Consider the following 57,671-nt stretch of genomic DNA (forward strand, 5'->3'; position numbering starts at 1 on the left):
TCCATGTGAATTTTTATCCAGAAAACAACATGGGCTATATTGAGCGTTTTGCGATGATTCATGATTTTGCTGAAGCAGGTACTTATCAGTTACGTGCTTATCAAAAAAACATGAGCAAAAAGCCTGGCAGCCTACTAGAAACAGCATCACCTGAGCCTTTGTGTATCGAGCTATTGCAAGGTAATGAGGTGCAGCGCCGCTTCTGTAAGCAACTGGGGGCTGAGCATCAAGGTGAGTTTGTAGAGACTGACATCATAAAAACTGTATCATCATCCAAAGCCAAAAAGATCAAAGCGTAATAAAATTAATTTACCAATAAAAATATATCCAAAAGGATTAGTATGGCAACGATTTTAACATTAGCGGGCGATGGTATTGGCCCTGAAATCATGACTCAAGCTATTGATGTGCTCAAAGCAGTCAATGATAAGTTTTCGCTAGACTTAACATTAGAGTCTGGATTGATTGGCGGCGTAGCCATTGATGCAACAGGTGAGCCCTTACCTGATGAGACGTTAGCGCGTGCGCGCGCAGCAGATGCTGTATTATTAGGTGCAGTCGGTGGACCTAAGTGGGATACAATTGAACGCAGCAAACGCCCTGAGCGCGGTTTGCTAAAAATTCGCGGCGAGCTTGGTCTATTTGCTAACTTACGTGTAGCAAAACTTTATCCGCAGCTAGCCAATGCGTCAAGCATCAAACCTGAGATTATATCTGGTTTAGATTTGCTTATCGTTCGTGAGCTGACAGGTGGTATCTATTTTGGTGAGCCACGTGGCATCCGTACACTAGATAACGGCGAGCAGCAAGGCTATAACACAATGGTGTATAGCACCAGCGAGATTGAGCGTATCGGTAAAGTTGCTTTTGATCTGGCAAAAACACGTGCCGAAGCCGCAGGTAGAGCTGCTCAAGTATGCTCAGTAGACAAAGCCAATGTCCTAGAAGTGACTGAGCTGTGGAAGCAGACGATAACTCAGATGCAACAAGCTAATTATAGCGATGTAGCGCTGTCGCACATGTATGCGGACAATGCGTGCATGCAATTGATCAAAGATCCTAAACAGTTTGATGTTATGGTGACGGGCAATATGTTCGGTGATATCTTATCTGATGAAGCAGCAATGTTGACAGGCTCCATTGGTATGTTGCCATCAGCAAGCTTAGATGAAGCTGGCAAAGGTATGTATGAGCCATGCCATGGTTCAGCACCAGATATCGCTGGGCAGGATAAAGCCAATCCACTGGCGACTATTTTGTCTGTTGCTATGATGCTGCGTTACACCTTTAAGCAAGAAGCAGCAGCACAAGCGATCGAGCAAGCAGTTAGTGAGGTTCTTGATGATGGTTTGCGTACGCTTGATATTCTAGACAGTAGCGAAGCTGGCTTAAAACAAGTAGGGTGCCAGGAGATGGGGCAAGCTGTTCTAGCTAAATTATCGTAAGTTTACTGATATCATATAGATTTCTTTGACAGTCTTATTTGTGTTTTTTGAACCCATAAGTTATTAAGTAACTTATGGGTTTTTTGCACTATAGGCACCGAGGCAAATCCTAGTGTAAACAAATCAGTATATTTATGCGCCCTATTAACAAATGCATAGTATGAATAGTCAGTTATTAACATAAAGCTGTTAGAGGATAGTGGTAGCGCTGTGGCAATATATTCCTACAATAAATTTTTCGATGCTTTTTTTGATATATAGTAATTATTTAGGAGGTTTTATGTCTCAACTACTCAAAGTTGGTGTTGTCGTTGCTATAGGTACCGCATCATTGTTTTCAGTAGGTTGCAGCAATGCCAATACCAGTGAAAACAGCGTACAAACAACGGAAGATAAGTCAGCGAGTAATGGCGCAACAGATATGGATACGAGTGCAGAAGCTACTACAACAGATAATAGTATGACTGTAGATACAGACACTGACATGGGCACGATGAGCAATCAAAATAGTGACAGTACCAATAATGGGGCAACAGACAGCACGATGATGGGTGGCAACGATACCAGTCCCGTCACCAATGGTGTCAGTCAGCAAATAGAAGGGGATAGCAACATTGCCAACTCGTTGAATAAACTCCTTCCTAAAATTAAATATAGTACAACAGAATTATCGGAAACTGCCAAAAAAGTAAATGACGCCACATGGACAGCTGATAGTAAAATAGATCGAAATGTCGGTACTAAAGTACAAGCACTATTGAACTGGAATCATAGTGGTGTTGGGGCAGTGGATGGTTACTGGGGGAAGAATACACGTAAAGCTATGCAAGCGTTCCAAAAAGCACAAGGCCTACCAGTGACAGAATCGCTGAACGAAACAACGTGGCAAGCATTAACTCAAAATAGTACGCTTACTTCACAGCCCGTATTGGTCAGCTATCAGTTAACCGACGCTGATGTAAACGTCACGACAACTCAGATCCCGGCTAGCGCAGAAGCCAAAGCGAAGCTAGATGGTATGTATTACGAAAGCGTTCTAGAATCTTTAGGTGAAAAATTCCATATCAGTCGTGACTATCTTAAATCGCTCAATCCTAATGCTAGCTTCGAAAGTGGTGAAACTATTATCGTCTATAATCCAGGCAATCCCAACACCACACCAGTAAGTCGCGTGGTCGCTGATAAAGACACCCAAACGCTATATGCTTATGACGATAGTAATAATTTGGTAGCCAGTTACCCGACGACAGTAGGCAGTACAGCAACACCTTCACCAACAGGTACGCATCAGGTCAAAGTAAAAATTCATGAGCCCAATTACACCTATACTAGTGATGATGGTAAAAAGTCGATTATACCTCCAGGCCCTAATAATCCAGTCGGATCAGTGTGGATTGGGTTAAGCAAGCCCTCTTATGGCATTCATGGTTCACCAGATCCTGAGCGTATCAGCCGTCAAGCATCAGCAGGCTGTGTTCGCCTCACCAACTGGGATGCACTTAGTCTATTAGGAGTTATCAAGAGCGATGCAACTGTCGAGTTTAATTAATCTATAATTCAAGCAGTTCATAAAACGCAGACAAAAAAATACCGCTAATATTGAGCGGTATTTTTTGGTAAAAATAAACAGCGAATACTAAATAACTAAAACTGTGATAGGCAATAATGAGTAGGTCGGCATTTTCATTATTATTATCAGTTAAACCACCCAAGCGTCTATATCAGCTATCAGCGATAAAGTAGCTATTTGGTTGTTGGCTGTATTTTTACAAATACGTTTGTAACTATTTGGTTGGTATGTATTTAGTTCTTACCACGGTACGTGATACGACCCTTAGATAGGTCATAGGGGGTCATCTCGACCTTAACTTTATCACCTGTCAAAATACGAATATAATGCTTACGCATCTTACCTGAGATGTGTGCAATGATTTCGTGTCCGTTTTCTAAACGAACTTTGAACAAGGTGTTAGGAAGGGTATCAATGACTTCGCCTTCAAATTCGATAATATCGTCTTTTGCCATAATTTGTATCAATCAATTAAAAATAAGCCCATATTATACGTAAGTTAGTAGATTAAAGCAATACAGAACCTGGTTTTGACTTGACAGCCTGTAAGTGATATGTATATCAGGTTATGTTGCATCAATCAGGTAGATTTAGCCAGACAGGCGTTAATGGTGCATCTGGTAATAAGGATTGGAAGCGTTCGGGGTAGTAGGCATTGATAAAATACAGACCGTCGCCTGACGCCGTGGGCGGCGCAATGGTTCGATCTTTTTTATTCAAAATGTTCAAAAAATCTGCTGGTTTTAGCTCATGTCTACCGATAGCGTATAACGTACCCATTAGATTACGAACCATATGATGCAAAAAACCATCTGCCTGTATGTCGAATACAATAAACTGTCCATGAGCAAAAAGATGAGCATGACTGATGGTACGGACTGGCTGGTTGGACTGGCAAGCCGCAGCACGGTAGCTGCTAAAGTCTTGCGTGCCAACAATATCGGACGCCGCCTGTTGCATAGCGGTGAGATCAAGAGGCTCATAGATGTGAGTCACTTGATGATTCAGTATCGCAGGTCTCTGTGTTTGATTGAGCGTGATATAGCGATAACGCCGGGCAATCGCGCCAAAGCGCGCATGGAAATCAGCGGGCATTGGCTGAACCCAGCGTAGCGCAATATCATCAGGCAAGAGGCTGTTTACGCCGCGTAACCAGTTATGAGTAGGGCGATACGCATGGGTGGTGAAATGAGCAATCATGTTACTGGCATGGACACTGGCGTCAGTACGTCCAGCAGCAATAACTTCAACTGATTCGTTGGCGACCTTGCTAATGGCATTCTCTAACGCTTCTTGGACACCCAGCACTTCTCGTTGTCGCTGCCAGCCATGATAATGTGTACCCAAGAATTCGATGGCAATCGCTAAAGTATATAGTGGCGATTGTTCATGATCGATGATTTTAGTATCAGACATTGTGGTTTCTAAGCTTATAAATTTGGAATGGATGCAGAGTTGCTTATCTTTTTTTGATGCTTGTACCCGCTTGACTGACATTGTTCAACCAACGCTGTCGACGTCTTGCTGGACTGTCATAGCGCAGTAGCAACCACAGCAACCGTGCATAAATAGCAGGGATAGTTAAACGACCACCAGCAATTACATGATAGTCGTATTGCCAACTACCAGCGGCATAGCTGTCGCTTACACCGCCAAACGGACATTGGCTGGCGCATATCACGATGTGTCCCTGCTCATGAGCAAGACTGAGCGTATCTGCTAGTGTATCTGAATAAGGAATATTACCAGCGCCAAACCCTAGCAGGATAATACCGCATGGCGGCTGAGATAATAAGTTTTGTAATTGATTATTTATCACAGACGCATCATTGGGCAAGCAGTATAAGGCATGGATCTTGGACTGCTCAGCGCGTGCCGTGATATTAGGTAGCAAGACTTGCTGATCATCAAGCCAATGCTGTCTGCGAGTATCTGGGAGGTTTCTGATATAACTGTTGGCCGGATATGCCGCACGTGAATGACCCGTAAATGCCATAAGATCATGACTGTGAATCTTTTGCACGGTTTGTGCAGGCCATGATTCACCGCCAAAGCTAATTTTGACGCCTGACTCACCAGCAGCAGCTAACTTTAATGAGTCGTTAAGATTGCCCCAAGCATCGCTATGGTCGTCAATCTCATAGGACTGTATTACCTCACTGTTTAGCAATGGCCGCATGCTTCCAGTCACTACGATACAAATATCGCTACCGGCAAAAGCCTCTGCTAAAAATGCACCTAAGTAACTCAATGTGTCGGTGCCACTAATCAGTACAAAGCGTCTCTCACCTTGCGTGTAAGCATTGAGTAGTAACTGATAAAAATGTACAAAATCGCTGGGGGTAAGCTGGCTGCTGTCTTTGATTAGCGTGTTGTCCAGCCATGAAATGGCTGGTGAAGTAACGGCGTTATCTTGTTCAGACAATAGTTTTTTTAGTGTGGGCAAAAAGATTTCTGCTGATAAAGGGGCCAAAGGGCGGCCATAGCTACCAAAGGTACCACCAGCATAAATCAGTTGAATAGGATCGGACAGGTTTTTGGATGTAGCAGAAGATGGCATAATATCAACACAGTAAAAAGTATGAAAGAAAAGAGGTGCTATAGAGTTTAGTAGCAGTGATAGCATTTAATAATAGATGGTATCAGAGTCAGATGCAAAAAATCAGCAAGCACGCCTTAATCAGAGAATATTTGCTGATTAAGGCGTGCTTGCTGATGACTACTTTGTTTGTTGATTACGCAGTACGTTCAAGCAGCACTTGTGCTTGTTGTTTTTGCTCGCTATTACCTTGAGCAATCACTTCATTCAATAAACGTTTTGCACTATCATACTCACCCAGCTGTAGATACTGACCTGCTAAGTCCAATGTTACCTGATTGCTATCTAGAGACTTCACAAAATCGAAATCAGCGGCAAAGCGTGATGAAAAGTCTTCTACTGATTCAACAGCTTCAGTGGTGTTATCAGTTTCGATCTCTACTGGTGCGGTTGTAGAAGCGGGAGCTTCTAATAAAGAGTCGGCATCATCAATACCAAAATCATCATCTATGCTTGTATTGTCATCAAATCTCAGCGGTGCAGGTGATGAATCATCCGACGCTTCAACAGGACTATCTTCAATATCATCAGCGAGTAGTTGTTCTTCAAGATTAAGATCTACAAAACTATCATCTTCAAATGTGCTGTTTTCAAACGTATTGTCTTCAGCAGCAACTTCTTCAAAGTCAGTGTTTTCTAAAATAAAGCTATCGAGGTCATTACTTTCTTCGGTAGTAGATAATTCGTTATCAAAACCGGTATCGACATTAGAGACAGCATCAACGTTATCTGGCGTATCTAAACTATCTAGAGATAAAGAAAAGTCATCTTCACTGCTTTGGACAGGATCAGTAGAAGTGCCTACTAAGTTATCAGTTACATCGTTAGTTATTGCTGTATCTGTATCCGCTGCTAAGTCATCAAAATCTAAGACAAAATCGTCATCTTCTAACGCTAACTCTTCGTTTTGGTCGTCTACAGTATCTGAGATGATAGCGTTGTCAGTCGACGTATCGTCAGTCGTCGAGTCAAAATCAAACTCAAAGTCACTGAAATCATTGTCTTCAATAACTTCAGTATTTTCATCAGTAGATGTAATAGAGGCGTCATCATCTGTAATAGACAATGGTGCAACAGGATTGTCAGCAGTAGTATGAGGCTCGTCAAAATCACTTTCTAAGTCGCTTTCTAATGAGTCGCTTTCTAAATCACTAAGCGTCAGGTCAAAGCTATCTGCTGCATTTTCAGTAGTTGGACTGGTATCATTGAGTTCATCGGAAAGTACTGGCTGAGCAATAGGCTCGTCTATTACAATATCTTTGTTGTCTTCGAAGACTGGCTGATCAGAGATTGTATCTGTGTCATTGACTTGGCTGGTTGGTAAATCAAAATCTAGACCGTCAAAGGTATTATCAACAGCATCCTCAGTTGCTAGTTCTTGTGTAGCGACTGGACGTGGCTCGCCAACATACAGATCTTTGAGTTCATCAGCGAGCGTAAGGGTCTTGCCATCGTTATTAAGTTTAATGGTGTTATAGACGTTATCGAAGTTTTCTGGCTGATCAATAGTGGCGTATATACTGAGTAACTTGATAGATAATTGACCATCATTAGGTTTTTCACTTAGACCACGATTGATTGTTTCGATCGCTTTGTCATAACGTTGTTGATCTATGAAGCGCTGAGCAATGGTAATGTGATCAAATTTATTGTTAGCGTGTTCATTGCTTTGGGCAGTAGTGCCATAATCCGTCTGCGGTGCCCGAGTAGCAGAGTTTCTTAGCGAGTTGACAGGGGGTTGAGCACTCTGTTTTTGTGCTTTGTTTTTGCGCAATAACAAGCCTGCAACTAACAGAATAAGCACCAATCCGGCGATAATATATAGCATATTGTCCATTGTTACTCCTACGCCTATGATCATAGCGTCTTGCGTTGATCAGTTAGGCAATTATTGATTGCGTAGTTTTTTAAGACGAGCTTGTAGCTCAGCCAGTTTTTGATTTTGTAGTTGGAGCTTTTTAGTATAGCTATTGAGTGCGCTGCTAGTCTTTGACAAACGCTTCGCCTGTGAGGCTGTTCCTTGTCTTGACGATTTGAGCGTTGCTAAAATATCAGTGCTTAGACCATTACCAGTATCCGCTGCAGATTTTGCTTGTGTTCCATCTGCATTGCCGTCACTACCAGGGGCAAGCACAGAAAACTGCGCTTGTGGCAGTATCTTTGTTTTAGTCGTTGTAGGTGTGTCAGGACGCTTGGCTACTTGCGCTGTTTCAGATGATTTTTTGGTTGGTGATGGTGCAGCTTTTTTGGTTATAGGTGTATTTGCTCTACGGTTATACTGTCTCTGGGCGCTAATAGCAGCTTCCAAACTCTGCTGCGACGGTATGATATCGTAACTGGGCAGGCTCAGCTTCGCATCTGCTTTTAACTGATCGGCATCTTTATTGATAAAGGCATCAGGGTTTTGTGATTGAATCTGCTTCATTACTGTTGGCGTATCTAGATTGTTTTCTTCTGCAATCTGCTGAGCAATCACCCACAAGCTATCGTTGCGCTGTACCTGATACTGAGTGGTAGCGCTACTCACAACTTTATTACTGGCTGTCGTCGAATCATCAGGTGGTAGTGCTGTGCTATCCGCGGTCTTGCGGTCTTGAGAGGCCGCCGTAGGAGTATCACTCGCATCTTGCGCGATTGTTGATACGCTTATGGGCTTGCTCGTTGGTACGAGAGGTGAGCTTGCTATAGCATCTGCTTTGCTGCTTGGCTGTATTTGACGTGTCACTTGTATATTGAGAATATCGAGCTGCTGATTGGTTCTTGGTTTATCTGCTGCCACTGTATTTATGCTGTTTTTATTAGAGCGTTCATTGATAGCGCTACTGTCAATTGTCGCCGAGCCACTATTGCTACTTGCGGTACTCAAGAGGCTATTGCTCATAGAGTTTGTTAAGTTACCGCGATTATCAGTAGGGCTAGAATTATTATCTGTATCAGAGATACGCTTCAAACGTCCATTATCAAGGCGACTAGGTGCATAAGCGAGACGGTTGACCTGTGAGGTAACGGTCACAGTGGGCGCTTGTACGTTAGGCGCCGCTAACGTGGTCGCCAATAAGGCGTCTGTTGGTGCTTTTGGTGTTGATAATTGGGGCGTTGATAATTTAGGCGAGGATATTGCAGGTACCGAAATCAGCGGTGGCGGAGCACCTCTGCGGACTGTCAAAGGCATGGCAGTACTTGCAGAGACGCTAGGTAGATTTGGTTTCTTTGCTGCTGTCGCCATAGTGTTACTGGTATTGATAGGCAGGGTTTCTTTCAAAGGCATCAGTAATGTTTTTGGTAACATATTGCGCTGCCCCTTGTCGTTTATCGCCAAAACAACATCAGCAAACGGCTTGGATACAGGCTGCGAGGTAGTGATAAGCAACTGGCCACTGGTCGCCGAGGTCGGTTGAAATCGTACCATCATAGAGTCAGTAGGGGAGAGCCCCATTTGCTGGTAGATAGTAGAGTTTGCCAAACTGGCTGAAAAGTCCGCTGCTTCTATATTGCTAACAGCGATACTAGCGGCTAGTGGCTCATGCTGAGCTGAGGTAACTACCGTTTTACCGATAGTTGCTGCCTGTGCGCTTGATACTAGGACCGCCCAACCTATAGAGCAAAGCATTGCCATCGATACCGCGCGATGTACAGGAGTCAAGCGACGAGATAGATGACAAGACATGAGTAGTCCTTTAGGATATAAGTTATCTTTGCTGTTATAACAAAATACGGTTTAGTTTACCAGTTTATTTCACAACTGTTGTGTGCAATGCACAAAATGTTTATGTCATGTTTAGTCAACTTTTCTATCTAACAGCATGGCATCACCATAGCTGAAAAACCGATACTGTTTGTCAATAGCATGTTGATAGGCGTGCTCAATAGATGATTTGCCTGCAAATGCCGACACTAGCATCAGCAGTGTTGATTTAGGTAAGTGAAAGTTCGTTAACAATCGATCGATAACGCCAAACTTAAATCCTGGGTAGATAAAAATATCGGTATCACCTGACCAGCTAGAGAGCTTTTGCCCGTCCATAGCTGTCTTTTGATAAGCCGTCTCTAGGACACGAGTTACTGTTGTACCGATAGCGATAACTTTGTTCCCATTTGCATGAGTCTGATTGATTAGCTCGGCCGTCGTTTGCGGTAGGTGTGCATATTCGCTATGCATGGTGTGATTGAGTAGGTTGTCTGTTTTGACTGGCGCAAAGGTACCAGCCCCAACGTGTAATGTGACAAAAGCAGTATTGATGCCTTTTTCTGCAAGCTTGCTCAGTACCGCTTCATCGAAGTGCAAACTCGCTGTAGGAGCCGCTACGCTAGCAAGCTTAGTAGGATCATGAAAAACGGTTTGATAACGAGTGTTGTCAGTCTCATCGGCATGACGCTCAAAATAAGGTGGAATAGGAAGTTCACCATAGAGCTCTAATTGCGGTAAAATCGGCGCATCAAATGCCAAAATAAACAAGTTGTCTTGACGTCCAATCATTGCAGCACTCATATGACCGTCAGCAAGTTGCAAGCGCTGACCCAGCTTAAGTGCTTTGCTTGCTTTTACATGACAAAGCGCAATGTGTTCTTGATTCACTGGCTCATCACTCATGTCTTTTAGATGCAGGGCTGCAGTATCTAAATCATCAAGATTAACTAAGCGTTCAATCAGGACTTCAAGTTTGCCGCCAGTATCTTTTTGGCCGAACAGACGCGCCTTCATTACCTTTGTATCATTAAAGACAATTAGATCGCCTGCATCCAATAAGTCGGGCAATGCAGAAAACAAACAGTCTTCTATTCGAGTAGTGTTTGTCTGAGAGTTAGCAGGCAAGTATAGCAATTTTGAAGCAGAACGCTGTGCTAGAGGATAGCGGGCAATCAAGCTATCTGGCAGCTCATAATCATAGTCCTCAACGCTCAAATAGTTTGAGGTATCGTTATTGGCGATGGTATCAAGCGATGTGTTTGTATCAGTAAATGCAGTGTGAGAGTCAGTCATAATCAGTCTTTAGTTCAATAGAGATTTTGGCATAATTGTAGCAGAAATGCTTTTATGAAAGGATACTTTACCCGATGATAGCAGCGTATGATATGACTGTTAGAACAGAGTAATAGCCTAAGCGGAAATACGAAACTGATTGCTTTTATTAAAAATAACCATCAGTCAGCGATTAGGTTATTCAAATAAAGTTAATTGAGGCAATAACTGCGTAGAAGGTAATAAAGAAGAAAAGGTCACACCTACCAGCCGAATGGGCAGCTCGCGTGGAATATCTGCAAATAGCTTGTCTAACCAGTAATGTGCAGACTCAGCGCTATCAAAAGTGGTAGATAAAGTATGCGAGCGCGTAATTTGAGTGAAGTCCGAGTATTTTATTTTGAGCGTGATGGTATGGGCAACGAGGTTTTTTTTGTGCAGCTGGCTAAAAGCATCAGCATTCTGCTCATAAATCTGTATACGCAGCTCGTCATTATCATTCAAGTTATCTCTAAAAGTCGTCTCTGAACCGACTGATTTGTGAGTACGCTCAGACTTGACTGGTCGCTCATCACGGCCATGAGCGATATCGTAATAAAACTGACCACGTTTACCGAACTCTTCAACCATAGTAGCTGCTGGCACACGCCGGAGATCTGCGCCATTGCTCACACCCATCGCATGCAATCGCTTTGCTGTTGCTTTCCCTATACCGTGAAAGCGTTCAATAGGTAGCGTACTAATAAACGCATCAGCATCTTTTGGTGTGATGATAGCGGTGCCATTGGGCTTATTGATATCGGAAGCAATTTTAGCCAGCATTTTATTAAATGAGACGCCAGCAGAAGCAGTCAACCCTGTCTGCTCTAGAATTTGTGCCCTCAACCAGTTGGCCATTAGCGTTGCTGAGCCTTTGTGCGCGCTAAGCCCAGTAACGTCCAAATAGGCTTCATCTAGTGATAATGGCTCAACATGGGGGGTCAAACTATGCATAATACGGCGAATGTCACTACTGACCGCTCGATAAACCTCAAAACGCGGTCTGACAAATACCACCTCTGGACAGCGTCTACGCGCCTCATAACAGGACATTGCTGAACGTACGCCAAATTGACGCACCTCGTAACTGGCAGCAGCAACCACACCGCGACCGTTAGGATCGCCGCCAACTACCAATGGCTTACCTCGAAGCTCGGGAAAGTCGCGCTGCTCAACACTGGCATAAAAAGCATCCATATCAATATGAATGATTTTGCGAGGACTGGATTCTTCAGAAATGTTCATAGTCGATATTTTACCTGACTTGCTGACTTTTTCTATTATCAATTGTTAGATTTGATAGGAGCCAATAAAAACTGATAAACAAAGTTGCATTAATATCCATATTTTGATATATATCATAAAGTAAATATAATATAAGTGGCGCACCGCTGTTCTAGATAGATAGGAAGTTTCATGCTTTTGCAACGTTAGTGAACAGTTGTTTCTTTTTGCCCAGTTTTATTAAAAAGTTTGTTAAGTGTTTTTATTCAACTAAGCCGTTTGTCTTAGTAGTTTTGCCATTCATCGCTAATCTGATAGCTATCTATTACAGTCAGTCCATTAAAGTTTTACACTAGTAGATACTCAATAGTAATAAGCGCGGTAAAAAATAAATAACGCCTAACATGCTTTTTTATACGAAAACATTGTTTGTCGTTAATACCAAATTTACGAATTGAGTACGGATAAATCAACTCTTGAAAGGTAGGTATTGTGAGAGAGTGCAGGATGTCAAGGAGCCGATGATGAATAACGAACTGAAGGGGAGTGACCTAACACGGGCAATGCTAGCACGCGGTACCAAGCGAATATGGTGTGCGGTTTGTGATGACAGCGATGAGCAAGCAATGATGGATCATTGTGGCAATGACTTTACCGCCTATATCGTATCATTCCGTGATGGATTTTTTTACTGCAGTGCGGGCATGCCATGGAGCTATGCCGTACCGATTAAGATAAGTGCGGTTACGCAATACGAAGTAGCGGTATAAGTACAAGCAAATATTGCCAGTAAGAAGTGACAAGCGTAACGTAATAGTCATAAAGTTGCAGGCACAAAAAAACCTCCGAAAGGGGAGGTTGAATTGTACTACATATTGGTACCAGTGGTCGGAACGATACATATTAGTTAAGTTATTGATATTAAATAAAAAAATATTATTAATGAGTTTTTGTGTACACCACAGTGTACATAGAATATTGATTTCAAAATTTTGGATCAAAGATGAATGTTTAATAAGTGTATTGTACCTTAATTTTACGCAAGCTAGAAAATTTATCCCTGTCTTGAGTTATAACTTATGATAGCTATCTGTATTGACATTACCTGCATCTTTGATTTGTTTTCCATAATTTTCTTCAGGAAGAAATGTTTGTAGTGAACTAGCTTCCTGTTTGGGTGGAGGGGTGCCAGTTGGTAGCTTTTCATTATCGTACATTGATGAAATAGCGGAATCTGTATCATACGAGCGACTCCGCTCTTCTTTATTGTCAGTACGTGAGGTTTCTTTAAGAATGGACTTTTCCTCACTATCTTCGCTTTGCGAATTACAGGGCTGCTCTAGAGGTATCTTATCAAAAGAAGCATATTGATTAGGAAAAGATGGGTCTAGCTGAATGTCTTGACCTCTCATTTGACTATAAGCAGATTCAACTAAGTCGTTTAAGACTTCACGCTGTTTTTTACCATAAGCCTTAGCAAGATACTTTAGGTTTTTCTTATTGTCGCTTGTGAGATCTATACCCTGATTTTTCTTAATTTTATTGCGATCACGCCTTTGCTTCGAATTCCAAACGTCTTCCATATTACTAATAAAGAGGCCTCTATTATCAGCCGTTTCTCTGTCTACAACTTTACCCTCTTTGTAAAGCCAATAAGTATCAAACATCCAATAATCTAGTGATGCCAGTATGTGACAAAGCCGCATAGGTATATCTGTCGCTTTAAATTTAATAGTGTCAGAACAAATTAAAGCCTGTTGGTACCCATCCTTATCAATGTTTATTTTTCGCCCTCCGTTCTTTTTTTTATTCTCTTTGTTTCTTCTCAAATTGTTAAGATCATGCAATTTATTCATATATTGATATATATGGTTTATTTTAACACTACCTCCATTATTAGTCAGCCATTTAATATCTGTTGAATTTACTTGACTAAGAAGATAAGCGTCTTTTAACAATTCTAAAGCTATCTTTTTCATTGCAATTTGTGAATCGTTAGTTCTATCAATAATTTCTTGATTCGATATCAGTAGTTTTTTATTGAAAATAACATCATGAATAAAAATTGATATATCGGATTCTGTGATTATTGATTCACTTGAATTGATAGTGTTTCTTAAAACCATATTTAACCATAGTGCGGCTCTTGTATCGTCGTAGAACCACTTGACGTATGACAATGGAATGCTGTTTTCCGCACTGACTTCTAAAAGTATATTCAAATTTCTAACATTATATCGTTGCTGTTTTAAAATTCTTATCAACTGTAATTTACAAAATGAGTCGTTTTTTAATACAGTTTCTGTTAGTAGTCGACCTCGTCGTCCCAACTCGAAAAGGCACCAATACACATTGTAAATGCTAAGAGCATTGATCTTTTTTTCAATATACCTTTCATTCTCTATCAAAGTCTGGCTCCTATTTCTAAGTCCGTTTCTCATTATTTGTCTCCATACAACAACTAAAGGCAAGTCATTTCTTGCTAATTACTGATCGTCATACTGTTGAATTTTTCGTCATTATAATATCACTAAAACGTCATTAAAACGTCGTTATAAATTTAGTATGTTGTAGGAATTATATATGCTTTAGCTATTAATTTTTTATAAATTGACATCAATCACAATCAGCTAACTCCATCTTCACTTTATTCTACGAAACACAGTGATTTACTGTATCGTATTTTTCATTAGCCCAAGCGTGGCTTGCAGAAAATTGTGATCTGTAGACCCTCAAACTGTTGGTACTATAATATAACTTATATTAAGTATTACCTAACTAAGGCAGATCCTATCCGCACTCAATTGTAAAGAAATACACAACCCTATGAATATATGTAACATCCATTCAACTTTATATTTATAGGAAATCAAGCCATGATCTACTCACCTGTTAATCACTCACAACTTATCTCTAACGTCGACAGACTTGTCAGACAGATACTGCATGGTACGATAAATTTTCAACAAATCAAAAGTCAATTGAACGAGTTCTATTACTCGTTCATGATTAGCCTTAATCCTGAAAATAGATATTCAAAACCTATCCAAGCATTTATAGAAAGTACCAATATAGTTATTGGCAATAATTATGCTTATAATGTATTTTGGGATAACGAAAAGACGGCGCAATTTATTCGGTTGATATTAAGTTATGAAAAGGCAGTCAAAAAAGATTATAGTGCTTGGTATTATCAAAGTAATAAAAATAGCGAACGTTTAGAAAATAATATTCGAATGCTAATATCAAATTACTCAAGATTATTGTTTGTCAGAGTGGATTTAAAATATATACAAGACCTCAGTCACCACATTACTATTCGTGATTTTGACTTTCATATGAAAAAACTAAGAGAGGCTATTCATAATGGCGATACTTGTTTTACGCATTTATTGGGTTATGCCTGGTCGTTAGAACAGGGTGAGAATAATGGTGGCTTTCACTGTCATTTGCTATTGATCTTTGATAGCTCAAAACATTACCAGGACAGTTATTTAGCTGATCGAGTTGGACAAAAATGGCGAGATATAACTGATGATATTGGATATTGCTTTATCTTAAATACTAGGGAATATAAGGAAGGGCTTACGCGCTACGGTAAACTTGGTATTGGGATGATCCATCGTAAGAATTCACAGGAAGTCGAGAATGCAGTTAATGCTGCCTTGTATTTAACCAGTCCTGACAAGCCTGATGGTAGCTATCAGCGTCTTAAAGTGTCTTTACCGAATATGAATACGTTTGGGCAAAGCATTACTCACTAGCTCAGTAAGGACGATGTTCGACACAGCTACAATATAGATGTGCCTTAATAGCAAAATAATTTCAGATATATAGTATCCCCATGAGTTTAGATAAGGAGCCTAGCTACCTTATCCATCTATCCCTAAACGTTTAATCAAGGTCTGCTCATAGCAGGCCTTTTTTATGCGCCACTATCAAGGAGATACTATGAAACCTATCTGTCCCAACTGTCATTCAGCCAATGTCGTAGAAAATATGGATACCAGTACGCAAGGTATGGCAGAGGATATGTTCTCACCGAAGCTACTTGCTGGTATCGGTGCTAGCGTCTGCAAGTACTATAAGATCAACCCCATGATTGGTACGGTCGCAGGTGGCGCTATTGCTACCGTGATTAATCTGGCACAACAAAAGCTTATCCAACCGCCACTCGTTAAAGCGGTTCTCACACCGCGCTATCTATGCAATACCTGTCAGCATACCTTCAGTATCTGACCTACTCACTTATCCAAGTACTTATTTTATCGAACCATAGAGGAGCAATAACATGGCACATTTAATCGAGAGCATGGCATACGTTGGCGAAACCCCTTGGCACGGACTTGGCAACGAGTTGTCACCCAAGCAGCCTATTGAAGTCTGGGCTAAGCAAGCAGGTATGGATTGGCGTATTGAATCATCAGATGTGAGCTACATGGCAACCAATGATAAAGGTCAAAACCTAATCATGCCTTATGACAATAACAAGGTACTGTACCGTAGTGACACTTTAGAGCCACTATCTGTTGTGAGTCAGCGCTATCAAGAAGTACAACCCAGTGAGATTTTAGAGTTTTATCGTGACCTGACTGAACAAGCTGACTTTGAGCTGGAGACCGCAGGGGTGTTAAAAGGTGGACGTAAGTTCTGGGCACTCGCCCGTACGGGGCAATCCGCGACGTTACGCGGCGGTGATGTCAGTCATGGCTATTTGCTACTAGCAACTGCTTGTGATGGCACGCTTGCCACCACAGCACAATTTACCAATATTCGCGTGGTATGTAATAACACTTTAGCGATCAGCTTAGCTGATGGTAGTGGCGGTGTGGTGAAAGTACCGCATAGCACTACCTTTGATGCCAAAAAGGTTAAGCAGCAATTAGGCGTATCCGTCAATCAATGGAATGAGTTTAATTATGAGATGAAGCAATTGAGCAATAGACGAGTCACTCAAGCAGAAGCGGCCAATTATTTAAATCGTGTGTTTAACGATGTTAAGGACGATGGCCTTATTCTGTTTAATACGGCTAAGAAGGAAAAAGATGCGGTTCCTAATGCAAAAGCGATGAATCAGGTGATGAATATGTTTAACGGTCAAGGTCGCGGTGCTGACCTAGATTCTGCCAAAGATACGGCTTATGGCTTACTCTCTGCCATGACTGAATATGTCGATCATGAACGACGTGCCATGTCGAGAGATCATCGTTTGGACTCTGCATGGTTTGGCGCAGGCGCTAAACTCAAAGACAAAAGCCTTGATGAAGCGCTACGCTTAATTGCCTAGCCACTCTATCTATCTAATGAATCAGCCACGCCTTTGAGCGTGGTTTTTTTATGCCGTCAATGAACCAAGGCACATCCACAGATCACCAAGAATAAACTTAATAAAGGAGTTCACCATGAACATGATTGCATTAAACAATACAACCACGACTCAGCTAAGACCTAAACGTTCAGTCATTACAGGTAAGACGTCTCGAATCGCTAAATCTAAAACCAAGAGCAAGCCAGTAAAAGTCACACTAAAGCAAAATGAAACGGTTGATAAATCTGTTCAAGCAAAGACATCAACCACGCCTAAGCGTTTAATCAATACCAAAGATTTAAGCCGTGAAGATTGGCTACAGTTTCGCAAGCAGGGTATTGGCAGCTCGGATGCCGCAGCCGCTTGTGGTATCCATCCATACCTATCCATGCTTGAGCTATGGATGATTAAAACAGGACGCACGAACTCAAACATTGATGCCAGTAGTAATAACGGCATTGAAGGCTATTCGCCACTGTACTGGGGCAATACCTTAGAGCCGATGGTGGCTAAATACTATCAAGAACATACCGGCAATAAGGTTCGCCGCGTCAATGCCATCTTGCAGCACCCTGATCCTGATAAAGCCTTTATGCTTGCTAACCTAGACTATGCCATCACTGGCAATGACGAGGTACAGATACTAGAGTGTAAAACCGCTGGTGAACATGGTGCCAAGCTGTGGCGTGATGGCGTGCCGTTGTACGTTACCTGCCAAGTCCAGCATCAACTGGCAGTGACTGGTAAACAGGCTGCACATATCTGCGTGCTACTTTGTGGACATGAAGCGAAGATTTATAAAGTTGAGCGTGACGAGCACTTGATTGATTCTATCATTGAGCATGAGCGTCTGTTCTGGCAGTACGTGGAAACAGAAACTCCGCCAACCCCTGATCATTCTGAGTCAGCCGCCCGTGCATTAAAGCAGCTGTATCCAATGGCTAAGCCCTCAAGCAAGGTTGATCTAACGAATGATGACGGTGCTAACAAGCTGTTTGAGCAATTACTAAGCTACCGTGACTATATGCAGGAGTTAGAGCAGCGTCATGACCAAGTGAAGCATCAGCTGCAAACGCTGATTGCCGATAACGAGGTCGCTGTGTTTGATAAAGGCGCTATTTCGTGGAAGCGCTCGAAAGACAGCATTGGTCTAGATAGCAAAGCTGTCATCAAGGCCCATCCTGAATTGCTTAAGCAATTTAGTAAAACAAAGCAAGGCAGCAGACGCTTCGTTGTACTTAATGACTAAGCTAAAGATCACTCAATCATCAGCGCAACAATCAACCAGTCAAAGCTAATAAATCAAAGCAAGCGCATAATTTCCCACCTAGCACAGGTGGGCTTTTTTATGGGCAAACACATTCCATTAAACATATAAGGAATACCATCATGATTAAAGGTCTAACGATAACCCCACCAGTCTTAGGTCGTATCAGCATTGGACGTGTCATTGTAAAAGACGGCAAGCGTCTCCCTGCCAAAGACGACCAATTCACTATCACCAGTCAAGTTCAGAACAAAGATGGCTGGATCAATCATCCACTCGATGCAAAGCTACGCGAAAAGAACGACGGTAAACTCAGACAGATACCCGTACGCATGTTGTTTAATGATCCTGAGCTTAACCTCAGAGCAGAGTACACGCTGTTCGATAGACAAACAGGTCGTCCACTATGTGTGGGTGATGGCGAACAATGTCAGCGCAGAACCAATAATGGTGTCGAGCAACTGCCTTGCCCATCACCTGATCGCTGTCCACTGGCACAAGGCGGTGCTTGTAAGCCGTATGGCAGACTGTACGCAAATCTGAGTGAAGACGATGAGCTGGGTACGTTTATCTTTCGAACGACTGGCTTTAACAGTATCCGTACCTTGGCAGCACGCTTAAGCTACTTTGCAGCAGTATCAGGTAATAAGCTGTCGTGTTTACCATTGCAACTCACGCTTAGAGGTAAGAGCACCACACAAAGCTATCGCACGCCGATTTACTTCGTGGACTTAACCCTGCGCGATGATGTAACGCTGAAACAAGCGGTACAAGATGCACAAACGATAGATGCGGAGCTTAGCGAACATGGCTTTGATCAAGCAGCATTAGAGGCAGCGGCAAAGCTTGGCTATGTGAACTCGTGCTTTGAGATTGATAGTGATGGCTTGCTCGATATGGTTGAAGAGTTTTATTCCGTAGAGACAGATGAGGTTGATAGTAGTCATCAAGGAGGGTCACAAAAAGGTATGGCTTCCTACAATGTCGGTAATATTGAAAGAAGTTTAAGGGAGAGTGTGACAGCTATAAGTTAGAGCAGTGGTAAAGATATACGGCATAAAAAGGGAGCTGAATAATTAGCTCCTTTTTTATTGCATTGTCTAAGTCTAGGCACTGGACTACATGGGATGCCGTAAAAAAATATGGGACTCCGTAACTGTATGAGAAGAAAGGTTCTCATTAACTTACAAAGGAGCTAGTCATGGAAAATTTTAATACAACACAGCCTGTAATCAAACAATGTAATCACATCCCACAGCTACTAAGCATCAAAGATGTTGGTCATTACACAGGTCTTAGTCGTTCCACGATATACGAGCTTAATAATGAAGACTCCGAACGTTATGATTCAACATTTCCTAAGAAAGTACAGCTTACAAAGGTTAGGGTAGTGTGGGTAGCTAGTGAAATTGCAGAATGGATTGAAACTAAGATAGCTGAGCGTTCAGCCTAGGCTTACTGAACCGCCTTACCACTAAGAGTAGGGCAGTTTGTTTTTTTAGTAGGTTCCAATTAGATCATTTCAAAATGCTATTTTTTTGTTTGAGGCAATTGAGTAAGTTTTTATGAGTTTAAACACGCTCAACAAATCATTTCAGCAGTTTTTTATATTAACAACAATGCAGTAATGATTAAAATAGAATTGAATATCTTGCAATAATCGACTATTAACAGCATAATTCGCTATTATAAAAATGGTGGACTTATGTATACAAGTATTTTGAGAACAGATATAGCTGGCCACACTTTAAGCCTGTTAACGGTCAGTATTGTCAGCATTTGTATGGGTGTCAATGCCAATGCGATTACGCCTGAGCAGTATCAAGAGCAGCGTAGTGACGCCTTAAAACAGCAACAATTGGTTAAGCCTAATGTCAGTATAAATACTGATACGTATCAACAAGCACCTTCCACTTCTATAGTGCCCGCCAGTTCTCAGAATACTGATCCTGCTTCAATCCCTTGTTTCGATATTGATCATATTTACCTAACAGGTGAGCTGAGCGAAAAATTTACTTTCGCACTCATGCCTTATACCAAAGGTAAATCATCCCTACTGGGTAGCTGTCTATCAGTCAATGATATCAACCAGCTGGTCACCAATGTACAGAACCGGATTATCGAAAGAGGTTACGTCACCACTCGGGTATTGGTGCAGAACCAAAACCTCAAATCTGGTCACTTGACGCTTACCCTCATTCCCGGTCGTATTGACCAAATTACCGCTGTCGATGTTCAAACCAGTCGACCTGTGTATATTGATAATAGCGGCAACCCTGCCAACTTTGCTCCTGCCATACCAATGCAGTCTGGTGATTTGCTTAATGTCCGTGATATCGAGCAGGCACTAGAAAACTTTAAGCGCGTACCAACCGCTGACGCGGATTTCTCTATTGCACCTAGCAGTCGAATGGCTGAGCCTGGTTATAGTGATCTTCAGGTTAAATGGCAACAGGGCAAGCGCTGGCGTCTATCGGCAACCGTAGATGATTCAGGCCAAGACAGTACAGGCGTCTATCAAGGCAATGTGACACTATCACTCGACAACCCAACGTGGCACAACGATCTGTTATACCTCTCTTATAACCACAACTTAGATGGTGGTGGCGATGGCGAAGATAATGGTAGCTGGGGCTACAACGTCGGTTATGTACTGCCGTTTAATAATACTCAGCTGATTTTAACTCACAGTGGTTACAACTATGATCAGACCGTCGCAGGGGTCAATCAAGACTATGTTTATAGCGGTGAGTCCTACAACACCGACGTGCTTGTTAGTCATTTGGTCCATCGTGATAATCACAGCAAAACCTATCTAAAAGCAGGCGGCTTTGCCAAGCAGCAAAGCAACTTTATCGATGATACCGAGGTTGAGGTACAAAAGCGCCGCACGGCAGGCTATCAAGCAGGGGTAGGCTACGAGACTATTATTGGTAAAACGCAGTGGATTGGCGATGTGATGTATCAGCGCGGTACAGGTGCCTTTGATGCTATTGACCCGCCTGAGGCGTTATTTAATGAAGGCAGTGCGCGTGCGGGTATCGTAAAGGTTGGTATGGATGTCAACCAGCCCATTCAAGTCGCTGATAAAGCCTTAAATTATCATGCCACTTTTAAAGGTCAGTATGCAACTGAGGCATTGGTACCGAATGAACGTTTGAGTATTGGCGGTCGTTATAGTGTACGCGGGTTTGATGGCGAGCGTAGTTTGAGCGGGGATCATGGTGCCATCTTAAGACAAGAGCTGAGTGCTTATATTGGTGACAAGCCACATGCCGTTTATGCAGGCGTCGATGCAGGGTATGTGAGGCTTGATAATGATGACCAAGATGATTTGCTACTTGGTCATCATCTAGTTGGTGGCGTCGTCGGGGTAAAAGGCTATGTCACCCCGATTCGTACCAGTTATGACGTATTTGCTGGTTATCCACTGGCCCAGCCTGACAATTTTAGCGATAAAGAATGGGTCACAGGCTTTAGCCTTGGATGGCAGTACTAAATCATATTGTTGTCAACATTATATTTGCTATCAAACTTCTTCTATAAAAAATTATTTCAAAGGACACCACCATGAACGCTCAATGCTACCGAGTTATTTTTAATAAAGCCCGTGGAATGCTCATGGTGGTGTCAGAGGCCGCACGCTCTCAAGGTAAAACAAGTAACCCTAGCGAGGGTGGCAGTGCGATCAGTCAGATTGTAGGTGGCTCGCAAACGGCCACTCAAATTAATGGCTACTATCAAGGCGGCAGGTTTACGCCCCTGCGTGCGCATATGCTACTAGCGCTTGGTATGGCGACTATTATTAGTACAAGTGTTAGCAACAGCGCTTATGCCGATAATACCAAAATTGTCGCTGATCGTAATGCCGCCGCTGCCCAGCAAGCTGCGGTCTTGAAAGCATCAAATGGCACGGCACAAGTCAATATTCAGACGCCAAGTGCTGCTGGCGTATCACGCAATGTCTTTAGCCAGTTTGATGTTGGTGCTGACGGCGCCATCCTTAATAACAGCCGTAAAAACGCACAAACGCAGCTTGCAGGTTGGGTTGAGGGTAACCCGTATCTGGCACGCGGTGAGGCTCGCGTCATTCTAAACGAGGTCAATTCAAGCGATCCAAGTCATCTCAGCGGCTACACTGAGATTGCAGGTGGCCGAGCTGAGCTAGTGATTGCCAACCCTGCGGGCATCAGTTGTGCTGGTTGCGGTTTTATTAATGCCTCCCGTACCACGTTGACGACCGGTCAAGCACTCATGGATCAAGGCCGCTTGACAGGCTTTGATGTGACAGGTGGTAAGATTCGTATCGATGGTGATGGCTTAGATACTAGCAGTAGTGATTACACTCAAATCATTGCCAAGACCGCTGAGATTAATGCAGGTATCTATGCCAAAAATTTAGATGTGATCACTGGTGATAATAAAGTCAGCTATGAAGCGGATGCCAAAGATACTGTCATTACTTCTAACAGTGCAACCAATAGCACCAACCAAGCGACGGGTGTAGCGCTGGATGTCTCAGCGCTGGGTGCAATGTACGCAGGGAAAATCCGTCTGATCGGTACGGATAAAGGCATGGGCGTGACCAACGCGGGTAGTATTATCGCAAGCACTGGAGGTCTGCAATTAGACAGTAACGGTAACCTGACCAATTCAGGGAGTATGATTGCCAATCAAGGTAAGGTTAACATCGTCACCAAAGGCTTTGATGTTGATAATTCAGGGACGATTGCAAGCTCTCGTGAGACCGCTACGCTGAATAGCAGTACCTTAAATAACAGCGGTGTGCTCAGTAGCCGCGATACGTTACAACTCCAGCAAACAGGCGTTATCAGTAACTCAGGCGAAATATCTACAGGCAGCTTTGATGTAAAAGCGGCATCATTAAATAACAGTGGCTCACTGCTGCAAACGGGCTCAGGAAAACTTGCCATTGATAGCTCTCAGCTAATCAATAAGCAAGGCGGTATCATCGGGCAAGATCTTTATCCGAGTGATAGTAGCACTCCGCCCAGTGTGACACCTTCTAAAACCCCGCCGACGACTGCCAACAATGGCAGTAGTGTGGGTACAAATCCAACCAGTCAGCCATCTGAAACGCCCGCGCCATTACCTGTTATTACTCGCGATGGCAATATTAACGCAAATAATCTCACCAATACGGGCAGTATCTATAGCAATGGTAAGATCAATGTTGCAACCGAAAGTGTGGCTAACCAAGATAAATCTAGCTTAGCGGTCAGTACTCTAAATATCGCTGATAATGGTAGCGCCTCTAATACTGACAGTCGCTTGCAACTTGAGTCAATAGATTGGCAATTAACTGACTTTGATAATACTGAAAGTCAGATTATCACTAATGCTGGCATTAACATTAGCACAAATAGCGATATCGATAATACCAAAGGGACGCTTGCCAGTAATGGTGATATTACACTGAACGCTAATGGTGACATCAATAATAACTCAGGTGTTATTCAAAGTGGTGCTAAGTTAACTACTGACAGTCATCATATTAACAACAGCAGTGGTAAGTTGATATCGCAAGAAGGTTTGACGATCAACAGTCGTGGTGATTTAACGAATACTCAAGGTGCGATTAACAGTACCAAAGATGCCGTCATTACCAGTAAATCTCTAGATAATGATAATGGTCAAATTACCGCACAAGGCAGTCTGACGACAAGCTCAGATAGCGTTAACAACAGTGGTCAGCTCTATGGTGAAACTGACACACAAGTAACGTCGGCAGGCACCATTAACAACAGTGGCGCGATTGCCAGTGGCGGTAATGTGGATATGACGACTGGCAGTCTCACACAGACAGATAGTGGTAGCCTGGTCGCAGGAATGAGTGCTGATGGGACATTGCTAGATAACAGTGCAAATCTCAATATCCTAGCGAGCGGTGATATCACCAGTCAAGGCAATCATATTGCCACAGGCGATGTGAGCTTAAGTGGTGGTGACATTAGTCTGTTAGACAGCAACACCCAAGGTAGCAGTATTAATACAACTGCTCGTACTGGTATCAATACTACAAATGCTTCGATAACAGCGACAGATAAGCTTACTTTAAGCAGTACGAACGGCGCTTTAGATAATACAGCAGGCGTCCTAAGTGGTCGTGTGCTAGAGATTGATGCCCAGCGCTTAAACAACACCGATGGCAAACTGACACAAACGGGCAAACAAGACCTGACGCTTGCAATGGCAGAAGGCATCGACAACACACGTGGTGAGATTGCGAGTAATTCAGATAATCTAACACTGAGTACCACAACGCTCGATAACAGTAGCGGAAAAATTATTCACGCTGGTACAAGCAGCAATGATGACAGTCGTTTAAGCATCAATGTAGACAGTGTGAACAATACTGAAGGTGAGATCTTAAGTGTAGGTGCGCAAACGTGGCAGGTCGCCAAAGATATCGACAACACATCAGGGGTGGTACAAGCCAATCGCTTTGATATCACGGCACAAAGTATCGATAACACCGATGGACGTATTGTCGCGGTTGATACCACCCAAGTCGCTGCAAAAAATACAGCATCTAGTAATAATAAGTTACAGATACAAGAGAGCTTCACCAATGCAGGTATAGGCATTGTTGCGAGCGATACGGGTAGTCTTGCAGTCACTGCTGGTGAGATAGACAACAAAGGACAAATTTCAAGCGTCAACGACTTGAGTCTTAAAACTCGTACTTTGACCAACAGCGGCAGCCTATACAGCCAAGCTGACGTAGATATAGTCAACCAAGGCGCGATGAATAACACAGGCAGTATTGCCGCCCAAGGCAATACCAGCGTGAATACAGGCAGCCTGGTGCAAAGTGCTGATGGACAGATGATAGCAGGGTTGAATGCCGACAATACTCTGAGCAACACCCCATCTACATTGCGCGTCACTAGTACAGGCACCCAGCGTAATGCAGGTACCAATATTGCGACTGGCGATATATACCTGCAAGGCAGCAGCCTTGACTTGAGTGATGGCAGTAGCCAAGGTATCAGCATCGATATGCAAGCTGATGACGCACTGATCAACAAAAACGGCGTTATCAATGGTGATAACATCGCCTTAACAAGCAAGCAAATAGACAACAGCACAGGTCTCATTGTTGCTGCTGAAGGATTGGCACTCAATACCGATTTGCTCAACAACGAAGCAGGTGACATCCGTCATGTGGGCGCATCGCCTCTGACACTAGCCATCGCTGACATCAACAACCAAAGTGGTTATCTTGGCAGTAACGCTCAAACCCTGACCATCAACTCCGAGCGCCTAAACAATAGCAAAGGAGTGATTCAGCACTCAGGATCGGATGCGCTGAATATTAGTGCCACAGAGCAACTACAAGGTCAAGAAGGGCAATTAATAACTGGCAATATCTTAACCTTAAGCGGACAAGATATTGACTTGAGTGGCGCCAGTACTCAAGCAGGTAGTATTCAGCTAACCGCCAAGACACTTAGCAACCAAGATGGTGAAATCATCTTAACCGACAAAGCCCACGACAGCCTAATTGACGTACAACAACAGCTGAACAATATTGATGGCCGCATTGCTTCACAGAATAAGCAACTATTGATTGACGCTGGGAGTATTAATAATACAACTGGCGATATTGTCTCAGAGAATGGGTTAAAAGTTAATGTTGATCAGCTCATTAATGAAAAAGGGCTACTAGCCAGTAAAGCAGATGTGCTGCTCGATATTAGTGGGCAGCTAAATAATCAGTCAGGACTTGTTAGTAGTGAAAAAAATCTAACCATATCAGCTGATAGCTTCAACAATGACGGAACGCTAGGACAGAATAATCTAGGTATTCTAGCGGACAATATTGCACTTAATGTCAATACGTTATCCAATCAATCAGGGTTGATTGAGGCAAAAGAGCAGGCAAATATATCAGCCGATACAAGCATCGATAATACCAGTGGATTGGTGGCGTCAGGCGGGTCTTTATCTATAACTGATAGTAATATAGACAACAGACAACTTGATATTATCAATAAAGAGGGGTCGCTTGTTGCAAATATTACCAATGATATTACCGCACGCAGTCTCTCAGGTAATGGCAGTATTCTCTCTTTTCAGGATATTGCTGTAGATTTGACATCAGGTTTTAATCAGTCTAAAACAATGAGTGCAAACGGTAATATTGTATTTAAGACACAAGGAGATTTTACCAATCAAGGGATAGTAGAAGCCGGTAATAGTGTAAGTATCACAACGACTAAAAATCTTGAAAACTTCAATAAAATTCAAAGTAATCAGGAGGTTGATTTAACAGCAGATAATATCACCAATCATATTAATGCCAAAGTTATTGCAAATAATAACGATGTACAAGCTAAGGGTACACTGACTAATAATGGCAGCATAGATGGTATCTCCTCTCTTGCTATTGGTGCCAACAGTCTTAATAATTCAGGACAGATTATCGCAGAGGCGAATAGCGGAAAACTTACTGTAAACATAGATAATACGCTTCAAAATACAGGTCTTATCAATGCTGGAAAAGTAACGATCAAATCTGATGAGTTACTAAACAGTGAAAAGATATTTGGTGGTGATATTGCGATACAAGCTAATAGATTAGTAAATGGCAAAGATAAGACGGCTGCCCTAAGTAATGTGGGTGGTAGTAATACAACTGGTGGTGCTATCGCGTCACGTGGTGATTTAGCATTAGCGGGAAATACAATCCTCAACGAAGAAGGCGCACTGATCTATGCTCAAGGTGGTTTGTCCGTAGGTGGCCGCTTAGATGATGCGGGTAATACTATTGGCAGTGCTACTCTTTTAACCAATGCTTCTGCTGACATCAAAGTAATCGGTGATGCTTCTTTAAATGTGACAGACATCAATAATGAAAATAGATATCTCACTACGACAACCAAAGTAACGCAGGATCCAAATACCAAAGTGGTCTTTAGTGAATCACTAGAGAGTAAAGAATATGCTGCTGATGAAATTAGGTTGTGGCGTACTTGGAACGATGATGATCCTAAAGCTACTCAATATAACGACAATACGTCGGAATTTTTTGAGTGGTTTGGTGAGATTGATTATACTGAAGAGTTTGATGCAAAATGGGGTATTGAGTTGCCCGATGGTAAGCAAATAACTAAGCATGTCAGTAAAAGATTTAAAGAAACGACTTCTGAGACGGCAGTTCTTAGCTCTGACCCGGGTAGTATCACTATTGGCGGAAATTTAATATTTTCAGATAATTTGACCAATATTGACAGTGAAATTATCGTTGGTGGTTCGGTAAATAGTACTAATGGCAACTCTGTAAAGAATATCAGTACAGAAGGTGAGCGCGTACTTGAGAGAAATGGCACGCAACTGCAATATAGAATTACCAGAGACAACAACGGGACATTTGGAGACAGTAAATGGGAATCGCGTAAAGATACTGATGATTATAGCGATTCTCTCAAAACCACTTTCGATTTAGATACCACTACCTTTATCAAAAATGCAAATGTAGACATTGCACAGCAGGATATTGAGCAGACAACGATCAGTAATAGTGACGCAGAGGCGGTCCAAGACAATCGGATTATCCAAAAAAATATTATCAACAACTTAGAGTCAAAACGCGTTGAAAATGTCGACGGTAATACTCAGTCACCAGACGTCAAAGCAGCAAAAAATACCGATAATATAGCTGTCGATATTAATAAAGCGACTCTAGAAAGTTATAGCGGGCGTCAGCAAGCTATCGATAATCAAAACCAAGATACTGTTTCTGTGCAGAATAATGGTCCACTTTTACCTACTAGTAGTTTGTTCGGTATCAATCCTGATAGCAATGCTAACTATTTGGTGGAAGTAGATCCTGCCTTTAATAATTATAATAAGTGGCTGTCATCTGATTATATGCTAGATCGCCTACAGCTTGATCCTACCGTTACCCAAAAAAGGCTTGGAGATGGGTTTTATGAGCAAGCACTCATTCGCGATCAAATCCATCATCTAACTGGTAACTATTTCTTAGACAATAATCAAGATGATCAAACCCAATATCAAATGCTCATGGACAACGGTTTAACCTTTGCTGAGGGCTACAGTATTCGACCAGGGATAGCTTTATCAGCGGCCCAAGTCGCACAATTGACCAGTGATATTGTATGGTTAGTTGAAGAGACGGTCACCCTAGATGATGGTAAATCAGTCACCGCCCTAGTACCGAAAGTGTACTTGCGTCCTGAGGGGCTACAGTTAAGAGCTAACGGGTCACTTATATCTGCAGGAGAAGGATTCAACGTCAACCTATCTGGAGACTTCAAAAATGTCTCGGGAGTCGTAATGGGTCGTGATGTTATGAATATCAGTGCAAATAACATTGATAATATCTCAGGTCTACTGACTAGTGATATCGTCAATCTCAATGCTGTGGAAGATATTGATAACGTAGGTGGAGAAGTCAGAGTCAATAATGCCTTATTCGCCACTGCTGGCAATGATATTAATATTGAGTCTACCACTCAAGAAAGTAACAATGGCAAACGAATCAATCTTGATCGTATTGCAGGATTTTATGTCGATGACGAACTAAAAGGGCGACTACAAGCTACTGCTGGACAAGATATTAACCTAAAAGCGGTCAATATAGACAATGCTACTGAGCAAGGTAATACAGTTCTGTATGCGGGTAAAGATATCAATCTAGGGACCCTAACGACTGGCTTTAGCGAATCTTTATATGTAGACGAGGACAATCAGCGTACTGTAAAAGTCAGTAATGAAGTGGGTAGCAATGTTACTGCCAAAGGTAGTATCACTGCAATAGCCGATAATGATATTAGTATTAGAGGTAGCAATGTCAAAAGTGACGAAGGACCTGTAGGAATCTCAGCAGGTCAAGATGTCAAGATAGAGAATAGCCTTTCTTCTGAGAGCGTAAATGCCAAATCTAGCTATAAAGTTAGTGGGCAGTTATCTCGTAGCACTATTAAAGAGAGTGGTGCTAAAAGTAGAGAAGTGACTAACTTTAGTAACATTGAAGGTGATACTGTCTCTATTCAAGCTGGACGAGATATCAGTTTGACGGGAGCCAATGCGCTTAGTGATAGCGGAACCCAATTAAGTGCTGGTCGTGATGTCAGTATATTGGCTGCAAAAAATACTTTTAGCGAAAATAGCTCTAATCAAGAGAAGAAAAAAGGAATATTTGGTAGCGAAGGTAGCACAGGCTTCACCATCGGCAAGCAGCAAACCGATGATAGCAATACTAAAACCGAGACCCAATATGCAAGTAGCAATGTTGGCACCATTGACGGTAACGTCATCATTGACGCGGGGCGCACCTATCAACAGACCGGTAGCAATCTTATCGCAGGTATGGGCGCTGACACTGGTAAAGATATCAAAGATGCCAATCGTGGTAATGCAGTGGTACGCGCGCAAGACATCAATATTGATAATAATATGAATGTCACTACCAGTCAAAGCGAGCAAAAGTTTAAGCAGACGGGTCTGACTGTTTCTGTTTCTAATAGTTTAGTGGATAATGTCAACGCTATTAGAGATCTAGAAGAGGCTGCTGGTAATACAGGCAGTACACGTATGAAAGGTATAGCAGCGATCAGCGGCCTTTTAAAAGCACAAGCACTTGCAGAGCAAGCACAGGAAACACTTGGTAGTATTCAAAATGGAGTGGGCAACACCCGCATACAAGCCACCATCGGTAGTCAAAAGAGCCAATCGAACAGCAGCAGCTATACGGAGAAGAGTCAAGGTTCAAGTATTGATACTAACAATCTTGCCTTGATCGCTACAGGGGCAGGGTCAGACAGCAATATCAACATCAATGGCAGTAGTCTAACCGTCAGCAATGATGCCTTATTCCAAGCAGACAATGACTTAAACGTCAATGGTGTCGCGCAAAACAGTAATACCCGTAGTAATAACAAAAGCTCAAGTACCGCCATAGGGGGTTATGCCAGCTTTGGTCAAAACACTAGTGCAGGTATCACTGCTAGTGCCAGCCGTGCTAAAGGCTATGCCAACAGTGATAGCACCACCTATGCCAACAGCCAAATTAACGTTGGTGGCACCACCACCTTTGACATCGGTAATGACGTCAACATCAAAGGCGGGGTCATTAATACAAATCGCGCCCAAGGCAAAATTGGTGGTGATGTCAATATCGAATCATTACAAGACACCGCCACCTACGACAGCAAACAAAAGAACATGGGCTTTAGTGCTGATATCGACATAGCAGGCGGTGGCGCAGGCTCTAGCCTATCGGTCAATGGTGGCAAGACGAACCTTAATGCAGACTATCAAGCAGTCGGTGAGCAGTCAGGCATCTTTACTGGCGATGGTGGTCTTGATCTCACTGCTGGCGGTAAAACCACGCTCATAGGCGGTGCAATCACCACCACCAAAGCCGCTCGTGATGCTGGACGTAACCGTTACACCAGTGCAGACGGTATAGACACGCAAGATATTAATAACACAATCAGCTATGACGGTGATGCTATTCAAGCAGGACTCAGCATCGGTCAAACCGATAATAAACCGCAAGCCAGTATGAATGGCTTAGGTTATGGCAGCGATAGCGACAGTGACAACAGTGTGACGCGCGCTGGTATTACAGGCATTGCAGGCAGTCAAGATATTACGACAGACAACCTTGCCGAGTATGCAGGCATCCTTGAGAATAGCTTTGATGCAGAGAAAATCAATGAGGAGCTTGGGGCGCAGACGCAGATAACCCAAGCCTTTGATCAAGAGCGTCGTAAGATTAAGACTGAGATTAACGCCAAAGAGAAGAAGTTAAGAGATGAGGCAGAAGAAGCAAGCAATGCTGGAGACTATGAGACAGCACGAGAAAAGTTTGATGCGGCAGATAAGCTTGTAAACCAAGGTCTGCTATTTGATGCCGTCGCAGGTGCAATATATGGACCAAACAGTAATGGCGCGACGGGTTATGTGGCTAAGGCTGTCAGTCCAGCGGTGTCTTTTAAAGTTGGACAGTATTATAAAGAGCTTGAAGCTAATCAAGATAATAAACTCACTGATGGACAGCAAGCAGGTCATATTTTAGCTCATACCTTACTAGGGGCAGCCGTCAGCTATGCTACAGGAAATGATGTACTTACTGGCAGTGTATCTGCTGGTACAGGAGAAGCCGCTGCACCGTTATTGTCTCAGCTGCTGTACGAAAAAGACACCGATAAGCTAACGGCTGAACAAAAGGATACGATTAGTAGTATTGTTAGTGCTTTGGGTGCTGGTATTGGTGCAACAACAGGTAATGCAAGTGATGCAGCCAATGCAGCGGAGACGAGTAAGGTTGCAGCTGAGAATAATGACGGTGGGCCTCAGACTTATGGTCAGTCGAAAGCTGAGCTCATGAAAGAAACGTGGGAGATGAACAATGGGCCTATTGGCAAACTCTTAAACAAGAACCAAAAATATATTTTGATTGGAACGGACTTCTTACCTGTCTTTGGTGATATTAAGGGTTTAAATGAAGCAAAATCCGCTTTAGATTATGTTTTCGCGTCTGCTGCAATAATACCAGTAATAGGTGATGGTGCTAAGCTTGCTTATAAAGAAGCAAAAGCATCTGGAAGTCTTGAAGATGTAATGAAGGCCAAAGACTTAGTAGAAAAAGATATCAAAAAAAGTGGTTTAGCGACTGAGGTGTCTGGCACTCAGCTTATCAGGAAAGTTGAAAATGGTGAGAAAGTTAAACCTATCATTGATGTTCAAGCTGGTTCTAAAAACAATTGGGATCGTCAAATTAATCAGCCTAGCTTTCAACCTAATAAGCAGTATAGACTTTCAAACGGACATAAATATTTAACTGATAGTAAAGGACGTGTCAATAAAGTAGAAGGTGAATTATCTCTTAATAAAATGGATAGAAACAAAAACCAGCAAAGAAATGCAGGTAAAGCAGAAAATGCTACTGGTGACGATGGTGGACATTTAATTGCTAGTTCTCTAGGCGGTGCAGGTGATAGAATAAATATGGTACCTCAGGCAAGAACATTAAATAGAGGCGATTGGAAAGCTATGGAGAACTTTGCAAGAAGAGAACTTGAGGCTGGTAAGAATGTTTCAATTAAAGTTGATCTAAAATATCCTAGTTCTAATTCAGGAAGGCCTAATGAATTCAATGTCACAGTAAACGTCGATGGTAAAGTAACACCTTTCAAATTCAATCAATAAATGTGAGTATAAGACATGGACTCAATTGACCAAGCTTACGAATATCTTGGAAAGTATGGTTTAGCTTTTGCAAATGAACGGCCTTGGGATCTTATCAAGGTTGATTTTAATATTTACTTTAAAATGGCAACTGCTGACCATTTCTTAATTTTTAAAGGTAATAAAACAGATACAGCAGGGTTTGAAAATAATTCAGATGCTATATGGGAAGGACTGGACGCTGCAATATTTATTAGAGATTATATGTTAAAGTTAACAGGCGACCGAATATGGGGTTTAACTTTTACCTTGTATCCTGATGGTAAGTTTGAAATTGAATATGATTATGACAAACCTGAAGACTATGAAGAAACTGATGAGCTCATCACAGGAGAAGAGATAAATCAAACTTTTTTAAAGTGATGATCTAAAGTTCTGAATAGTAATTGAAAGCTACGATACTCAATATATCGTAGCTTTTTTCGTATCTAAAACTAAGACACCGCCACCTACGATAGCAAACAAAAGAACATTGGCTTTAGTGCTGATATTGACATCGCAGGTGGTGGCGCAGGCTCTAGTCTATCGGTCAATGGTGGCAAAACCAATCTAAATGCAGACTATCAAGCAGTCGGTGAGCAGCCAGGCATCTTTACAGGCGATGGTGGTATTGATCTTACTGCTGGCGGTAAAACTACACTTATAGGCGGGGCGATTACCACGACTGATGCTGCGCTACAAGCAGGACTCAGTCTCGGCGATACAACAGGCAAACCCCAAGCCAATCTAAACGGTCTAGGCTATGGCACAGATAGCGACAGTGACAGCAGTGTGACGCGCGCTGGTATTACAGGTATTGCAGGTAGCCAAGACATCACGACAGACAACCGCGCCGAGTATGCAGGTGCGCTTGAGAATAGCTTTAATGCTGGTCGAGTGAATGAGGAGCTTGCGCGCAGACGCAGATTACGCAGGAGTTTGGCAAGGAAGCGCCAAAGGCAGTGGCTGAGTTTTCTGGAAATATACAAACACAGCTTATACTTGATGGTGATTTAGAAGAAGCAGAAAAATGGGCAGAAGGTGGCGCTTATCGGGTTGGTTTGCATACGCTAGTTGGCGCTATTGCCACAGGAAGTGTAGACGGTGCCTTAGCTAGTGGAACGACGGCAGTATCAATTCCAGCAGTAGATGCGTATTTAGAGAAACAAGGCGTTGATGAAACAACTAAAAGTGCTCTACTTCTAGGGTTGTCAGCTGGTGTTGGTAGTATTGTTGGCGGAGACACGGCAAGTACGGCGAGTAGTGTGAATCAGACGCACAATAATTATTTGAATCATATCCAACTGCAACAATGGATTAATGACTTGAAAAAAGCGAAAGGAAACGGAAGACGTATAGATGAGATTAATACGTATTATAAGAACCTTGATAAAAAGCAGCAAGCTGCGTTTACTAATGATTGCGAGACAAATTACAGCTATCAAAGATGTGGGCAGCATATTAAAAACTACTATGCTGGAAGCGAGCGATATAATGGCGATACACTTTTTGATCCTAAATTGTATTCTCAGATAGAGAATCTAGGTGGCCTTGGAAACGGAAGCTTACGTTCAGGGGTAACATTTAACAACGATCAGTTTGCAAATCAAAGTTTAAGATGGCAAGGTGATGCGGCGTATAGAGAAGATGGTATTCTTGGAGTAATAGCTCAAGGCGCAGTAGGTATAGGTGCTTCGCGTATTGGTAAAGCAACTGTAGTAGGAAAAGGATTGACTGGAAGTAATTGGAAGTTCAATCCTAAAAAAGATTTTGATTTAAGAGGAACTTCTTCAAATTATAGAGATGCTTTAAATCTAGCCTTTCAAAAAACTGGCATTCCTAGAACAAGTTTTAAAGTTTCAAAATGGGGTAAAGATATCAATGGAAAAACAATCCCTACTGAATATGTAGGTCCTAATGGTGCTAATGTCAATATAGATATACCTAAATTTAATAATGTAAAAGGTAACGGTCAGTTAGGTGAAGGACCTCACCAGCCACATATAGGATATCAGACTCCTGGTAAAGGTTCAGATAGAGTTAGAGGGCATATATTTGTAGATCATATTCCAACGACAAGGAGATAAAGGTAATGTATATTATAAATGAATTAAAATCGAATGCAGATAAAATAGGTCTCAATTATTCAATTATCAAGGGAGTAGAAGCTGAAAAATTAATCTCTAAAATTTTTAAAAAGTTTGATCCTTTAAGAACGAGTGGTCATTTAGCAATATCAGATAATAGTAAAGTTATTTCTCTAGAAGAGAATGAGTTTACATATACTTTAGCAATAAAAAAGCAAAAAGGTTACCTGTTTTTTGACCAAGAAGGAGTTGATAGAAATTTAGTTTTGGAAGTTGAAAATGTGCAAAGAGTCGGTGAGTTGATGGAAGAATCTTTCGGCATTGAGTACTTTTTATCAAACAGTGACTTGAGCTTTTTAATTGCTGTAAATTGGTATGTTATTGAAGTTTCAGGTGATTGTGAAGACATTGAAGATTTAATGAATATTTAGTTATTAATCATTTGTATAGTATTGTTTTACTACAGGCGAGGTAGGGCTCACAATCCTAAAACGATTTAAATCAAAAAAAGCTACGATACATTAATTATCGTAGCTTTTTTCGTATCTAAAACTAAGACACCGCCACCTACGCCAGCAAGCAAAAGAACATGGGCTTTAGTGCTGACCTTGATCTAAAAGGTGCAGGCTCCAGTCTCTCGGTCAATGGTAGTAAGACTGACTTAAATGCAGACTATAAAGGGGTTGGTGAGCAGTCAGGCCTTTTCACAGGCGATGGTGGCTTTGATCTTGCTGCTAAGGGAAAAACGACGCTGATAGGTGGCGCGATTACCACCACTGATGCGGCGGTTGCGGCTGGGCGCAATAGCTATACGAGTCTTGGCGGCATTGAGACCACAGAGATTGAGAACACCACGAGCTATGATGGTGATGCCATCCAAGTGGGTGTGAGCATCGGTAGTACCGATAATAAACCGCAAGCCAGTATGAACGGCCTAGGTTATGGCAGCGATAGCGACAGTGACAGCAGTGTGACTCGAGCAGGTATCACAGGTATTGCAGGTAATAAAGACATCACCACGGACAACCGTGCTGAGTATGCAGGTGTCCTAGAGAATAGCTTTGATGCCAGTCGAGTGAATGAGGAGCTGGGGGCGCAGACGCAGATTACGCAGGAGTTTGGTAAGGAAGCGCCAAAGGCAGTGGCTGAGTTTGCAGAGAAAAAGATGGAGGCTTACGAAACTGCTCAGAAAGCCGTTAATATGCTTAGAGAAGATTTGGAAGCGACCAAAGACCCTGAAAAAATAGTTTATATCAGTGACCAATTACGACTTGCGGAACAACAACTTAAGGAAAATGAAACAGATTACCAGAATTGGAAAGAAGGCGGTAAATATCGAGTTGCTACCCATGCTCTAGTGCTAGGTGGACTTGGTACAGGGAGTATTGAAGGCGTTCTAACTACAGGCGGCGTTGCGGCTGCTGCGCCTACTATCAGTAATGTTGAAGCTAAAATGAGAGATGCGCTCATTGCTCAAGGTATGGATACGGATACTGCTAGTAATGCAACTAAAGGTATTACCAGTCTGGCATTGGCAGGAGCGGGAGTTGCTGCTGGGCTAAACACATCAAGTACGGTGACGGCTGTCAATGTCGATGCGAATAATAGACAACTGCATCCTGAAGAAGCAGCACTGATTAAACAACTGGCGCAGGACTATGCTCAAGATAAGGGCATTTCTATAACAGAAGCAGAAAAACGGCTGACCAGAGGTGCTTTGTACAATATTGACGTAGGATGGCAGAGCAGCATTGAAAACTATATTGACGATAAAGAAATACAGACTTATCAACAGGCTTATAACTATTTGACGAATCAAACGCGTAATATTTCAGTTTATGATTTATCAAATCAGATATCTTTAGCTAATCAACCTATACCTGAAGCAGATCAACCTACAATTGGAGCATCTGATCCCAATCTACCTCATGTCACTCTAGATAATATTGTTGTCACTGCTAATAAAAGTAACGTATTAGACTTTGAAAAACAACGAGCAGTCTATTATGTAGATACTGCTGCTAACGGTTTTACTGCTACGAAGGAAGATTTTAACAATCAAACTTTATTTATGAATACGGCTTATGCAGATGAACAAACTACGGACTTGTATGATCAGTCAGCAAATATGAAGTTTGGTACAGATATTAGTGCCAAAGAAGCTGCCATGATATATGGTGCAAACAATGTCGCCAATATAGCAGGTCTGATATCAGGTGCAAATAAGGCGGTTGATAATAACGTTGAAACGATCAAAGCAGAAGCGAATAAATCTGCCAAAGACCATCTTAATGATGCGATAACGGTAAGCAAAAATATTGTCGAGACAGTAAAAGGTGCGACAAGCAACGTGGTCAATGATCCAAGTGGTACTTGGGATAGTGCGGTAGATAAAGCTGGGCAATTACAAGAAGGTGCTCTGACCGAGTGGAACTACCGTAAGTTGAAGAGACAGCAAGCGCTACCATATGACGTCACTTATAAAGATGCTCAAATAGTTGGAGAGCTGGGTGCTGATGCTATGATGGGTAGTGCGGCTGGTCGTGGGGTAAAACTCACCAAAGAGGGTTTGGGTCAGCTTGGAAAAGTGAATATCGATGTGACCCCGAAGCCCGCTACCATAGTAGGTAATCTTGACATGGGCGGTGCAACTACGATAACAGGAAGACCTGATGGCACTAAAAATGGCATCGGTGCCGCTGAAACTGGTGGCGCGATATTGGCTATCGGTGATGCTAAAGAAGGCGCATATACCAATAACTCTGGTGGTAGTATCACAGGTCCAGGCAAAGGAAGAGCAACCAGCACGGGTAAACGTGATGATAATGGTAATGAGATCTATCAAAGAGATAGCGGTGGTTACTATTATATTGATGATAATGGCGTGCAACGAACCGCTGCCTCACCTTATGAAAATAATAGTAATATCGGTGCGCAAAAACTTCACCATGATGCTAAAGTTACAGAATACAAATCTGAGCTGGAAGCTAGAGGCTATACTGTCAGTGATAAAGAGGCAAGTTTTGGTTATGATTGTGGGAAAGAAGGGCTCTGTAGACCTGATATAATTGGCAGAGGACCAGACGGTAAAATAGTACTATTTGAAGTAAAAACTGGCAATGCCGATTTGTCTATCCGCCAAAGTGAGATTTATCCACAGATTAGAAATGGTGATGCTATTCCACGTGGCGATGTAGCAGATAATTTTGGGCTAACACCAGGTTTATCACTCAAAGAACAGGGTTATCCTAATGGTATTCCTATAGAAATAATACAATTCGAAGGATTAAAAAATGACTAAAATAGAGCTATGTAATGTTTTATTAGACAATGGCTGGACGATAAAAAAAGGTATTGATGACTGTGCCTATAAGCAATTGCCAGACAGACAAATTCAAGTCATACCTGGTATAAAAAGATTACCAAACGAATATCAAATAATCATGATGCCAAGTGTGAGTACTAAAGATTTTAGTGTTTTAGTTAAATACATTTTTGAGAATAAAAAACCTAGAAGAATAGTACATTCTGGTATCGTCAGGAATAAGGAACAATCTATCTACACTAAAAATCCAACTAGAGAAGTTATCGAAAAATATCTCAACGAAATTGAAGTGTGGGCACAGGAGCAAGATATTGAAGCAGGGTTGAAAGAATACTGTAAGTTGCCAACTGATTCTAAAGGAAATCTTCCTTTACATCATTTATCCGCCTTGGCCATCAGTGGGAAATCTACACAATTGACTGACTATCTTGAGCATTTTCAAAATTCAGACTCTATGGGATTTGTACCTTATATCAAACAAGATTTTATCGAACGAGCATTGGAAGCTAGTAAAAAGTATCAATAGATACTCTTAGAAACGATCTTAAAAGGCAATAATACAAATTAAGTATTATTGCTTTTTTACTTTTTAAAAATAATGCTTAGCATCTTAAATATATTTAATAAGATTGCCTCACCTGATCATTAAACAGCCTTGTCGACAATGCCCAAAATGTTCAAAGTCTATTTGCCGCGAGTAATAGTGCCTCAAGCGTACGCATTGAAGGTGTGGCAAGTGTGGTTAGTGTCCTAAAGGTAAAACCCTCAGCAAGAAATTGATTTAAATGCTAAACCACTACAGGCTGATGGTGATAATTTAACTACAAATGCTGATTTAATGAAACAAGGTAGGTCACCTTCCGTATTTAAGAATGGTCGATATGAGCAAGTTCAGCTTCATCATTCACGTCAAGATGGGCGCGGTGCTTTATTTGAAACTTCTAAATCAACTCATTTAGGGCGTAATGATCAAAATGGTAGGCAAGCGGTGCATCCATATTCACCTCAGCAGCATCCAGATTATCCAGTCGATAGACCAAAATTTAAGACTGATAAAGAAACCTATTGGAAAGATCGTTTAAACCAACTGCAAGGAGATTAATGTGAGTTCATTCAATACAGTGGAAAAGTTGTTATCTGAAAAAAATCATGCTGCATGTCTAATGCAAAAAAAAACTGAAAAGAAAGAAAGTACAGAAAATATTCTTTTAGAATATGGTGTTAAAAAGGACAGTGGTTTTTTTAAATTATATACAAAATATTTTTTAAGATTTTTGAATAGTCGTTCGGGTGCTGATGAAATAGTTGATCCTATGCCACCTCAGGGTTTCTCAGCTAAAATGGCACATGACTATTGGGATGTACCTAAGAATTACATTTTATTTAGTACAGGCGAAGGTGAAGGCGGTTATTTTTACAATACAGAAGATGATAGCGTATGGGATTTTCAGATGGGACAGCTACAGCAACTAACGGACGGTACATTACCGCATTGGGATAGCTTCTATGAGTTTATGGAGTGGTACTTGACCGATGAAAATGAGGATTAACACTCGATAATTTTTATCATAAAGCCTAACGTAATCAGTTAGGCTTTATGTTTTTAACTGTGTCATTCACGTCAAAATAGCCGTAGTGCATCAAGATAATAGCTACTCTCAACACTTCAGGTTAGAAAGTATGTCTGACAATCGTAGGCATAATGACGAAATTAAAGGCAAAGATATTCCACAAGAACTAACAGATGAAATGTAAACCCCGATTTCCACAAAGACTGGCCCCTGTTGTTATCAAAGCGTTGCTATAGCTATTAGCGACTTTTGCTCTTTGTTCATCGAGTTGCATGAGTTCTTCTAGCAGAAACTGACGATTATTATAATTCAAACGATCTATCTCTAACCTTGTTGACGTTAAAGGGCAGCAGCACTTTTTGATGCTAGCCCTCATTGCCATTATCGCTTTTTTTTGTGTCAATCTTATCAATGTCTATATCAAACTGACAAGATAGCTTTTTAGCTGCTCTTTTCAGAGCCTCATCACTGATAAATGATTCTGTTATTTCAGGTATCTATCGACCATGTGAGCTGCTAATTGTCGTTTGCCAAGCTTTTATGAAGGGAGAAGTATTAAGTAGTTTTATTTATAATGATTATTTAGCAAATTTCTATAAGATAATATTTATTATTACGAATATTGAAAAAATAGTCTTTTTATAAAAAAAGACTATTTTTAAACTATTATTTATTAATAAAACTATATAAAACAATGGCTTAAACCCATCTCTAGAGACGATTAAATAGTCTTAAATTTGTCAATAAGTAATGTTTTTTAGTGTTTTGATTGAAAAGGTAGGTAGGCTGTTTAAGAGTGAAAGCGAGTAGATAAAACTGGTTATATGCTTACCTGAACACGCATATCTTCTGTATCCTCACAGTGTCTTATTCTAAGCTCCTTAAAGCTAACCTGCCCATTTTCGATTACTTGCTTAATAATTTTCTGTCTTTGGTTAAGTCTTGCATTTCCTGTTTTAACTTCTGCAATAATGAGATGTACGTCTTCAATCGGAACATTGCCATCAGCGCATTCGTGTAAATTTTGGAAGATGACATAGTCAATCGGTTCCCCCATAAATCGGCAGTCTGAAGGGTTGTAAGGAAAATCAGTAATAAAGGGCGTGAACTGTTCACCAATTTGACCTTTTAGGACGTTACGCTGCATGTTGTTTGAACGCTTTTGTGCCTCTTTAATGTCTTTATCTAATCGCTGTTGAAAGCCTGCTTCTTTTTCAAGCATATCGTTCTTAATTTGCGCAATATTCCGTTCGCTCTCTAGTAGAGCTTTATTTTGCAATTGTATTCGCTGTATAGTCCATACAAGGAGTGCAATCATTAGCAAGATTATAATTAGCAGCATAGTATTGAGCGTCATAGTTTTATTCTCCGTAGTATCAAGTAGGGTCATATTTAAGCAGTAGGGGCCATATCCATTTCTTGCAGTCGTTGAAAGACAGTATCTGAAAACGGCTTAAAGTAATTCCATGACTTATATTTTTGATTGTATTGACCACCGCCTTCGTTACGCCATTGCTTGAGTATCTCAATAACATCATGGTTGTAGGTCACACACTTAATAGACACCATGCCTGAATTAAAGACCCTGACATCTACCCAAGCGTGTTTGATGGTAAAGCGATAGATGGTATAGCCTTTATCAAAGCTTCCGTTGCTACTCTCGTCAGTAGTGCTGCTCTGACAGTTATAAAGAGGCTCAGGTAATGGTGTAGGGACTACTGGCATTGTGAGCGATTTCGGTGCTGGGAATATCCACTGCTTATTACTGACACAGTCTAGAATATAATCTTTGGCTTCCTCACTCGGTACCTCAATACCTTGTGTCATGATCTCTCTCAAATCGATCTCAACAGTCTTAATACCTAACTGCTTAATAAAATCGGCTTTATCAGTATCGATGAAAGAAGTCACGGCAACTTCAATAAACATCATTTCATCATCGACCGTTGCGACTATATCCGGTCGAATACAGCCTACAGATTGCTCCTCGATAAGGTGGTCAAACTGCCAAGTTTTATCCTCGCTATTTTCGTCATCAGGTAGTGATGGCAGTGTTAAATACCTCTCTTGCATAATGACTTGTTTAGCAAACTTGTGTAGGATACTTTCAGGATGAATAGTGCAGCTTTCCTTATTGTTTAGGTGTGCAAAATGGTGCTCATTCTTTTCACCTTTACGAGCCACTACAGGCTCCGCGCATTCAAAGCAAAAACACATACAAGCCAGCCCTCGCTCGACTTGCTTAACATTGACGATTTGCTTTTGCTCATTAACAGCTATTGACATAGTCATAGTTACCATCCTCTTGTTAGTTGGTTAGGAGTGAGGTAATTATGAGAAGAATTCTGCCTCTAAAACAGACTGCTATTGGGGGCGTAATAGGATTTTAATCGGTATTTAACTATGAAAAACATACACTTAGGTGTCTTTGAAGAGCTCGAAAAACAATTTCTTAATTTTCCAAGAAATACTTTTTATGATCATTGCCTCAGAATAATAGTCGAAGCACAGCTCAACAAAATAAAGTATTCGGATGAAGCGTTTGAACCTAATAAGTTATCAAGACAAGATATCTATGCCAAAGCGAGGGGCGTGAATAAAAATACTGTGAGCAGTCAAGTTGCTAAAAATAAGATAAAAACGGATAGATTAAATGTAGAGTTAGAAAAATTCATTAACTCACAACCAGACTGTAAACAGGCTTTTAAGGATATAGGTTATTTACCAGAAGTTATTTCATCTGTATCAGAGGGTGGTGCCAAGAACAGAACCCTAATATGGATGAGCATTAAAGCTATTGAAAACAAGGAAGTAGATGAAGAGCGAATAGCTGAATCTGCTGTCTTTGAGTCTGATGAGGATGATGAGGATTTAAGTGGTATTACTTATGAGCGCAAAGCGACTTCTGAGATTAAGCCATCTTTATTCACTAAGCTATTCTTCAAAAAAGGTGAGCTAAAGATCTTAAGCTTTCGAGGCATTTTGCTAATGATCTTGCTGATGCTAAGTTTTTTGGTAGATATCTGTGTTGCTATCTTTGCGTTACTTGTCATCCTATTACTAAGCGAATTACAAAATTTTAAGCTTTGGCAAGCTATGCTTTTCGTAGCATTCATTCCTGTAGCTTATCTAAACTGGCGGTATTTTTTTATGCCACTATATATGCTGCCTTATCACCGTGTCGTTAAAGCGCCTATGTTCTTTGCTAATATCAATGTCGATAATGCAGATATTGAAATGTACCGAAATAAAGATAAGCTCAATATAGCAAGGATTACAGAGTTCACTGCAACCTGTCCAATTTGCTCTGGCGTAATCGAGCTTGCTAAAGGTAAACCAGATCAAAAACAGCCATTGGTAGGACGCTGTAGGGAAGCGCCGCATGCTCATGTGTATAGCTTTGATCGGATGACGATGAAGGGTTACTTTTTGGGTGTGCCAAGATATTTGACAGGTGAGACATAGAATAGTTGAGATAGCATCAACGCTGTTATTAGTACAGTACCGATTTCATTATTAAAGTCATAGCATGGATTGTTTTTAAGTGATCAATGTGATCAAGCAGGCTGGGATACTAATCAAAAACTGGATGAGAAAGAATAATTATCATGCAAAAATTCAATAGAACATTAATTTGTAAAGTGATGCTAGTGGGATTATCGTGTGGGTTAGCCATACCAGCTACTGCCGATCTTGGTATCGTAAGTATGTTAATGAATAAAGGTATAGCGACCACGCAAGCGACTCTTGGCCACATGTACCTTACTGGAGATGGTATTAGTCAAGATGATGTTAAAGCATTTGAAAAGACTAAAGAAGCTGCTTATAGAGGTAGAGTATTTTCTCAATATGCACTTGGAGAGATGTATAGTAATGGAACTGGCGTACGTCAAAATTATGCTAAGGCCATTGAGTGGTATGAAAAAGCTGCCAAACAAGGTAATGCTGAAATTCAATATAATCTTGGAACTCTTTATCAGAATGGCGAAGATATTCCTCAAGATTATTATAAAGCAGTTGGATGGTATCGGAAGTCAGCTGATCAAGGTTTTGCATTGGCTCAGTACAATTTAGCTGCAATGTACTATGAGGGTCAAGGAGTGAGTCAGGATTATGCAGAGACACTGAAATGGTTAAGAAAAGCTGCTGATCAAGGATATGCTGGAGCTCAAAACAATATTGGTGACATGTACGAAACGGGTAAAGGTGTTGAGCTCAATGATAAAAAAGCAGCCGAATGGTATCTAAAAGCTGCAAATCAAGAAGTAGCCGAAGCGCAAAACAGTCTTGGCTTGATGTACTTCGAAGGCAGAGGTGTGGAGCAAGATAATGTTAAATCGCAAGAGTGGTATAGCAAGTCTTGTGACAATGGATATGAGCCTAGTTGTGATGAATACGTTTTATTAAATAGGGAACAGTGAAAATTTCCCAAAAACCGTATAACCGCTCACAACCCTCTATCCATAAAAAAGCCACCTTGCAAAATGCTAAGGTGGCTTTTTTTCAGAACGACTAGCTACCTATCAAGTACAGCTACTCATATACTGTGCTTCTGTCAGATCTGGGTTACGACAATCGGTTAATGGATCATATCCGTCATCATAACCTGAACGTTCAATCACGAATTTACGCAAATCAGCATCTGTGCCATCACCAAGGGTAAAATCATTCAACAAATCTATCATGTCTTGTGGTACTTCAATATTGTTGTCTACAAGGTAGTCAATGTGCGCTGCTTGCGTTGGTGTCAGTAGTTCGGTCGTTTCTACAGCGTAAGCACCGGCTTCATTATTGTAGTAGTCGTTATTCGAAGTATCATAAGTAGTTTCACTTTCATCTGATATGGATGTCATGTCAGCATCCAGCTGCTCACTTAGATCTTGGAACATATCGTCATAGGTTTCACTAGCAACCTCTTCATCAATCCAGCCTAAATCGACGTCAGATGATGCTTCAACGTTCTTGTTAGAATTTTTATCTGTTAAGTCTAACGAGAAAGAAATCCTTGTGACTTTCCAGCTAAGACCGTCTCTATGCATGATTACATCTAATGACTCATCCGTGTCATCAGCATCAATGATCTGAACTTTGAATCGATTAAATGACAAGTAGCCTGCTTTATAATCAATATCTGTATCTTTGACTTTGGGTTTATCTTTAGTTGTCTTGTCATCTAAGCCAAAGTCTAACTCTTGCCCTTGAAGCATTAATGCAACACCATCAGGTGTGACCACACCATCGACGATTGGGTCTATCATGGCAGCGGCCAACATCGTTCCTAAAGCCTCAAAGCCATCTTGCTCATCACTTGCAGCAAGCTCTTCAACCATAGCGGCTTTGACTTGATCTTTTATGCTCTGCTTAACGCTAGGGAAGTCAATATACCCTGACAGCTTGTCTGCGTCTTTCTGTTCAGCAGCATTTTTGATGTTATACAAAGCTATATATGGTGAAGCATAGAGATAAATCGCAAACATAACCAACAAGCCTGCCAACCAAGGTAAAAGCTTTTTCAAAGAATCTCTCCTGAATTTCTAATAATATTAAAAGACGATAAAGCAATACGAATAGCTAACGCTTAGACTGAAATGCTTAGCTGCTATATTTACAAAGTATAATTTTTACCAATGTCATGAATTTATGCAGATTTACATAGTAGTAACATTTAGAAATTAATGCTAACATTAGTTGACTTGTAAAACAATTTAATAAACACCTGTTTATTAAAATACCTTTTAGTATTCGACAGGAAAATCGCCGTTGTTATCCATACCATACCCTTGCTATGTTTATACGAACTTTGAGTCCAATAAAATAAAAATTAACCCTTGTTTATGATCTATATTGAGTACGAAATAGCAGTTCCTTCCAAAATGAGTGGATAGATAAGCTTGCTTAAAAGCACAATCTAGCTAAAATTGTTACCACAAAACAAATCACTTTCTTGTACGGCTGATCATGCATTCATTGCATGGTTAGCTATCAGAACATAGAGAATCAAAAAACATGGCTAAAACACCGGTAAGCAAAAAAGATAAAACAGACAATGGCAATTTTGAAGAAGCCCTTTGGGATGCGGCCAACAAGCTACGAGGTAGCGTCGAATCATCAGAATATAAGCACATCGTCCTTAGCCTAATTTTTTTAAAATTCATCAGTGATACTTTTGAGCAGCAGCGCCAAAAGCTCATCGATACGGGCTATGAAAAGCATATCGATATGGTGCCTGCTTATACCAAAGACAACGTGTTCTATTTGCCAGAGGAGAGCCGTTGGCGCTTTATTCAGCAGAATGCCAAGCAAGAAGACATCGCGCTTAAAATCGATACAGCGCTCAGTACCATTGAAAAGACCAACCAATCATTAAAAGGCGCATTGCCTGACAACTACTTCTCGCGTCTGGGCTTAACGGCCAGTAAGCTTGCCGCCTTGATTGACGTGGTCAATAACATTGATACTATTGGTAATCCAGAAGAAGACACCGTCGGGCGCGTATATGAGTATTTCTTAGGTAAGTTTGCTGCGACTGAAGGCAAGGGCGGAGGTGAGTTCTATACGCCCAAGTCTGTGGTCAATCTCATTGCAGAAATGGTTGAGCCGTATCAAGGCAAAATCTATGATCCCTGCTGCGGTTCGGGCGGTATGTTCGTCCAGTCCATCAAATTCATCGAGAGTCACCACGGCAATACCAAAGACGTGTCTATCTATGGGCAAGAGTACACCAGCACGACCTACAAGCTCGCCAAGATGAACCTTGCCATTCGTGGTATCTCTAGCAACTTGGGCGATGTGGCTGCCGATACGTTCTTTAAAGATCAGCACGAAGACCTAAAAGCCGACTTCATCATGGCAAACCCTCCTTTTAACCAAAAAGATTGGCGCGCCGCTGATGAGCTGGTTGATGATCCACGTTGGGCAGGCTATCCGACACCGCCGACGGGCAATGCCAACTATGCATGGATATTGCACATGATATCCAAACTCTCTGAGCATGGTACAGCAGGTTTCGTACTTGCCAATGGTTCGATGTCCACCACCACCAGTGGTGAGGGTGAGATACGTGAGCAAATCATCAAAAACGATCTGGTCGATTGTATGATTGCGCTGCCGGGTCAGCTGTTTTATACCACGACCATTCCGGTGTGCTTATGGTTCATCAGTAAAGACAAAGCCGCCAAGTCCGCTGATAGTCAAGCACGTGGACTGCGCAATCGTAGCGGTGAGACGCTATTCATCGATGCCCGTAATATCGGGGCGATGATTGATCGTACTCATAAAGAATTTTCTACTGATGATATCGAAGCGATTGCCAAGACCTATCATGCATGGCGCGGTGAGAAGGAAGCAGGTGGTTATGAAGCCTATAGCGATGAGGCAGGCTACTGTAAATCGGCAAGCCTAGCTGATATCAAGGCCAATGACTATGTACTGACACCGGGGCGTTATGTTGGTGCTGCGGCAATTGAGGATGACGGCATTCCGTTTGAGACTAAAATGTTAGAACTCAGCCAAACGCTGTATGCACAGATGCAAGCGTCACAAAAACTAGATGCGACCATTCGTCGGAACTTGGAGGTATTGGGTTATGGCGAATGATTGGATAGAAACTACGCTTGGAGATATCTCAATTGATGTTTCGTACGGTTATACAGAAAGTGCCAATACTGAAAAAGTAGGTCCTAAATTCTTAAGGATTACTGATATTCAAAATGGTGTCGTAGATTGGAAATCCGTTCCTTATTGTCCAATTGATAACTCTAAGCTAGATAAGTACGTTCTAGAAAAAGGCGATATTGTAGTCGCAAGAACAGGTAATAGTACTGGTGAAAATTATATCTTTACTGGTAATGAAGAGACAGTGTATGCGTCTTATTTAATAAGATTTAGGATTGATGAGAATATAGCTAATCCTTTTTATGTTTGGTATTCCATGCGTTCACCTAATTGGTGGGCATTCGTCAACTCATCTAAAACTGGTTCAGCTCAAGCAGGTGCTAATGCTAAAGTATTAGGGTTATATCCTTTAGATTTACCAAATTTAGATACTCAAAAAGCCATTGCTCATATTCTCGGTTCTTTAGATGACAAAATTGAGCTAAACCGCCAAATGAACGAAACGCTAGAAGCGATGGCGCAGGCGTTGTTTAAGAGTTGGTTTGTTGATTTTGATCCGGTGATTGATAATGCGCTCGAAGCCGGTAATACCATTCCGGATGAATTTTTCGAACGTGCTGAGCAGCGTAAAACGATTGAGAAAAAAGACAACTCAAATATTCAGAGCTTATTTCCTGATGAGTTTGAGTTTACGCAGGAAATGGGCTGGATTCCAAAGGGGTGGGCAGTTAAACGTATAAAAGACATTGGAAAAGTAGTGACTGGAAAGACACCACCTAAAAAAATTGATAATGCATACAGCGAAAATGGAATACCATTTATCACACCGACAGATATTGACGACTTGCCCTTTGTTATCTATACGAATCGATACCTATCAGAAGATGGTGTTCAAGCAGTTAAAAACTCAAGAATCAGTGCTGGTTCAATTTGTGTTACTTGCATAGGAAGCCAGATGGGAAAAACAACAATTGCGCCTTTAGCTTCAGTTAGCAATCAACAAATTAACTCTATAACAGGCTGCAATCAGTTTTGGCGTAATTATCTGTTTTTCAATTTACGTAGAAGAAGAGATGAGATATTTCTTTTGGGAAGTAGTGGTTCAACAATGCCAATTCTTAACAAATCAAATTTTGAAGCCTTTCCAGTTCTTTGTCCAAGTGAGAAGCTTCTTAGCTCATTAGATTCAAATTTTCAAAGTACTATAGACAGTATTTTGGAAAATACTAAACAAAGCTACACCCTCGCCAAACTTCGCGATACCCTTTTACCTAAACTCATGTCAGGCGAATTGTGCATTACAAATGATATTTTATAGAGTGATATCTATTGCACCACCGATTCAGTTTTGACCTCAAAGAGTACTTATGAGGCTCCTTACGACTAATGTTCAATTATACAAACGATAAAAGGTTGAATTTCTTTATGCTGGATTCTGACAGAAAAGAGATTGAGGGTAGGAAGTGGTATAAAAATGATAAGGGTTTGTTTTTACCAGAAAATTACGTAGAGGAGCAAAAGTCAGAAAAGAAGAATACTATAAAGGCGCAATTAAAGTGGGTCTTTAACAACCTGACGATTGTTTTACTATTGCCATCTTTTTTAGGAGCAGTATGGCAAATTTTAGAACTTTCGAGCATGAATATTGCCTATATTAGGTTTTTTTCCATCAGTCAAATACCCATTGATGGCGCACTAATACTATCTTTAGCTGTGCTACTGATTGGTTTAAGTAAGCTTATAATACCCTTCATAAAGTTTTCCTTTGAGCATAGACTTAAGCAATTTGAAGATGAGACTCTACTTGAAAAAATTAAGGTTAAATTAAATAAGACGTTAAAAATAAATATCGTAATTAGTGTCTTATTACTACTATCTATGGTGTATTTTTTCCCTGCGCTGTTCGCAGTCACGTTTGTTAAATCACCTATTTTTACCATATTTCTTATAGCATTCAGTTTCACGGGAACAATGTTGTACTGGATCGATACCCTAATACTCCTGATTATAAAGCTATATAGCAAACATTCTAGCAAAGATGATGCAAAGCGATATGTAGTAAGCGTTGTCAATAAATATAAAAATCATATTTACTGGTCAGTTATTTTGACCATTATCGTTATTGCTTTTACTCTAGTTGCATTATTGAAGATGTTAAGTCAGAACTTTATCTTGCCTCCTGACCTATATAACACTAAAAATTTGGAGTCTATAATATATGATGAGTTCAAAACTAAGGATTACAGCGTAGAATATTTTAATGATAAATATATTTTCGTTAAGCTATGCACTATTGATAGATGCGTCCACCGACTAGACAAAGAAATAATTATTTACCCTACTGAGAAAGTATTGTTTAAAGCTACATATGGCAAAGTATGGACAGGTTATTTCACGACTTATAAACCTGTCGAAAAATAGCACTAGTCTTTTTGCAAACGCGATTTTGAAGCATGGACGGAGCTTAAAGCACTCTACGTATAATTTAATATTATAGAATAATATTGATTATATCAAAATAATAAAAAGGACTTACCATTGAAATTCACCGAAGACAGACTTGAACAGGCCATTATCGAGCTACTATCTGCTGAGGACTATCCACATACAGTTGGTGAAGTACTCGATCGTAATCCTGACGATGTGCTGATTAAATTCGATCTTCGACAGTTTCTGGCAATCCGTTACAAAGATAACTTGATCACAGAGTATGAGATTGAGTCCATCATTCATAAGCTCGAATACCTTCCTGCTTCCGATCTGTACGATACCAACAAAGCCATCATGAAGTTTGTCGCTGACGGGTTTTTCTTGAAGCGTGAGGACTATACCCAAAAAGACTTATATATCCAGCTCATCGATTATGAAGCACTCGATAACAATCACTATCGCATCGTCAATCAGATGGAGATACAAGGCTTTGAGCTGCGTATTCCTGATGGCATTCTTTATATCAATGGCTTACCACTGGTGGTGCTTGAGTTTAAGAGCAGCATCCGTGAAGATGCTACTATGTTTGATGCCTACACCCAGCTGACCACTCGCTATAAGCGCGATATTCCAGAGCTGTTTAAATACAATGCCCTATGTGTCATCAGTGATGGGGTTAACTCAAAAATGGGTTCGTTCTTTGCCCCGTATGAGTTCTACTACTCTTGGCGCAAAGTGACGGGCGATGAGAAGCTAGAGAAAGACGGCATCCATTCCTTACTAACCATGATTAGAGGATTATTTGATAAAGCACGTTTGGTTGATGTCATTCGCAATTTTATCTATGTGCCTGATAAATCAAGCTTTGATGCAAAGATAGTTTGTCGTTATCCGCAGTATTATGCTGCTACCAAACTGTTTGACAATATTAAACGTCATATGAAAGTGCTTGATGCAAACGGCAAGTTTGATGAGAGCGATGCTTTACGTGACGGCGTTCGAGATGGAAAGGGTGGTACGTACTTTGGCGCGACTGGCTGTGGTAAGAGCTTTACCATGCTGTTTCTAGCACGTCTGCTGATGCGCGATGTTGAGCTTGGCAGTCCAACCATTATCTTAATCACTGATCGCACCGATTTAGACGGTCAGCTGTCTGAAACCTTTACCAATGCTAAGACCTATATCGGCGATGACAATATCATCAGTGTTGAAAGTCGAGCGCATCTACGCGAACAGTTAAAAGGTCGCAGAAGTGGCGGTGTGTTCTTGACCACCATTCATAAGTTCACCGAAGACCTAGCACTACTGACCGAGCGTACCAACGTTATCTGTATCTCAGATGAAGCGCACCGTAGCCAAATCAACCTCCAGCAAAAGATCACCGTCACTGAAAATGGGGTGAAAAAGACTTACGGCTTTGCTAAATACTTGCATGACTCATTGCCCAATGCTACTTACGTGGGCTTCACGGGTACACCGATTGATGCCACCCTTGATGTCTTCGGTCCAGTCATTGATAGCTATACCATGATTGAATCGGTATTCGATGAAATCACCGTACGTATCGTCTATGAAGGTCGCGCTGCCAAAGTGCTACTCGATAGCAAGCAGCTTGATGAGGTAGAGAAATACTATAAAGAAAGCGCCGATGCTGGCACCAATGAGTATCAGATAGAGAAAAGCAAGAAAGCCATGGCGAGTATGTCCACCATTCTGGGTGACCCTGATCGCATCAGAGCCATCGCTGAAGACTTTGTGACACATTACGAGGCGCGAGTAGAGGAAGGCACGACGCAAAAAGGCAAAGCGATGTTTGTCTGTAGCAGCCGTGAAGCTGCCTATCAGTTATATAAAGACATTATAGAGCTGCGTCCTGAATGGAATGAGGTACGAGCGTGTGAGGAAGGCTCAACCTTGTCAGAGAGCGACAAGAAAAATGTCATGCCTATGGAGCGAGTCAAGATGATCATGACTCGTAACAAAGACGATGAAAAAGGCATGTGGGACAATCTGGGTAATAAAGACTACCGCAAAGAGCTTGATCGTCAGTTTAAGAACGGCAAATCTAACTTTAAGATCGCCATCGTCGTCGACATGTGGCTCACAGGCTTTGACGTGCCATTCCTAGATACCATCTATATTGATAAACCCTTACAAAAACATAGCTTGATTCAGACCATCTCACGGGTCAACCGTAAGTTTGAAGGCAAAGAGAGTGGCTTAGTCGTTGATTATATCGGTATCAAAAAGCAGATGAATCTGGCGCTCTCGCATTACACAGGCGGTCAGGTTCAAAACCTGGACGATATCCAAAAGTCAGTCGTAGTAGTCAAAGACCATTTAAAGCTACTCGATACGGTCTATCATAAGTTTGACGCAAGCCTTTACTTTAACGGCACGCCACTAGAGCAGCTCAATTGCTTAAATGCAGCAGCTGACTTTGCGCTGCAATCTAAAAAGCTAGAGAAACGCTTTATGGATTTGGCCAAGCGTCTGAAGTCTGCCTATGATATTTGCGTGGGTAGTGAAGCGCTTAACAAGGTGCACAAGGACAAGATTCATTACTACCTAGCTATTCGTACCATCATCTTTAAAATTACCACTGGCGGTGCGCCTGACGTTGAACAAATGAATCAAAAGGTACGTGACTTGGTAAAAGCTGCACTGATGAGTGATGGCGTTGAAGAGATCTTTAAGCTGGGCGATAACACCGACGGTGAGATCGATATCTTTGATGAAGATTATTTAGCCAAGCTTGAGGTGATTAAGCAGCCGAATACCAAGTTAGAGCTGCTACAACAGCTTCTCGCAAAAGCCATTGGTGAGCTGAAAAAGACCAATAAGGTGAAGGGCGTGGATTTCAGTAAGAAAATGAATGCGCTCGTTGAGAAGTATAACGACCGTAACGAGCAAGATTTACTGCGCGCTGAAGTCATTGGCGACTTCTCTGATGAGATCATCAAGCTGTATCACGAGCTGCGTGAAGAGATGGCATCATTTAGTGAGATGGGTATCGACTTTGAAGAAAAAGCGTTTTACGACATCTTACTATCACTAGCGCATAAGTACGACTTTACCTATCCAGAAGATAAGCTGCTTGAGCTGTCAAAAGAAGTGAAAAAGCTCATCGATGAAAAGGCTAGATACACTGACTGGAACAAGCGTGATGACATCAAAGCTGAGCTACAGTTTGATCTAATGGTATTGCTCGATGAATGGGGCTATCCACCTGTTGATTCAAAAGAGGTCTATAAAGAGATATTTGAGCAGGCTGAGAACTTTAAGAAAAGTAGGGTGGTTTAGTTGTACTCAGACGTAATTTGGTATGACCTCTCTGAGTTTGTAAAGCAGAGTTATGACAACTTCATCATGTCAGGCATGGCTGCCTGACTCAAGTAAATCAACCTCCGATATAGTCGGGGCGGTTCAGTTTCTTGAAAATTCACAAATTGAGTAGTAACATCATATTTTTGTATTTAATTTAATGAGGCGAATTTATGTTTACAAGAGAATGTGATATATGTTTCGGTATAGGTCTTATACAGAACAATATGGACCAACAGCAACCATGGTGGAAGCGGTAATGTAGAAGCTTCTAAAGCTTACAATGATTACTACGACGATGACGATGATTAATTAGTATCGTAAACAGCTCTATTTTTGCTCATACCATTCTGATTACCATTTCCTGGCACATTATACCCAATTTTCTTTCAAAGCCCTATAAATAGCTAATATCAGCTTTCATATTCACATATTCATCAGTATCAGCTAAAAGTTGAGTAATACGGCTAGGATCTTTATCAGCTATTTTCATTATCATACTACCAAGCACAAATTTCTGACCATTTAGCTGTTTTTAAATCTACTTTTGTAAACGATTAGCTTCATCCAGTGTTTCTTTTCTACTCAAGATCCTTAATATTTAATATTGGACTTAGACTGTTCTCCAAATATTAGATTTTTTAAGGTTTAATAAATTTACATTTCTATAGGCATTTTAGTAAAAACATGAAAAATTTCACATTGTTAACACTCACTCACAAATATTGTTTTGAACCTGAAGTTACCGAAATGTTAAATAATCTCTTAGAAAATGCTTACTATAGTAATTTCACAACGATAATAGAAATATCTAATTTTATTGTAAAAAATAATCTTGAAGGTGTTTATGGAAAGATATCTGGGACAGTGGAAATGAGTAAAGAAGGAAGAACATGGTTTCGCAGAGGCGGTTTTTCTCCAGACATGTATGACATCATTTGTTCAGAGTTAGGTATTGAAAACCAAAGAAGTACGGCACACTGTATTGGCTACACTCCTTATGGATAAGTTCCGAGTTCTAATTTATTATAGCAACCTTATTAAAACCTAAAGTAACCACCGAATATATTTTAAGTACAGGTATTTTTTATTTACCTTCCAGTTTTTTGGATAAGTATAAACTTACAAAAACTATGCTAACATTTCACTTTGTTATAGTTAGATAGATTTCATAATTCGCAGAGGGGGTAATCCCCTTGACCCCTAAAAGATAAAATAAAGGATTTTCTAATGGCTGCTTTTTTAAAATTTGAGAATAAATACATTAGCATAAATAATATTGCTCAAGTTGAACTAGATTCAACCTCAGCTACCTGCCACGATATTAATATTCATCCAGCTCAAGGAAACAGAATTTTTTTACAGCTTAGAGTTAGCGAGAAAGATGTCGCTGACAAGATTTTTCAAGAACTAGGAAAAGCATTAGATACCAATAATTCGATTGACCTTGATGCCATCAAGTTAAAACATACCTCTGTTGAGTAAGTATGGCGATTTATCACCTATCGACTAAGCCAGTATCGCGCAGTAGCGGAAGAACCGCCACTGCGTCTATTGCTTATCGTGCCGGTATTGCTATCAAAGATGAACGCACAGGCAAAGAACACGACTACACCAAAAGAAGCGGTGTAGTATCTACTTGACTTCATACCCCAAACGATTTAGAAATTAAGCGTGATGAGCTTTGGAACTTAGCGGAAGCCACCGAAACAAGAAAGAACAGCAGAACTGCTAGAGAGATTGTCGTTAATTTGCCTCATAAGTTATCAGGACGTGAACGGATCATGTTGGTTAATGAGTTCGCCAAGGACTTAGCCAATCAATATGGTGTTGCCGTTGATGAGGCAATACATTATATCTGACGGTTATGGCGATCCTAGTAGTCTTTTCGAGCTATAGCAGCGAACATATCAAGCTGCAATACACTGCTCATAAATCTTGTGCACCAGTGCCTTATATTTCGCCTCGTGTGGCAAATGCTGTCACCGTATTAACTTAAGCAAGTTAACTATCTACTTAGATCGCGATGATGGAGTATGTCAGTATTTTAATGAGGTGAGTAATCTGTGCAATAGCTATAGTGAAAGGCCTTTAATCTGTAGAGTAGGAGACTACTATAAAACTTATTTAACTGATCAAATAGGTTGGAGTGATTTCGTCAAAATAAACATGGATATCTGCGCAGACCTTTAAATGTATTACTGATTGAGCCTTTTGAGAGTGATTGTTAAACGTTTTTTAGTAAATAGTATATGACTCAATTTACTTAGAAAGCAGTATCTTAACCTTTGTTTTTCAACAGTTCTAAAACCTTATCCTCTCCAAGCTGATCGACTAACGCTTGCAGTTGCGCGGTAGAGTCAGCTTTGGTTTGTGCATCCGCTCTAAACTCAGCCGTATCTCTTCCTTCTCTGAGTGCATCTAAATAGTCAGCCCACTTCTGCATCATATCGCTACGATCATCAATGTACTCAAATCGACCGTAAGCGCTTCCATTAGGATCTTTAGTGGTATGACCCAATGCCATCTCTACAAGCACAAGCGGATACTTTAACTGCTCTTGTAAGAGTGTCTTTGCTGTCGCTCGAAAGCCATGAGCACAATGTATGTTTTGATAGCCTAAATCCTTAAGGCGTTTGTTTGCTGTATTTTCAGAGATAATCTGGTGCTTTTTTGCCGTTTTGCTAAAAAAGACATATTCGGTATGACCATTAATCTTTTGCTGTTCACGTAGTATAGCTACAGCTTGATCAGGTAGGGGAACCACCATATCCTTAACCATGTTTACCTTACCTTGGCCTTTTAATGGCTTTAATTGCCACCTACTAGCCTCTAGATCAATATCAGCCCATCTCATACGGCGTAGATCACCGTTACGTACGAATAGTAATGCCAATAGCCTAAGGGAGTTAATAGTGTTCGGATCGCCTTCTATGGTTTCAACAGCTCGCAGTAGTTTGCCCAAATCTTTAGGATTAGTGATAGCAGGACGATGACCATAGCTAGACTTAGCTAATTGACTCTTAATAAGCGCCGCAGGATTGCTGCTACAGAATCCACGAGCTCCAGCATAGATAAATACGTCACTAGCGATGCCTGCACAGCGTTCAGCCTTATCCGTGGGTTTGCCAACTTTATTTAATGAGTTAGCTTGGATGTCTAGTAACACTTCGAGCATTCTAGGTGAGCCAATTTCACTAATAGGTTCATTACCAATATAGGAGCATATAAGCTCTAAACGGCCTCTTTTACGAATTAACGTATTACCTTTTTGAGTCTTCTCTAGTCCTTCAAAATACTCCCAAGCAAAATGATTAAAAGAATTTTTAGTTTTACTAACAAGACTTTTCTTCAATTCTTCACGATGGTTTTTGGGGTCAATGCTACGGCTTAATAGCTCTTCATATTCACGCCAAATTTCACAGGCACGTGAAAACGATACGTTTGGATACACGCCAAGCGATATACGTTTGTTTTTTGAATGAGTAGGAGACAGGTAGCGATAAACCCAAGATTTAGTGCCGTTAGGTCTAACCATGAGATAAAGCATAGGATGATTTTTTACAGAGACCAGATATTCTTTATCATCGGCTTTATGACTGCTGATGCTACGGTCAGAGCTGATTGGCTTGCGTGCTTCCATGGCTGACATCTCCAATGTACATTTAAAAACCAGTGTACATAGTAGTGTACATCAGATGCATGGATTAGGATAGATTCATGGGACAGTATGGAACGCCAGATACAACAAAGCCCCTGATATCAGGGGCTTTAGCTGCTCTATAAGTAGCTATAGAACTATATATTGGTACCAGTGGTCGGACTCGAACCGACACGCTTTTAAAGGCAACGGATTTTGAATCCGTCATGTCTACCAATTCCATCACACTGGCATGTTAGGAGATAATGTTTATTACAACTATTATCGAATTTGGCTACAGTGTTGACTGTATAGGCTGCGTATTATAGCAGCCTATTTGCAGGCGTCAAGAATTATTTTAGATAATTTTTTATTCCCTAAGTTACTCTCAATCTAACCGACAAAGGCACGCTCAACGGCATAGTCAGCTTGCACACCCATACGTGGTGAAACAGTAAGACCAAAGCCATCTAGAATCTCTGAAACCTCAGCATTGAACGGCATGCTACCACATAACATGACACGGTCATCGTCTTTATTCATCGGTGGCAAGCCAATATCTTCAAACAGTTTACCTGACTTCATTAAGTCTGTGACACGTCCCTGATTCTTAAACTCTTCACGAGTAACAGTCGGGTAGTAGATGAATTTTTCGCGGTACCATTCACCAAATATCTCATCATTAGGCAGCTCGTTTTCGAACATATCACGATAAGCCAAGTCATGAGCATGACGGACACCATGTACTAAGATGATTTTATCAAAGCGTTCATAAACTTCAGGATCACGTGCTAATGCTAAGAATGGTGCAAGCCCAGTACCCGTCGAGAGCATATACAGATGCTTACCAGGCAATAGGTCATCTAGTACCAATGTGCCAGTGGGTTTTTTGCTGACCAATAACTCATCGCCCACTTTGATATGCTGTAAGCGTGACGTCAATGGACCGTCTTGAACTTTGATAGAAAAGAACTCTAGTTGGTCTTCGTAGTTAGGACTGGCAATCGAGTAAGCACGTAGCAATGGTTTACCATCGACAACA

40 protein-coding genes, 1 tRNA gene and 1 pseudogene (2 of these 42 cut by a window edge) are annotated in these 57,671 nt (G+C 41.2%); 28 read left to right on the top strand and 14 right to left on the bottom strand.

The annotated features are described in order from the left end of the window. The 3 genes from AC5JPY_RS12390 to AC5JPY_RS12400 all read left to right on the top strand — a co-directional run. Positions 1–299, top strand: partial view of a hypothetical protein gene (locus tag AC5JPY_RS12390; RefSeq protein ID WP_493852620.1) — the 3' portion only. The gene continues 418 nt to the left of window position 1, outside the view; 299 of the gene's 717 nt are visible here — the last part of the coding sequence; its start codon lies off the left edge, out of view; its stop codon occupies positions 297–299. Positions 300–341: 42 nt separating this feature from the next. Continuing rightward, on the top strand, positions 342–1,445 hold the full coding sequence (leuB, locus tag AC5JPY_RS12395; RefSeq protein ID WP_493852621.1) for a 3-isopropylmalate dehydrogenase: 1,104 nt from the start codon (positions 342–344) through the stop codon (positions 1,443–1,445). 280 nt (positions 1,446–1,725) lie between these two features. Beyond that, positions 1,726–2,994 (top strand): L,D-transpeptidase family protein, encoded by a 1,269-nt coding sequence (locus tag AC5JPY_RS12400; protein ID WP_493852622.1) that lies wholly within the window; start codon positions 1,726–1,728, stop codon positions 2,992–2,994. 254 nt (positions 2,995–3,248) lie between these two features. Here AC5JPY_RS12400 and infA read toward each other — a convergent pair whose 3' ends face one another. The 7 genes from infA to dinB form a co-directional block, all read right to left on the bottom strand. Beyond that, positions 3,249–3,470 (bottom strand): translation initiation factor IF-1, encoded by a 222-nt coding sequence (gene infA / locus AC5JPY_RS12405; protein ID WP_021814850.1) that lies wholly within the window; start codon positions 3,468–3,470, stop codon positions 3,249–3,251. Between the two features lie 121 nt (positions 3,471–3,591). After that, positions 3,592–4,431 (bottom strand): tRNA pseudouridine(38-40) synthase TruA, encoded by an 840-nt coding sequence (gene truA / locus AC5JPY_RS12410; protein ID WP_493852623.1) that lies wholly within the window; start codon positions 4,429–4,431, stop codon positions 3,592–3,594. A 43-nt stretch (positions 4,432–4,474) separates the two neighbouring features. Further along, complete coding sequence (locus AC5JPY_RS12415; RefSeq protein ID WP_493852624.1) at positions 4,475–5,575, bottom strand: asparaginase; 1,101 nt, start codon at positions 5,573–5,575, stop codon at positions 4,475–4,477. A 175-nt stretch (positions 5,576–5,750) separates the two neighbouring features. After that, entirely contained in the window at positions 5,751–7,451 is a 1,701-nt protein-coding gene (locus tag AC5JPY_RS12420) for a FimV C-terminal domain-containing protein (RefSeq protein WP_493852625.1), read from the bottom strand. A 51-nt stretch (positions 7,452–7,502) separates the two neighbouring features. Beyond that, positions 7,503–9,281, bottom strand: a complete 1,779-nt coding sequence (locus AC5JPY_RS12425; RefSeq protein ID WP_493852626.1) for a type IV pilus assembly protein FimV — start codon at positions 9,279–9,281, stop codon at positions 7,503–7,505. 111 nt (positions 9,282–9,392) lie between these two features. Next, positions 9,393–10,595 (bottom strand): tRNA preQ1(34) S-adenosylmethionine ribosyltransferase-isomerase QueA, encoded by a 1,203-nt coding sequence (queA, locus tag AC5JPY_RS12430; protein ID WP_443524411.1) that lies wholly within the window; start codon positions 10,593–10,595, stop codon positions 9,393–9,395. Between the two features lie 177 nt (positions 10,596–10,772). Next, a complete protein-coding gene (gene dinB, locus AC5JPY_RS12435) occupies positions 10,773–11,858 on the bottom strand; it encodes a DNA polymerase IV (RefSeq protein ID WP_493852627.1) in 1,086 nt (361 codons plus the stop codon). Between the two features lie 503 nt (positions 11,859–12,361). Between dinB and AC5JPY_RS12440 the strand changes: the two genes are divergently transcribed. Continuing rightward, positions 12,362–12,607, top strand: coding sequence for a hypothetical protein (locus AC5JPY_RS12440; protein WP_319050185.1), 246 nt, complete (start codon positions 12,362–12,364; stop codon positions 12,605–12,607). Between the two features lie 300 nt (positions 12,608–12,907). Here AC5JPY_RS12440 and AC5JPY_RS12445 read toward each other — a convergent pair whose 3' ends face one another. Beyond that, positions 12,908–14,245, bottom strand: a complete 1,338-nt coding sequence (locus AC5JPY_RS12445) for a hypothetical protein (RefSeq protein ID WP_493852628.1) — start codon at positions 14,243–14,245, stop codon at positions 12,908–12,910. Between the two features lie 597 nt (positions 14,246–14,842). Here AC5JPY_RS12445 and AC5JPY_RS12450 point away from each other — a divergent pair. From AC5JPY_RS12450 to AC5JPY_RS12520, 15 genes are all read left to right on the top strand, one after another. Next, positions 14,843–15,601, top strand: coding sequence for a YagK/YfjJ domain-containing protein (locus tag AC5JPY_RS12450; protein WP_493852629.1), 759 nt, complete (start codon positions 14,843–14,845; stop codon positions 15,599–15,601). 187 nt (positions 15,602–15,788) lie between these two features. Further along, on the top strand, positions 15,789–16,076 hold the full coding sequence (locus tag AC5JPY_RS12455; protein ID WP_493852630.1) for a hypothetical protein: 288 nt from the start codon (positions 15,789–15,791) through the stop codon (positions 16,074–16,076). A gap of 52 nt (positions 16,077–16,128) precedes the next feature. After that, positions 16,129–17,124 carry a DUF932 domain-containing protein gene (locus AC5JPY_RS12460; protein WP_493852631.1) on the top strand — a complete coding sequence of 332 codons (996 nt, stop codon included), beginning with the start codon at positions 16,129–16,131 and terminating at the stop codon, positions 17,122–17,124. 115 nt (positions 17,125–17,239) lie between these two features. Beyond that, on the top strand, positions 17,240–18,394 hold the full coding sequence (locus AC5JPY_RS12465) for a YqaJ viral recombinase family nuclease (protein ID WP_493852632.1): 1,155 nt from the start codon (positions 17,240–17,242) through the stop codon (positions 18,392–18,394). A 140-nt stretch (positions 18,395–18,534) separates the two neighbouring features. Then, positions 18,535–19,446, top strand: a complete 912-nt coding sequence (locus tag AC5JPY_RS12470; RefSeq protein WP_493852633.1) for a recombination directionality factor — start codon at positions 18,535–18,537, stop codon at positions 19,444–19,446. 167 nt (positions 19,447–19,613) lie between these two features. Next, a complete protein-coding gene (locus AC5JPY_RS12475) occupies positions 19,614–19,865 on the top strand; it encodes a helix-turn-helix transcriptional regulator (RefSeq protein ID WP_493852634.1) in 252 nt (83 codons plus the stop codon). 252 nt (positions 19,866–20,117) lie between these two features. Continuing rightward, entirely contained in the window at positions 20,118–21,911 is a 1,794-nt protein-coding gene (locus AC5JPY_RS12480; RefSeq protein ID WP_493852635.1) for a ShlB/FhaC/HecB family hemolysin secretion/activation protein, read from the top strand. A gap of 71 nt (positions 21,912–21,982) precedes the next feature. Beyond that, positions 21,983–32,620 carry a two-partner secretion domain-containing protein gene (locus AC5JPY_RS12485; protein WP_493852636.1) on the top strand — a complete coding sequence of 3,546 codons (10,638 nt, stop codon included), beginning with the start codon at positions 21,983–21,985 and terminating at the stop codon, positions 32,618–32,620. Positions 32,621–32,635: 15 nt separating this feature from the next. After that, entirely contained in the window at positions 32,636–33,022 is a 387-nt protein-coding gene (locus AC5JPY_RS12490) for a hypothetical protein (protein ID WP_493852637.1), read from the top strand. Positions 33,023–33,600: 578 nt separating this feature from the next. Then, complete coding sequence (locus tag AC5JPY_RS12495; RefSeq protein ID WP_493852638.1) at positions 33,601–34,725, top strand: polymorphic toxin type 47 domain-containing protein; 1,125 nt, start codon at positions 33,601–33,603, stop codon at positions 34,723–34,725. Positions 34,726–34,730: 5 nt separating this feature from the next. Further along, the gene (locus AC5JPY_RS12500; RefSeq protein WP_394213386.1) at positions 34,731–35,156 is read left to right on the top strand and encodes a hypothetical protein; all 426 of its coding nucleotides are present in this window, start codon (positions 34,731–34,733) and stop codon (positions 35,154–35,156) included. Positions 35,157–35,314: 158 nt separating this feature from the next. After that, a complete protein-coding gene (locus AC5JPY_RS12505) occupies positions 35,315–38,026 on the top strand; it encodes a hypothetical protein (protein ID WP_493852639.1) in 2,712 nt (903 codons plus the stop codon). Continuing rightward, complete coding sequence (locus tag AC5JPY_RS12510) at positions 38,019–38,576, top strand: DUF6990 domain-containing protein (RefSeq protein WP_493852640.1); 558 nt, start codon at positions 38,019–38,021, stop codon at positions 38,574–38,576. Before AC5JPY_RS12505 ends, AC5JPY_RS12510 begins: the two co-directional genes overlap by 8 nt. 249 nt (positions 38,577–38,825) lie before the next feature. Further along, complete coding sequence (locus tag AC5JPY_RS12515) at positions 38,826–39,152, top strand: HNH/ENDO VII family nuclease (protein ID WP_493852742.1); 327 nt, start codon at positions 38,826–38,828, stop codon at positions 39,150–39,152. Between the two features lies 1 nt (position 39,153). Continuing rightward, positions 39,154–39,600 carry a hypothetical protein gene (locus AC5JPY_RS12520; RefSeq protein WP_493852641.1) on the top strand — a complete coding sequence of 149 codons (447 nt, stop codon included), beginning with the start codon at positions 39,154–39,156 and terminating at the stop codon, positions 39,598–39,600. A gap of 841 nt (positions 39,601–40,441) precedes the next feature. On the opposite strand, the gene AC5JPY_RS12525 is transcribed toward AC5JPY_RS12520, so the two are convergent. Together AC5JPY_RS12525 and AC5JPY_RS12530 are read right to left on the bottom strand one after the other, a co-directional pair. Further along, positions 40,442–40,978, bottom strand: a complete 537-nt coding sequence (locus tag AC5JPY_RS12525) for a Holliday junction resolvase-like protein (protein WP_493852642.1) — start codon at positions 40,976–40,978, stop codon at positions 40,442–40,444. A 35-nt stretch (positions 40,979–41,013) separates the two neighbouring features. Beyond that, the gene (locus AC5JPY_RS12530; protein WP_493852643.1) at positions 41,014–41,913 is read right to left on the bottom strand and encodes a competence protein CoiA family protein; all 900 of its coding nucleotides are present in this window, start codon (positions 41,911–41,913) and stop codon (positions 41,014–41,016) included. A 111-nt stretch (positions 41,914–42,024) separates the two neighbouring features. Between AC5JPY_RS12530 and AC5JPY_RS12535 the strand changes: the two genes are divergently transcribed. Both AC5JPY_RS12535 and AC5JPY_RS12540 read left to right on the top strand, forming a co-directional pair. Next, on the top strand, positions 42,025–43,086 hold the full coding sequence (locus tag AC5JPY_RS12535) for a hypothetical protein (RefSeq protein ID WP_493852644.1): 1,062 nt from the start codon (positions 42,025–42,027) through the stop codon (positions 43,084–43,086). 143 nt (positions 43,087–43,229) lie between these two features. Next, positions 43,230–44,042, top strand: a complete 813-nt coding sequence (locus tag AC5JPY_RS12540) for a tetratricopeptide repeat protein (RefSeq protein WP_493852645.1) — start codon at positions 43,230–43,232, stop codon at positions 44,040–44,042. Positions 44,043–44,144: 102 nt separating this feature from the next. On the opposite strand, the gene AC5JPY_RS12545 is transcribed toward AC5JPY_RS12540, so the two are convergent. After that, positions 44,145–45,137, bottom strand: coding sequence for a DUF2939 domain-containing protein (locus AC5JPY_RS12545; protein WP_493852646.1), 993 nt, complete (start codon positions 45,135–45,137; stop codon positions 44,145–44,147). Positions 45,138–45,627: 490 nt separating this feature from the next. Here AC5JPY_RS12545 and AC5JPY_RS12550 point away from each other — a divergent pair, with 490 nt between their 5' ends. The 7 genes and pseudogenes from AC5JPY_RS12550 (at position 45,628) to AC5JPY_RS12580 (ending at position 54,851) form a co-directional block, all read left to right on the top strand. After that, positions 45,628–47,217, top strand: coding sequence for a class I SAM-dependent DNA methyltransferase (locus AC5JPY_RS12550; RefSeq protein WP_493852647.1), 1,590 nt, complete (start codon positions 45,628–45,630; stop codon positions 47,215–47,217). Then, positions 47,207–48,553 (top strand): restriction endonuclease subunit S, encoded by a 1,347-nt coding sequence (locus AC5JPY_RS12555; protein WP_493852648.1) that lies wholly within the window; start codon positions 47,207–47,209, stop codon positions 48,551–48,553. The genes AC5JPY_RS12550 and AC5JPY_RS12555 overlap by 11 nt, the downstream gene beginning before the upstream one ends. A 107-nt stretch (positions 48,554–48,660) precedes the next feature. Continuing rightward, positions 48,661–49,656, top strand: a complete 996-nt coding sequence (locus tag AC5JPY_RS12560; protein WP_493852649.1) for a hypothetical protein — start codon at positions 48,661–48,663, stop codon at positions 49,654–49,656. A 117-nt stretch (positions 49,657–49,773) separates the two neighbouring features. Further along, the gene (locus tag AC5JPY_RS12565) at positions 49,774–52,968 is read left to right on the top strand and encodes a type I restriction endonuclease subunit R (RefSeq protein WP_493852650.1); all 3,195 of its coding nucleotides are present in this window, start codon (positions 49,774–49,776) and stop codon (positions 52,966–52,968) included. Positions 52,969–53,676: 708 nt separating this feature from the next. Beyond that, positions 53,677–53,997, top strand: a complete 321-nt coding sequence (locus AC5JPY_RS12570) for a hypothetical protein (protein ID WP_087041293.1) — start codon at positions 53,677–53,679, stop codon at positions 53,995–53,997. Between the two features lie 222 nt (positions 53,998–54,219). Next, the gene (locus AC5JPY_RS12575) at positions 54,220–54,474 is read left to right on the top strand and encodes a hypothetical protein (RefSeq protein WP_087041294.1); all 255 of its coding nucleotides are present in this window, start codon (positions 54,220–54,222) and stop codon (positions 54,472–54,474) included. 2 nt (positions 54,475–54,476) lie between these two features. Continuing rightward, positions 54,477–54,851: pseudogene (locus tag AC5JPY_RS12580) on the top strand (MobA/MobL family protein). Between the two features lie 419 nt (positions 54,852–55,270). Here AC5JPY_RS12580 and AC5JPY_RS12585 read toward each other — a convergent pair. The 3 genes from AC5JPY_RS12585 to AC5JPY_RS12595 form a co-directional block, all read right to left on the bottom strand. After that, positions 55,271–56,632 (bottom strand): tyrosine-type recombinase/integrase, encoded by a 1,362-nt coding sequence (locus AC5JPY_RS12585; protein ID WP_493852651.1) that lies wholly within the window; start codon positions 56,630–56,632, stop codon positions 55,271–55,273. 163 nt (positions 56,633–56,795) lie between these two features. Then, positions 56,796–56,882: transfer RNA gene (locus tag AC5JPY_RS12590), tRNA-Leu, on the bottom strand. A 140-nt stretch (positions 56,883–57,022) separates the two neighbouring features. Next, positions 57,023–57,671, bottom strand: the 3' portion of a protein-coding gene (locus AC5JPY_RS12595) for a ferredoxin--NADP reductase (RefSeq protein WP_493852652.1). The gene runs 125 nt beyond the window's last position; 649 of the gene's 774 nt are visible here — the last part of the coding sequence; its start codon lies beyond the right edge, outside the window; the stop codon is at positions 57,023–57,025.

It is taken from the genome of Psychrobacter sp. H27 (assembly GCF_059072655.1).

What these genes read in the sequence shown, in the direction of transcription:
- dinB (WP_493852627.1), bottom strand. Translation starts at nt 11,858, where the DNA reads ATGAACATTTCTGAAGAATCCAGTCCTCGCAAAATCATTCATATTGAT.
- AC5JPY_RS12455 (WP_493852630.1), top strand. Translation starts at nt 15,789, where the DNA reads ATGAAACCTATCTGTCCCAACTGTCATTCAGCCAATGTCGTAGAAAAT.
- leuB (WP_493852621.1), top strand. Translation starts at nt 342, where the DNA reads ATGGCAACGATTTTAACATTAGCGGGCGATGGTATTGGCCCTGAAATC.
- AC5JPY_RS12570 (WP_087041293.1), top strand. Translation starts at nt 53,677, where the DNA reads ATGAAAAATTTCACATTGTTAACACTCACTCACAAATATTGTTTTGAA.
- AC5JPY_RS12550 (WP_493852647.1), top strand. Translation starts at nt 45,628, where the DNA reads ATGGCTAAAACACCGGTAAGCAAAAAAGATAAAACAGACAATGGCAAT.
- AC5JPY_RS12485 (WP_493852636.1), top strand. Translation starts at nt 21,983, where the DNA reads ATGAACGCTCAATGCTACCGAGTTATTTTTAATAAAGCCCGTGGAATG.
- AC5JPY_RS12440 (WP_319050185.1), top strand. Translation starts at nt 12,362, where the DNA reads ATGAATAACGAACTGAAGGGGAGTGACCTAACACGGGCAATGCTAGCA.
- AC5JPY_RS12560 (WP_493852649.1), top strand. Translation starts at nt 48,661, where the DNA reads ATGCTGGATTCTGACAGAAAAGAGATTGAGGGTAGGAAGTGGTATAAA.
- AC5JPY_RS12460 (WP_493852631.1), top strand. Translation starts at nt 16,129, where the DNA reads ATGGCACATTTAATCGAGAGCATGGCATACGTTGGCGAAACCCCTTGG.
- AC5JPY_RS12465 (WP_493852632.1), top strand. Translation starts at nt 17,240, where the DNA reads ATGAACATGATTGCATTAAACAATACAACCACGACTCAGCTAAGACCT.
- AC5JPY_RS12535 (WP_493852644.1), top strand. Translation starts at nt 42,025, where the DNA reads ATGAAAAACATACACTTAGGTGTCTTTGAAGAGCTCGAAAAACAATTT.
- AC5JPY_RS12525 (WP_493852642.1), bottom strand. Translation starts at nt 40,978, where the DNA reads ATGACGCTCAATACTATGCTGCTAATTATAATCTTGCTAATGATTGCA.
- AC5JPY_RS12555 (WP_493852648.1), top strand. Translation starts at nt 47,207, where the DNA reads ATGGCGAATGATTGGATAGAAACTACGCTTGGAGATATCTCAATTGAT.
- AC5JPY_RS12510 (WP_493852640.1), top strand. Translation starts at nt 38,019, where the DNA reads ATGACTAAAATAGAGCTATGTAATGTTTTATTAGACAATGGCTGGACG.
- queA (WP_443524411.1), bottom strand. Translation starts at nt 10,595, where the DNA reads ATGACTGACTCTCACACTGCATTTACTGATACAAACACATCGCTTGAT.
- AC5JPY_RS12480 (WP_493852635.1), top strand. Translation starts at nt 20,118, where the DNA reads ATGTATACAAGTATTTTGAGAACAGATATAGCTGGCCACACTTTAAGC.
- AC5JPY_RS12540 (WP_493852645.1), top strand. Translation starts at nt 43,230, where the DNA reads ATGCAAAAATTCAATAGAACATTAATTTGTAAAGTGATGCTAGTGGGA.
- AC5JPY_RS12425 (WP_493852626.1), bottom strand. Translation starts at nt 9,281, where the DNA reads ATGTCTTGTCATCTATCTCGTCGCTTGACTCCTGTACATCGCGCGGTA.
- AC5JPY_RS12585 (WP_493852651.1), bottom strand. Translation starts at nt 56,632, where the DNA reads ATGGAAGCACGCAAGCCAATCAGCTCTGACCGTAGCATCAGCAGTCAT.
- AC5JPY_RS12475 (WP_493852634.1), top strand. Translation starts at nt 19,614, where the DNA reads ATGGAAAATTTTAATACAACACAGCCTGTAATCAAACAATGTAATCAC.
- AC5JPY_RS12490 (WP_493852637.1), top strand. Translation starts at nt 32,636, where the DNA reads ATGGACTCAATTGACCAAGCTTACGAATATCTTGGAAAGTATGGTTTA.
- AC5JPY_RS12415 (WP_493852624.1), bottom strand. Translation starts at nt 5,575, where the DNA reads ATGCCATCTTCTGCTACATCCAAAAACCTGTCCGATCCTATTCAACTG.
- truA (WP_493852623.1), bottom strand. Translation starts at nt 4,431, where the DNA reads ATGTCTGATACTAAAATCATCGATCATGAACAATCGCCACTATATACT.
- AC5JPY_RS12400 (WP_493852622.1), top strand. Translation starts at nt 1,726, where the DNA reads ATGTCTCAACTACTCAAAGTTGGTGTTGTCGTTGCTATAGGTACCGCA.
- AC5JPY_RS12420 (WP_493852625.1), bottom strand. Translation starts at nt 7,451, where the DNA reads ATGGACAATATGCTATATATTATCGCCGGATTGGTGCTTATTCTGTTA.
- AC5JPY_RS12575 (WP_087041294.1), top strand. Translation starts at nt 54,220, where the DNA reads ATGGCTGCTTTTTTAAAATTTGAGAATAAATACATTAGCATAAATAAT.
- AC5JPY_RS12500 (WP_394213386.1), top strand. Translation starts at nt 34,731, where the DNA reads ATGTATATTATAAATGAATTAAAATCGAATGCAGATAAAATAGGTCTC.
- AC5JPY_RS12470 (WP_493852633.1), top strand. Translation starts at nt 18,535, where the DNA reads ATGATTAAAGGTCTAACGATAACCCCACCAGTCTTAGGTCGTATCAGC.
- infA (WP_021814850.1), bottom strand. Translation starts at nt 3,470, where the DNA reads ATGGCAAAAGACGATATTATCGAATTTGAAGGCGAAGTCATTGATACC.
- AC5JPY_RS12530 (WP_493852643.1), bottom strand. Translation starts at nt 41,913, where the DNA reads ATGACTATGTCAATAGCTGTTAATGAGCAAAAGCAAATCGTCAATGTT.
- AC5JPY_RS12450 (WP_493852629.1), top strand. Translation starts at nt 14,843, where the DNA reads ATGATTAGCCTTAATCCTGAAAATAGATATTCAAAACCTATCCAAGCA.
- AC5JPY_RS12505 (WP_493852639.1), top strand. Translation starts at nt 35,315, where the DNA reads ATGGGCTTTAGTGCTGACCTTGATCTAAAAGGTGCAGGCTCCAGTCTC.